This window comes from Sphingosinicella sp. SM1-17 (assembly GCF_056821765.1).
The window spans coordinates 55,246-110,420 of record NZ_JBPDIO010000001.1; the positions used below are offsets into that span (position 1 = coordinate 55,246).

Consider the following 55,175-nt stretch of genomic DNA (forward strand, 5'->3'; position numbering starts at 1 on the left):
CTGCCGTTCATCGTCTTCACTTTGATCTGGTTCATCAACGGAAGCTACATGCAGAATTTCTTCGTCGACGAGCGGCTGATCATCGCCGGCATCGGCGGATTGGTCTGGATGTCGATCGGCGCCTTCATCATGGCCAAAATGGTCAATTTCGAAATCTGAGGAAGGGTTCAAAACCGCCATGGCACCTGCCGCAACCGGCCCAACCCTCCTCGGGATCGACGTGATCACGGTCGCGACCATCTTGTCGGCGGTGGCGACACTCGCCGTGCTCGTCGCCATCTATGCCGCGACAACGGTTCGCGATCCGATGGCGAAGCGAGTGAGGGCGCTGAACGAGCGGCGAGAGCAGCTCAAGGCAGGTATCGTTGCCTCGACCTCGAAGCGGCGCAGGAACATCACCAACAAGAACGAGGTTGCCGACAAGGTCCGCAGCCTCCTTTCTTCGTTGAAGATGCTGCAAGACGAACAGGTCCAGAAAGCTCAGCAGCGCCTCGTTCAGGCCGGTATCCGCTCCAAGGATCTCGCCTTTGTGGTCATCTTTGCGCGCTTCGTCCTGCCGATCGTCTTCGGAGGCTCCGCACTCCTCTTCGTCTACGTGCTCGATTTCTTCCCCGACTGGTCGCCGATGAAGCGCTACGGCGCCGTCGCGGGCACGCTCCTGCTTGCCTACAAGGCGCCCGATCTGTGGCTCAGCAACAAGGTGAAGAAGCGTTCCGACGCGATCCGAAAAGGATTGCCTGACGCGCTCGACCTTCTCGTGATCTGCGCCGAAGCCGGGCTCACCGTCGACGCAGCCTTCGGGCGGGTCGCCCGCGAGCTCGGGAAAGCCTATCCCGAACTGGGCGACGAATTCGCCCTCACCTCGATCGAACTCGGCTTCCTCACCGATCGTCGTCAGGCGTTCGAGAATCTCGCGAACCGGATCGACCTTGAAGCCGTTCGCGGAGTCGTCACGACGATGATCCAGACGGAAAAATACGGCACTCCCCTCGCGAGCGCGTTGCGCGTGCTTTCGGCAGAGTTCCGCAACGAGCGGATGATGCGTGCCGAGGAGAAGGCAGCCCGCCTGCCGGCGATCATGACGGTGCCGCTGATCCTGTTCATCCTGCCGGTGCTGTTCATCGTCATCCTTGGTCCCGCGGCCTGCTCGATCTCCGACGCGCTGCTGAGCGGCTGATTGCGACGGCGGCGGAACAATCCCGCCGCCTCGCCATTGAAGGCGAACTACGCTTTCGACGGAGCAAGGATCATGGAAGCCTTCACGCCGAACCAGTGGCTGGTGCTGCTGCTCGTCTTTGTGCTGGGCCTCATCATCGGCATGGCCTTCCTGGCCAGCCCGAAATGGAAACGTCGATACCGAGAGGAAGCGCGCCTCCGCCAGGAAGAAGTGCGCAGGCGCGAAGCGCTCGAGTCCGAACGCAAGCATTGGGAGGCTCGAACGATCGCCGAGCGCGCCCGCGACGAACGAGCGCCGCCGCCCGCCGCCTGATCAACGCGCTTCACAGGATTTCGAGGCGATCGAGCCGACCGTCATTCCGCTCGCGCGAGGGACCGAAGATCAGGCGTTGCGGAGAGCGGCCTGAGCCGCGGCCAGCCGAGCGATCGGGACTCGATAGGGAGAGGCGCTGACATAATCGAGCTTCACTTGCTCGCAAAAGGCGATCGAGGCCGGGTCGCCGCCATGCTCCCCGCATATGCCGAGCTTGAGCTCCGGCTTTGCCGCTCTTCCGCGCTCGGCAGCGATGGAGATCAATTCGCCAACTCCGTCGATGTCGAGGCTGACAAAGGGATCGCGCGCGAAAATGCCCTTCTCGCAATAGAGCGTCAGGAACCGGCCGGCATCGTCGCGGCTGACTCCGAGCGCCGTCTGGGTCAGGTCATTGGTTCCGAAGCTGAAGAACTCCGCCTCCTCAGCGATCGGGCCGGCCTGGAGTGCTGCACGTGGCAGCTCGATCATCGTCCCGACCAGATAGTCAATCCGCTGGCCCTGCTCGCTGAACACCTCCTCGGCCGTGCGACCGATCAGGCTGCGGATGATCCTGAGCTCAGCCTGGGTTCCAACCAGCGGAACCATCACCTCGGGAAGAGGTGGCTCTCCGAGGGCCCTCGCGACGCTAATGGCGGCTTCGAAGATCGCGCGCGCCTGCATCTCGTAGATTTCCGGATAGGTGATCCCGAGCCGGCAGCCACGATGACCCAGCATCGGATTGGCTTCGGACAATTCGTTGGCGCGCCGGCGCAGGGTTTCGACATCGACTCCGGACGCTTGGGCAACCTCGGCGAATTCCTCTTCGGCGTGAGGCAGGAATTCGTGGAGCGGCGGATCAAGCAGCCGGATGGTGACCGGCAGCCCGGCCATGATCCCGAAAATCTGTTCGAAGTCGCTGCGCTGTGCAGGCAGCAATTTCTCCAGAGCAGAGCGGCGGCCCTGCTCCTTTTCGGCCAGGATCATCTGGCGGACATTGGTGATCCGCTCGGGATCGAAGAACATATGTTCGGTCCGGCACAGTCCGATGCCCTCGGCTCCGAAGTCGCGAGCGGCTCGGCAGTCGGCCGGAGTTTCCGCATTGGTCCGGATCTTGAGCCTGCGCTTGGCATCGGCCCAATCCATCAAGGTTCCGAAGTCGCCACTGAGTTCCGGCTGGACTGTCGGGACTTCCCCCAGCATGACTTCGCCCGTCGTTCCGTCGAGGGTAATCACCTCCCCTTCCCGGATCTCACGACCGTCCACGCGCATCAGCCTGTTCTTGTAATCGATGGCCAGTGATCCGGCGCCGCTGACGCAGGGGCGGCCCATTCCGCGCGCAACGACGGCGGCGTGGCTCGTCATTCCACCGCGGGCCGTGAGAATGCCCTGGGCGGCGTGCATTCCGTGGATGTCCTCCGGGCTGGTCTCGACCCGGACCAAAATCACCCGCTCCTTCCGTTCGGCCCAGGCTTCGGCGGTATCGGCGTCGAACACGGCCTTGCCGCAGGCAGCACCCGGCGAGGCCGGAAGTCCCTTCGCAACTACCTGGCGATGCGCCTCAGGATCGAGGGTCGGGTGAAGCAACTGGTCCAGTTGGGCGGGATCGATCCGAAGAACCGCCTCTTCCTCGCTGATCAGCCCCTCCGATGCCATGTCGACCGCGATCTTCAGGGCCGCCTTTGCAGTTCGCTTGCCGGTCCGAGTCTGGAGCATCCACAGCTTGCCGCGCTCGACGGTGAATTCGATGTCCTGCATCTCGCGATAGTGGCGCTCGAGCGTGTCGAACACCGAAGCGAGCTGCGCATAGACTTCCGGAAGCGCCTCTTCCATCGAAGGCGCCTTGGCGCCGGCCTTCTCGCGGGCGGCGCGGGTCAGATATTGCGGCGTCCGGATTCCGGCGACGACATCCTCGCCCTGGGCGTTGATCAGATACTCGCCATAATAGCAGCGCTCGCCGGTCGAGGGATCACGGGTGAAGGCGACCCCCGTTGCGCTGTCTTCGCCCATATTGCCGAACACCATGGCCTGGACGTTCACGGCCGTACCCCAATCGTGCGGAATGTCGTGGAGACGGCGGTAGGTCTTCGCCCGCTCCGACTGCCAGGAGCCGAAAACGGCGCCGATCGCGCCCCACAACTGCTCCTGCGGGTCCTGCGGAAAGGCGCGACCAAGCTCCTCCTCGACCAGATCCTTGTAGCGAGCAGTCAGCCTTTCCCAGTCATCGGCCTCAAGCTCGGTATCGAGATGGACGCCCTTGTCCTCCTTGGCGATCTCCAGCGCTTCCTCGAACAGATCGTGGCGCATTCCGAGCACCACGTTCGAATACATGTGGATGAAGCGGCGATAGCTGTCCCAGGCGAAGCGCCGGTCGCCCGATCCGGCAGCGAGGCCTTTCACCGTCTGGTCGTTGAGCCCGAGGTTGAGGACGGTATCCATCATTCCCGGCATGGACACGCGCGCACCGGAGCGGACCGAGACGAGCAGCGGATTCGATGGATCGCCGAACCTGCGCTCGGTGACGCGCTCGATATGGGCGATACCTTCGGCGACCTGGACGCGCAGGCTCTCCGGAAAGCGCTCGCCCTCCTGATAGAAGAGGGTGCACATCTCGGTTGAGATGGTGAAGCCCGGCGGCACCGGCAGGCTGATGGAGGCCATTTCCGCGAGATTGGCGCCCTTGCCGCCCAGCAGGTTCTTGTTGCCGGCCTCGCCGTCGGAAACGCCGCCGCCGAAGCGATAGACGTAGCGGGTGGCGAGACTTTCTGATGCGGCGCGGTTCATTTCAGCTCCAACTCTCCGAAATCATCCCTCGATCCTCGAGAAATCGGCCACCCGATGAACTGCGTCCCGCATCCGCGCCAGCAGGTCGAGCCGGGCGGCGCGCTTGACCGGATCGGGGTCGTTAACGGTGACCTTGTCGAAAAAGGCATCGACCGGCGCACGCAGTGAAGCCAGCGCCGCCATCGCGCCCTCGAAATCCTCCGCCTCCACGGCGGCACGCGCGGTCGGCTCGGCGGCGTCGAGCGCCGCAATCAATGCGGCCTCCTCGGGAAGTGGCCCATAGGAAAGCCCATTCCCGCCCTCTCCGGCGGATGCCCTCCAATCCTCCTTCTTCAGGATGTTGGCCGCCCGTTTGTAGCCTGCAAGCAGGTCCGAACCTTCAGGCGTTTCGATGAAGGATTGCAGTGCCTTCACCCGTGCGAGCAGTCGAACAAGGTCGTCCTCGCGGCCGAGCGCGAATACGGCATCCACCAGATCGTGGCGGACTCCCGCCTCGCGCTGCTGAACCTTCAAGCGGTCGGCGAAGAACTCCATCATCTCGTCGAGGTCGGGTTTCGCCTCTGCCATTGCGAAAGCCTGGCGCAAACTCATGCGTGTTCCGTTCACCAGGATCGTCTGGATGATGGACAAGGCAGCTCGGCGCAGCGCGAACGGATCCTTCGATCCGGTCGGCTTGATGCCTCTTGCGAAGAAGGCGCTGAGCGTGTCGATCCGGTCGGCCAGTGCGACACAGGCGGGAATGCAACCCTCGACGGCAGAGAGATATTGCTGTCGAAGCGCTGCGACGACGCCGGGCTTTTCACCGCCACGCTCAGCATAATAGCCGCCCATTATGCCTTGGAGCTCGGGAAACTCACCGACCATGGCGCTGCCAAGATCGGCCTTGGCGAGCAGCCCGGCGCGGCGGGCCGTTTCGGAATCGCGCTCGGGGAACCAGGCCTGGCAGATGGCGGCAGACAATGCGGCGATGCGCTCCGCCTTGTCGCGCAAGGTTCCGAGCCCCTCATAGAAAAGCATATTTTCCAGCTTCGGCAGAAATGCCTCCAGAGGCTGTCTCAGGTCCTGCTCCCAGAAGAACGTTGCGTCTGCCAGACGGGCGGCCAAGACCTTGCGGTTGCCTGCGACGATCGCCTTCCCGCCGTCCGATGCTTCAACATTGGCGACGCAGATGAAGTTTGGGGCGAGCCTTCCTTCTCCGTCGATGCAGGCGAAATATTTCTGGTTGGTCCGCATGGTGAGCTGGATCACCTCGCGCGGAACGTCGAGAAAGACCGGGTCGAAGCTGCCCAGCAGCGGCACCGGCCATTCGGTCAACCCGGCATTCTCCAGAAGCAGACCTTCATCTTCGACCAACGTCAGTCCGGCTGCGGAAGCCAGGGCCGCAGCGCCTTCGGCGATAATCCGGCGACGCTCGATAGGATCGAGGATCACATGGCAGGCGCGCAGCTTTTCGACATAATCGTTCGCGGAGCCGATCGTGATCGCGCCGGGATGGTGGAATCGGTGGCCAACCGTCGCGGCGCCCGACTTCACGCCGGCAATCTCGAACTCGACGATCTGCTCGCCGAGCAAGGCGACGATACCCTGGAGCGGGCGCACCCAGCGCAGGCTTTCGGTCGATGCCGACGCTGCTCCCCAGCGCATCGATTTGGGCCAGGGAAAGGCGCGGATGATGGCCGGAACCGCCTCGGCGAGAACCGATGCGGTCGAGCGGCCGGCCTTCTCGACGACGGCGAATAGCACGCCGTCGCGCTCGACGAGCTGCTCACGAGTCAGGCCGGTCTTGCGCAGGAATCCTTCCAGCGCCTGCGGCGGCGCGCTGGTGCGCGGCCCCTTGATTTCCTCCCTGACGGCTTCGGTTTCTGCGGGAAGCCCGCGGGCGATCAGGGCGAGCCGCCGAGGCGTTGCATAAGTCTCGACCGCCTCGGCTTTCAGGCCCGCCGTCGCCAACTGCTCCTGGAACAAGCGGGCAAGATCGGCGGACGCCTTCGCCTGCATCCGCGCTGGGATTTCTTCCGAAAGGAGTTCCAGCAGAAAGTCAGGCATCGTGCCCTGCCTCGCCGGCGCCGCGACCATGCACGGGCGTCACGCCGTCCATCCGTGATTCTCCATCCAGGACTCGCAGGCGCCTTTCGCCAGGTCACGGACCCGGCCGATATAGGCCTGGCGCTCGGCCACCGAGATGACTCCGCGCGCGTTCAGCAGATTGAAGACGTGGCTCGCCTTGATCGCCTGCTCATAAGCCGGGATCGGGAGGCCCGCCGACAGGCAGTTCTCGCACTCTGCCGCGGCCTTGCGGAACAGGTCGAACAAAGTCCCGGTATCGGCAACCTCGAAATTCCATTTCGACATCTCGCGCTCGTTTTCGAGAAAGACGTCGCCATAAGTGACTCCGGCGTCGTTGAACTCGAGGTCGTACACGCTGTCCTTGTTCTGGATGTACATGGCCAAACGTTCGAGGCCGTAAGTGAGCTCGCCGGCAACCGGTCGGCAGTCGAAGCCGCCCATCTGCTGAAAATAGGTGAACTGGGTGACTTCCATGCCGTCGCACCAGACCTCCCAGCCGAGTCCCCAGGCGCCGAGCGTGGGGCTTTCCCAGTCGTCCTCGACGAAGCGGATATCGTGGCGAGTGAAGTCGATTCCGATTGCGGCAAGGCTGCCGAGGTAGAGCTGCTGGAGATCAAGCGGGCTCGGCTTCAGGATCACCTGATATTGATAGTAATGCTGGAGCCGGTTCGGATTCTCGCCATAGCGGCCGTCCGTCGGCCTCCGGCACGGCTGAACGAAGGCGGCGTTCCAGGGATCCGGGCCGAGCGCCCGCAGGGTCGTCGCGGTATGAAAGGTCCCTGCCCCCATCTCCATGTCGTAGGGCTGCAGGATCACGCAGCCACGTTCGCTCCAATAATCGTGGAGCGTCAGAATAAGTCTCTGAAAGCTGAGCGGGCGGCCCACCAAGTCTCTCCGCTTTCGCAGTGCAACAAAGATCACCTCTTGGCGCATGGTGCACTGGGGGTCAAGGAAGCCTGGAGGCGACCACCCGCCGGAGATTCCGTCCATCTCCAACGGCACTGGAGGGCACGCGAACGAGGCACGTAAGCTCCGGACGGCCGGGAATCGGGAAACCAGAGAACCCCGTTCGATCGACTGAACCAGTCGAAGAGCCTGTCACGTGTACATGACTGAATGTAATGTTCCCTTGACATCATCGACGAATCGGTTATGTGTCAGGTGTGCACGACATAGTGTCGTGTGTCTTTGACAGGAAGGCTGCCATGGACCGCCAGCACTTCTGCTCCACCATCTCCCGTCGGATCGGCGATTGAGGGCACGATGAGGGAGAGAAATGAATGAAGAATCGCCTCCGCGTCCTGCGCGCAGAGCGGAATTGGAGCCAGGCGGAGTTGGCGAGCAGGCTCGACGTGTCGCGACAGGCCATCAACGCGATTGAAACAGGCAAATACGACCCTTCGCTGCCGCTCGCCTTCAAGATTGCCCGGCTGTTCGAGATGAGGATCGAGGAGATTTTCGATGATGAAGTCGCTGGATCGAAGACCGATGGGTGAGACCGACGACCTCGGCCCGCCGCCGGCGTGGCGCTGGCTCAAGATCCTGGGCCTCTCCATTGCGACGCTCTTCTTCGCCGGGGTCGCGGCCGGCTTTCTCGCCGCGCATTTCGAAGACGGCCAGTCCTTCGGGGCCGTCGACGGATTCATTCTTCTCGGCGTCGCGATCCTCTTGGGAGGATGTATCTGGCTGTTGCTGCGCCTCGTTCGGCTGCCGGCTGGCAGCGAACCGCTCAGCCGGAAGGAGCGGCTCAACCGCAACATCTTGGTCGCTTCCGGCGCAACCGGTGCTGTGATGGCCGCCGTCGTCATGCTGGCCGGCGGCGAAGGCCTGGACCATTCCAGCCTGTTCGCAAGCACGCCGCTGCCTCCGTGGATCGCGCTCGCCATGATTGCGGTCACGGGCCTGCTCGTCCCCGCCATGTCGATCTACTGGCACCGCGAAGCCGTCGATGAGCAGGAAGCCGACGCCTACAAGACGGGAGCGCTTTACGGCATGTATGTCTATATGTTGGGCGCCCCGATCTGGTGGTTCGCCTGGCGCGGCGGCTTCGTCTCCGCTCCCAACGGCGTGGTCCTGTACTTTCTTACCGTCAGCACCGTCGGAGCCGTCTGGCTCTGGAAGAAATACCGCTGAGGGAGTGACCTGTCTGCTGTTTGATTTTCGCTTTTCTGATAATACTTTAGCTAACCGGGAGAACCAATGATGAAAAAGCTGCTACTTGCGGCCGCGCTGGCTTTCGCGCCCGCCGTCGCCTTTGCGCAACAGCCTGCCCAAGCAGTTCCGGCACCGACAGCGCGGGCACCCGTCGAGGACGCCGATCCGGCTTTGTGGGTGGTCCGCGACGAAGACACGACCATCTATCTGTTCGGTACCTTCCACCTCCTCGACGAGCGTCCCTGGTTCAACGACGAAGTTCGCACCGCCTTCGATGCATCCAACGAGCTGATCGTCGAGGTCATCCTTCCGGAAAGTCCGGCCGAACAACAGGCGCTAATGCAGCCGATCATCGCACGCTACGCAATCGATCCGCAGGGCCGGACGATCTCGGCCCGCCTGACGGAGGAACAGAATGCGACGCTCAATCGCGTCCTGTCTTCGCTCGGAGTACCGGCAGGTGCCTTTGACCGGATGGAGCCCTGGTTCGTGATGCTCACGCTCACCAATGCGGCGGCACTTCAGCTCGGACTCAACCCTCAGAACGGCCCTGAGGCCGTCCTCCGCCGCGCTGCGACGGAGCGCAACATCAGCCAAGGGCAGCTCGAAACCGTCGAAAGCCAGATTCAGATCTTCGACAACATACCCGAGGAGGATCAGATCAAGGGTCTCCGCGAGGCGCTCGACGATACGGACGAACTGCGTCGCAAGCTCGCGCCGATGCTAGAAGCCTGGTCGACCGGCAATGCCGAACGGCTCGCCGCCTTGATGAACGAGGATCTAACCGAAGACCGCACCCTTTATGATGCACTCTTCACCAACCGCAATGCGAACTGGGCGCGCTGGATCCAGGAGAGGATGAGCCGCCCGGGCACCGTGTTCATGGCCGTCGGCGCGGGTCATCTTGCCGGCCGCGGCAGCGTCCAGGACCAGCTGAGGGCGCTGAACATAGATTCGGAGCGGGTCCCGCACCACGAAGCGAACTGACTCCGCAGGCCTCCCGCCCGTTCCGTCACTTGCGCGAAGCCGCGGTCTACCATATAGGCCGCGGCTTCCTCGCTCATGGTCATCCCTGGAGGCGTGAGCGGGACTGTTTGGACAACCCGCAACTTGGAGACATGCAATGAGCGAACAGCTTACGCTGTCGGCCGAAACGCGTGATCGGGCTGGCAAGGGAGCCTCCCGAGTATTGCGTCGTCAAGGTCGCGTGCCCGCCGTCATTTACGGCAACAATGAAGAGCCGATGCCGATCCACGTCGAGGAGAAGGCGCTGGTTAAATTTCTCAACACCGGCCACTTCATGAACTCGGTGGTGATGATCGATGCCGGCGGCTCGACCACCCGCACGCTCCCGAAGGACGTTCAGTTTCACCCGGTGACCGATCGTCCGCTGCATGTCGACTTCCTCCGCATCAGCGAGCATGCGACCGTCACTGTCGCGGTTCCGATCCGATTCGTCGGAGAGGAAACCTGCCGCGGAATCAAGCGCGGCGGCGTTCTCAATGCGGTGCGCCACGAACTGGAGCTGGTCTGCGATGCGGCCGAAATCCCCGACGAAGTGGTGATCGATCTGACCGGCCTCGACATCGGCGATTCGCTTCATATCAGCCATGTCAGCCTCCCGCGCGGAACTTCCTCCGCGATCACGGACCGCGATTTCACCATCGCGACCATCGTCGCGCCTTCAGGCCTGAAGGCTGAGGCCGCCGAAGGCGAGGCTGCTTCCGCCGAAGTGCCGCTGGTCGGCGAGGACCAGGGCGACAACGAGGCTTAAGGGCCCTTGCCTTTCCGCTGGCTGGCCTCGCTCTTCGCGCCTCGTCGCGTGGAGGTTCATGGCCAGCCGGCGGATGCCCCGGAAGCGACCGACTGGGGGGAGTTCGAACCCGTGCAGATCTGGGTCGGCCTCGGCAATCCTGGCGCGCAATATGCCATGCACCGGCACAATGTCGGCTTCATGGTGGCCGACGCAGTCGCCGAAATCCACAATTTCGAACCTGCGAAGAAGGCCTTTCACGGCTGGGTTCGACAAGGCCGGATCGGTCAGAGCCGGGTCCTGATCCTCAAGCCCGCGACGTTCATGAACGAGAGCGGTCGCGCGGTCCGCTCCGCGATGGACTTCTTCAAGAAGCAAGCGAGCGACGTCACCGTCTTCTATGACGAGCTCGACCTTGCACCTTTCAAGGTGAAGGTGAAAACCGGCGGCGGAACTGCCGGGCATAATGGGATCCGCTCGCTCGACGCCCATATCGGCAACGGCTTCCGCCGCGTCCGGATCGGGATCGGCCATCCCGGGCACAAGGACAAGGTGACGGGCCATGTCCTTGGCAATTACGCGAAGGCCGAGCAGGAACGGCTCAGCGATCTCCTCGCCGCCATCGCCGCCGAGGCCGAATGGTTGGCCAGAGGCGACGACGCGCGTTTCATGAACGACGTCGCGCTCAGAATGCAGGATCAGGACTGAGTTGGCCGTCCGCTGCCTCTTCGCCACCCCCTTCTACGAAGGGACGCTGGATGCGCCCGAATTGCTGCACGATCTCCGGCAAGCCTGCCTGACGCTGGCCACCGACGACCAGGCGGGGCGACGCTGGTCGCGGGAGAACAATTATTGCGGCTATACGTCCTACGCTTCGCTCAACGACCTGCCGCTCCGCGACCCGAGTTTCGCCGAACTCGTGCGATTGCTCAATCGCCATGTCGCCGACTTCGCTTCACATTGCGCATTCGAGCTTGGCGGGCGGCGGCCGAAGCTGGACAGTCTCTGGGTGAATGTCCTCAGGCCCGGTGGCGCCCATAGCGGCCATATCCACCCGCACAGCATCATCTCCGGGACCGTCTATGTCGCCGTGCCTCGTGGCAGCGGGGCCTTGAAGCTGGAAGATCCGAGGCTGCCGCTGATGATGGCTGCTCCCCCGCGACGCTCCGACGCTCCGGAATCGCTTCGGACCTTTGTCTATGCCGAGCCGAGCGAGGGCGCGATCTTCCTCTGGGAAAGCTGGCTGCGACACGAAGTGGTGCCCGGTTCCGGCAAGAGCGAACGGATCAGCATCAGCTTCAACTACCGGCTCTAGCGCGCGTCTCCTCCTGTGCGGTAGGGAGCAAGGGAACTGGGTGACATTCCCCGAGGAGCCTTTCAATGACCGAATCACTCACCCGGCGTCAGCTGATTGGCGGCGCCACCGGCCTCGCAGTCCTTTCGGCCGCTCCGGCGGCAGCTCAGCCGCAATCGACCCTTCCCGACCTTACCGGCAAGTCGATCCTGATCACCGGGACCTCGTCGGGCTTCGGCCATATCGGAGCGCTGCTTTATGCGCGTGCGGGGGCCAAGGTGATAGCGACGATGCGAAACCTGCCTCGACCGGAAGCCGAGGCTCTTCGTGACTCGGCGCGCGACGAGCGGCTCGACCTGCATGTCGTCGAGATCGACGTCACGAAGGATGATCAGGTCGCTCGCGGAGTCGCGGAGGCGGAGTGGATCGCCGGCGGCGCCCTCGACGTGCTCGTCAACAATGCCGGCATTCCCTATTCAGGCCCGGTCGAGCTTCAGGACATGGCCGCGACTCAGGCGATGTTCGACACGAACCTGATGGGCTATCAACGCATGGCGCGGGCCGTGCTTCCGGCAATGCGCGAGCGTCGCTCCGGCCTGCTCGTGAACGTTTCCTCGCAGCTGGGCCGGATGGTGGTGCCCTTCGGCGGCATGTACTCGGCCACGAAATATGCCGTCGAAGCCTGGGCCGAGCAGCTTGCTTACGAGCTGGCCCCGCGCGGCGTAGAAGTGAGCATCGTGCAGCCCGGGGGCTATCCGACGAACATCTGGCCGAACCGGATCCGGCTCACTCGAGAGCTGATCGAAAGGAGTCCCGACCCGCTCAAAGCCGCCTATCCGGAGTTTCAGCTTCGCAATCCGAGTTCCGGCGGCGGCGGAACAACCGATCCGGCGGATGTACCGCGCGCAATCGCCGAAATCATCGCCATGCCCGCCGGTAGCCGGCCGCTGCGCCGCGCGGTTCATCCGGGGCCGCGACCCCACGAAGCGATCAACCGGGCCTCGGAGGAGGTTCAGCGGCAGGTGCTCAGCCGAGGTCCCTATGCGGCCTGGGCCGAGTCGGTGCTTGGCTGAACGGAGGCTTCGGATGCTCAAACTGGCCATTCTGATCGCGGCGCTCACCGCTACGTCCGCCCCGGCCGCGGAGCGACGCTGCGGATGGCTTCACAATCCGACTCCGGGTAATTGGTGGCTGGTCGACCGCGACGGTCAGTGGGTGCTGGGTACCCAGGGCCGCGAACCGGTTCCCGGCATGGAACAGCTCGGTGACATGAGCAGTCGAGGCTGGGTGCGGACGAATGGCAATTACGGCCATGGCTGCGCCTGCCTGACCATGTCGACGGATCGCCGATCGCAACGGGTGATTCAAGTGATCTCCGGCCGTTCGCTGCCGCTACGGCAGTGCCGTGCGGACCCGCGGCTGCCGCGTCCCTAGCTCCACCCTGCGCGCGCCCTATTCGTGGGCACCCCCGATCGGCATTCCGGGGGGAATTCGCGGCAGCCGGCGCTGGTCGGCGAGAGCGCGTTCCAGCGCTTCGCCGTCAGCAAGGAGTCGAGCCAGACCCCGACTCCAGTCGGAATGCAGTCCGGTGCCGGAAGTGCGGGCAAGCCGCCCGGCGAGGCGGTTCAACCGTTCGGACAAGGCGAGGGAGAGCGTCGGCGACAAAGCGGGATCCCGTTGGACGCGGGCAAGTGCCAAGGCCGTGGTTGTGGCCGTGCGACGCTGGGTTGCAGCGGCCGAGGATTCGAGCCCCGAGAAGGAGAAGACTCGCCCCACGAGCCGGTCGAGCAACTCGTCCGCGCCCGGAGCAGCCGGGTCCGCTTGATTCTGGAGTTCGAGCCGGTTCAAGCGTTCGGGCGCCAGCAGCCCCGTCAAAGTGACCATTGCGGCGACCTCGGTCGCGGCAAGAGGATCGAAGATCGGCCCGCCGGAGGTCGGCATGATCTCGATTTCGGTCTGCCGATCGGGGCCGCCCGACCAACCTGCGGAAAGTTGCGGAACCAGCGCCGGTGGGACGCTCAATGCGGACGGGGCGAGCGTGTCCAACAGGGCCTCCAGGGCCCTGCGCTGTTCGGCGGCCGGGACGACCCGCGCCATCTCCGTTCCATCACCGGCGACGGAGTAATGATAGTCGACTCCCCCGATCAGCTTTGCGGCCGCTTCGGTCTGGTAGCGATGAAGGAGCCAGATCGGAACAAAGGCGCGGCGGAGCTGCGAAACCGGCTCGCCGACCGGCAGCGCGCCCGGTCCGAACCGGGCGACCGCGACGCTTCGAACCTCCATCATCCGGCGTAGCTCCGCGATCGGATCCGCGAAGTCGTCCCACAGGCTGCCGATCGGGTGGGCAGCATCAGCCGGACGCGCATCGGCGTCGCCGACAAAGCGCAGTCCTTCGGCGATAGCCGCGCGCATTCGTGGTTCAGCTTCGGCGTCGGTGCGGGCGCCGTAGAGCCAGTCGACAGCGAAAGTATCCCAGCGGCCAAGCCCGACGCCATAAGCGTCCGAAAGGTCCGGCACGCCATTTTCGAGTCGGATGCGCGGGGCAGGATAATCCATGACCGAATAGCGCCCCTGGATGCTTCCGGCGAAGTTGTGAGCGAGGCCCAGAGCGTGGCCCACCTCATGAGCGGCAAGCTGCCTTATCCGTGCCAGAGCCGCGGTCACAGGATCATTGGTCCCGCCCGATCCGGTCAGGTTCGCACCCACGAGAGCCTGGAAGATCAGCATGTCCTGCCGGACTCGGAGCGACCCGAGCAGCACCTGTCCCTTGATGATCTCGCCTGTGCGCGGATCCTCGATCACCTGCCCGTAGGACCAGCCTCGAGTGGCGCGGTTGACCCAGTTGACGACGTTGTATCGAATATCGAGCGGGTCGATTCCCTCGGGAAGCATTTCCACCCGGAAGGCATCGATGAACCCGGCCGCTTCGAACGCCTCGCGCCACCAGCCCGTCCCTTCGAACAGCGCGGTCCGGATCGGCTCCGGCGCGGCCGTGTCGATATAGAAGACGATGGGGCTGCGTACGCGCGATCTCGGTGCCCCCGGATCGACCTTCTCCAGCCGGAAGCGATTGGCGAGTTCGTAGACGACGGAGCGGCCGAGCGGCGCTGCGAAATCGACCACCTGCGAGCCGAAGGTTCCGGCGCGCGGATCGAAGCGCCGCGGTTCGTATCCCGGTTCGGGCAGAGCGATCAGGGAATGGCGGACAATGAAGCTGAGATTGCCGTTCACCGGCGAGATGTTGTTCACTTCCGTCTGCGGCTGGGCCGAAGTGAAAGTGAGCCTCGACTGAAGTTCGATATTGCGCGGGAAGACGCGCACGAAATTGGGATCGGCGACAGAGAGATCGGACGACAATCGGAACTCGCCGCCACCGCCGCCTCTGATCGCATCGGCAATTCCCATGTCGTCGCGCGTGAGAAAGCCCGAAATGTCGACGAGCAGCCGCCCGTCGCCCGTTTCCGCGGCAATCTCGCCCATCCAGATCGTGGAGTAAGCGAAGGAGCGGCGCACTCCGGCTTGCTCCTGGACGGACCCGCCACCGGCGCGGAACCGAGGATTTTCGACCTCCGCCACGACCCGTTTTCCGACGCGACGGAATACGAGCAGGCGAGATCCGCGCGACAGGGCTCGGTCGAGCCCGATCGGTGCCGAGCCGAGACCGGTTTCGAGTGCCGACACATAGATGAAGCGCCCTGAAATTCCCTCCGAATCCGGCGCAGGAAGCGAAAGAAGGATCCGCCCTCCTCGCTGGTCGACATGAACCGGCAGCAGCCCCTGCCGAGCGACCGTATTCTGGAGCACCTGCTGGGAGCTCTGCTGAGCCGATGCCGGAATCGGCGCAAGGCCGATCGCGAGCGAAAGCGCCAGTGACGACAGAACAGGCTTCATCGGCATCCCCCTTTTCGGGGACCCTAGGCAAGCCCTTCGGCGCTGTCGAGACGAGGTCTCGAACCCGTCCAATGCCCATTCTTCCGAGGAACATGGGCGACGCGGTCAGATCACCTGCGAATCGCTTATGGCCACGGCACGGGTTGCCTCGGGCTCGACCTAACTTCTCCGACGGCGCGAAATGGCGCGCGGCAGCGGCTGCATGACGTTCCGGAGCGCCATTCGGGCAATTCGGCGCCCCATCCCCTCCCCTGCCTCATTGGAGAAGCGAAAATGTACCCCGCCGAACGTTCGAGAGTGGTTCACCTCCCTGACCCAGTCATCCCAACTTGGCAGCACCTGGACGGCGCTGTTGGAAATGGAACGCGAACTGACCCGCACTCCATGCGGCGGCCGAGGACCGACTTCAGCCGTCATGACTTTCGGCGATCGCTCCAGCACTGCTGCAATGAGCGCAGGGATATTCGGGATGGTTCGGAGTCGCGATCAATGGCTCCCACCCCGGCTCCGCCTCGGTAGCCGGGTTGCCGTCGAACTCGCCGTTGCGGATCGCGGTGATCGGACGCCAGAAATTGTAGTGCAGCTTGGCCTCGCCGGTGGCCATGCCGGCGTCATCGAGCACCATTCCGATCAGGGTGAAGAGGCGGGCATTCGCCACAGGCGCACGGCCGGGAGCATCGGCAGCATAGCGCAGCGAAGGCATCATGTCCGGAGTGATCCTGTAACGCGCCATCAGCGTCTGGTGAGGTGTCCGTGCTCGGCTCACGCGCCCGCCGAGGCGCCGAACCTCTTCATAGTCGCGCGCCCAGCGATCGCTATCGAGATCGGGCGGAGGCGCTGGACGCACCGAATCGGCTCTCGGCAGTATCCACGGCCGGAACGCCACCATGTAAGGCTGGATCACGGGCAATTGGGTGGCAACCCACTGCCCGGGAGCCGCACGTGGTTGGTATGGCCTCTGGACGACGGTCGGATCGATAGTGCCGGCAGCGATCGCCGCTCGAGCCGCCGCTTCGCCGATCATCCGCCCCGAATCCCGCCTTGCCGGATCGGGGATTGCTTCCATTGCGATGTTGTAATTCTCTTCGAGTGCGGATCGTTGCGCCGGATAATAGTGGAGCAGCACAGTGTGCGCCGCGGTCACTGCCGCCGCGTCTTGCGAGGCGGTCGGATCGCCCTGCGGGAAGTCGAGATAGGACCGATAACGGCGGTCGATGGCGTTCAGGGCCTCAAACATCGCGAGGGCTACTCGGGTCTGGGCCCGCGCCAGCTCGGGATGGCCGGCGCCAGCCGCAGCGCCCCCCGCGGTCATTCCCCCTGCCCCCACGGCCGCGATACGTTGGCCGAAGTCGATCCATTCGCAAATCGTGTCGGCCCTGGCGGAATGAGCCGAGGCCAGCAGAGCAAACGCGCACGTCGATATGAGGAACAGGCGCATGTTCTATCCTTTCGAGTCGAACATCCTAGCTTACTTTACCACATCTAGGCTGCCTGCCTGCCATCCCGATCTTGCGTTGCTGGAATTTGCCTGTCGCGGACGCTAGGACGCGCGCAGGCACGTTTTCCCTTCTCGGGCGCTCGCCATTTCCAGGAGTAAAAATGGGTTTTCGATGTGGAATCGTGGGCCTGCCGAATGTCGGCAAGTCCACCCTGTTCAACGCTCTGACGGAGACCGCGGCGGCACAGGCGGCCAACTATCCGTTCTGCACGATCGAACCCAATGTCGGCCGAGTTGCCGTTCCTGACCCACGTCTCGACCAGATCGCGCAAATCGCCAGGTCGGCTCAGGAGATCCAAACTCAGCTCGAATTCGTCGATATTGCCGGGCTGGTTCGAGGCGCCTCCAAGGGGGAAGGACTGGGCAATCAGTTTCTCGCCAATATTCGAGAGGTCGACGCGATAATTCACGTCCTTCGCTGCTTCGAGGACGGCGACGTCACCCATGTTGAGGGCCGGGTCGATCCGGTCGCCGACGCCGAAACGGTCGAGACCGAACTGATGCTCGCCGATCTCGAGAGCCTCGAGAAGCGCGTTCCGAACCTCGTCAAGAAGGCTCAGCAGGGCGACAAGGAAGCCAAGGTTCAAGCATCGGTGCTAGGACAGGCGCTGGATCTTCTGCGGGAGTCGAAGCCTGCCAGGCTTACTCAGCCGAAGGACGAAGAGGAAAAGAAGGCTCTTGAGCGGGCGCAGCTGCTGACCGCCAAGCCGGTGCTCTACGTCTGCAATGTCGACGAGAGCGACGCTTCCTCCGGTAACGCGCACAGCGCGCGAGTCGCCGAGAAGGCCGCGGCGGAAGGCGCGAAAGCCGTCGTCATCTCGGCCGCGATCGAGGCCGAGATCGCCACCATGCCTGCCGAAGACAGGATCGACTTTCTCAAGGACCTCGGACTGGAGGAAACCGGCCTCTCGCGAATCATCCGCGCAGGCTACGACCTTCTCCATCTCATCACCTTCTTCACGGCCGGTCCCAAGGAAGCCCGCGCCTGGACGGTCGAGAAAGGCGCCAAGGCGCCGCAGGCGGCGGGCGTGATCCACTCCGATTTCGAACGCGGGTTCATCCGCGCGGAGACGATCGCCTTCGATGATTATGTCGCCTGCGGTGGTGAAACCGGGGCCAAGGAAGCCGGCAAGATGCGCGCCGAGGGCAAGGACTATGTTGTCCAGGATGGCGACATCATGCTGTTCCGATTCAACGTTTGATGGCGGCGATCGGGCTGGGGCGTCGTCGCATTCGTCCAATCAGATGAGCAAAGGCGGCCAGACCCCGCAACGGCGGCGCAGCCTTACCGGCTCGGCGAAGAAGCCGGAGCGTCGAGCCTCGTGATCCGGTTCGGCGTGGGGGGCGATAGTCGGCCGGTGGCGGTGAGATAGGCTTCCAGCGCGTCCAGGTCCTGAGGCCCTCCTAGGACGTCGGTTCCTTCGCGAAAGACGGTGAAATTGTCGCCACCGCTGGCAAGGAAGCTGTTCATCGTCACCCGGTAGGTCGCATCATCACGGATCGGCTCGCCATTGAGTTTGAGATCCAGGATCCGCTGCCCCTCGGGCCGGCTCAGGTCGTAGCTGTAGGTGAGACCGCGCGAGGGCATAAGCATGTTCGGCCGTTCAACGCTGTTCCAGCCGCTGGCAAACTGCTGCTCGAGCAGCTGCTCGATCTGCGCGCCCGTAAAGGTTTTGACGACCAGATTGTTGCCGAACGGCTGCGCCGCGTAGATTTGCCCGTAGGTGATGCTCCCATCCTCAGCCGGAACGAGCTCGGCGCGTACGCCGGAGCCGTTCATGAAGGCGATCTGAGCACCACCGGCTTCGGGGCGGCTCGTTGCAGCGAGTTGTGCATCGGCGATCAGGTCCCCGGCTACGGTTTCCCCGGCCGGGGTCGGTGAGCGGTCGGCCGGCGCGGCAAGATAGCCGACGACTCGCGCTGCAAGCGGAGCCGCCGCCACGGAATAGCGGTCGATCAGCGCCGACACGGTCGGATCGGGATCGAATTTCGGGAAAAGATCGCTGAGCGCCACTTCGCCCCAGCTCCCGCGGAAGGGTTCGCCCTGGACGATGACATTGCGCGCATTGCGCCTGACCACGCCACGTTCCGGATCGATGGCCAGGTCGATATCGGTCAGCAATGTGCCGTAGCGCCCGCCACTGGTCACCAGGAATCGCCGCTCGGGATCGACCGTCGAATAGTCACAGATGTAGGAATTGTGGGTATGCCCGGAGACGACCAGGTCAACGGCCGGGTCGAGGCGCTCCAGGATCGGCCTCAGGTCGCCTTCCAATGTGTCGCAGCCCGGCACCGGAGGAGCGATCGATTCCGCAGAGGCATAACGCGGATCGGGCTGGAAACCCCCCTGGTGAATCAGGACCACGATCGCGTCGGCGCCTTCGCGGCGAAGCCTCGGCACGAGCGCATTCACCGTCCCGGCTTCATCCTCGAATCGGAGCCCCGCGACACCGGATGGAGTGACGAGGGTCGGCGTGTCTCGCAATGTCATGCCGATGAAGGCCACTCGGACCTGCCGGTTGCCTTCGCCGAAGCTCTTGATGCCGTAAGCCGGAAGCAGCGTCTCGCCGGTTTCCGTCCGAACATTTGCTGCGAGGATGTTGAAACGCGCACCGGGGAAAGGTTCCAACTGGCAGGGCTGGCCAGACGTATGTTGCTCACATCCCCCGCGCTGAATGCGAAGGAGTTCTTCGCGCCCACGATCGAACTCGTGATTGCCGACGGCATTATAGTCCACCTGCATCAAGTTCATGGCATGAATGGTCGGCTCGTCCAGGAACATCGAGGAGAGCAGCGGCGAAGCGCCGATCATGTCTCCCGCCGAGACGGTGACGTTGTTCGGGTTTGCGGAACGCAACTGCGCCATGGCGGAAGCGAAATATGCCGCTCCGCCGGCAGGAACTCGGACCGGTTCTGCAGCACCCTCGACCGGAACCGCGACAGCCTGACGGGGCGGCTCGAGGTTGCCGTGGAAGTCGTTGAAGGCAATGATCTTGACGCTGACGGGATCGCTCGACCGGTCGACCGTGCGCGGCGTTGCGCAGGCGGCAAGCGAAAGAATAAGCGCGAACGAAAGGTGAATGCGCATGATTGCCCCGCTGTTCAAATGCGGCGGCTGTCTGGCACGGGCGGCGCCGATTGTCATCCCGGCAGGAGCGATAGCCAGCAATTGATTTCCTCCGCACTGCCGGCAAAGGAAGGGTTGGCCGGCAGGCGAGGAGGAAGTTGTGCTTTATTTCGAAGATCTGGAGATCGGCCGCGAAACCTATTTCGGCAGCTACGACGTGACGCGCGAGGAGGTGCTGGAATTCGCGAGTAAGTATGACCCGCAGCCTTTCCACCTCTCCGACGAGGAGGCGGCCAAGACGCATTTCGGTCGGCTCGCCGCGAGCGGCTGGCACACCTGCGCCATGACGATGGCGACGATCGTTCGCCATTTCGCGAAGGAGCCCCAGGCTGGCCTCGGGTCACCCGGTGTCGACGAACTCAGATGGCTCAAGCCAGTCTACCCCGGCGATACGCTACACGTTCGCGGCAAGATCGTCGAAAAGACGCCTTCGCGAAGTCGACCGGAAATGGGCACCTTCCGAACGGAGACGACTGTCACTAACCAGGACGAGATGCCGGTGATGCGCTTCACCTCAATCGTCATGATCCGACGTCGTCCGCCGACCGACTAGTCGCGTCGAGCGCGGCGATCCTCCCGGCGCAGCTCCCGCATATTTCGCCGCAGGTCCCGTCGATACTCGCGACGTTCCTGGCGCAGTTGCTCGCGATCGATCTCCCCCTGCCGGGAACGGCGCATGTCGGACCGCCACTGGCGGCGGAACTCCCCGTCGTCCGATCGGCGTTCCTGTCGGAAGTCGCGCCAATTCTCGCGGAAGTCGCGCCGATCTTCCCGCCGGTCGCCGCGGTCGCGCCAGTAGCTCCGGCGCTGTGACCAATAGTAACGCTGACGATCGTTCCAGCGGTGCGGCCGCCGCCAGCGATCGTACACGTAGTAACCGGTTCCAGGATAATAATAGCCATCGTACCAGCCCCAATAGGGGCTGCTGCGATAGTAGCCCCAATAGGCGTCCTGGTACGGATCGTACCAGGGATCATAATAGTTGGAACCGAAGCCTACCGAAACTCCGCCATATCCATAGCCATAATCGTCATAGGCCGTGCAGGCGCTGAGGCTGGTGGCCGCCAGGAAGATGAAGGGGATGCGGCCGAGAGGCAGGTACATGAGGACGTCTCCCGAAGAGCAGAGCGCAGCGGTCGGGCACGACGTTCCCCAGGCCGCCGTGCCCCGATATCGCTAACGCTTCAGGTGCTCCGGCGTTCCTACGCCGTAACGATGGGTTGGTGGGCACGAGCCGGTCTCGGCCGACTCCGCGCGAGCGACGACTAGTCGCCTTCGAACTCTACAAGCGCGTGGACTGCAAACCCCTCCGCCTTGAGCCGGGCCGATCCGCCGAGATCGGGCAGGTCGATGATGAAGCCCGCACCGACCAGACTGGCACCGGTCCGGCGAATGAGCCGAACCGCGGCAAGCGCGCTCCCACCGGTCGCGATCAGATCGTCTGCCAGCCAGACCTGCGAACCCGGCGCGCAGGCATCGACATGCATGGTCAGGCGATCGCTGCCATATTCCAGTGCATAATCTTCGGCGATCGTTTTCCCCGGGAGCTTGCCGTCCTTGCGGATCAGCAACAATCCCGTGCCGAGCCGCTGCGCGAGTGCGGCAGCGACGATGAAACCGCGTGCCTCGATGCCGGCGACGAGATCAGGCTTATCCTCGATGTGGAAGGCCAGTCGTTCGATCGCCGCGGCGAAGCCTCGAGCGTCGAGGAGTAGCGTCGTAACGTCCCGAAACTGGATGCCCGGCCTCGGGAAATCCGGGATGGTACGGATCAGCGCCTTCAGATCGTCATTGCTGCCGATCATCGGGCGCCGTCCGGACCTAGCTGTTCACGCCGGCTTCGCGATCCGCGGCCTCGCGCTTGGCGATATTCTCGGGGTCGAGCGGTCCGGTAACCCGAACCGTTCGCTTAGCCGTCGCCCAGACATTCTTGTAGGATAGATAGGCGAGCACGGTGGCGAAGATCAGGAAGGCAAGAGCCATCCAGCCCGAGGCATGACGCTCTTCCAGCTTCGGCTCCGCGGTCCAGGCGAGGAAAGCGGAAACATCCTGAGCCATCTGTTCGCGCGTTGCCGGCGTTCCGTCGGCATAGGTCACCTGTCCGTCGGCAGTGATCGGCGGCGGCATCGCGATATTCAGGTTCGGAAAGTAGGGATTGTAATAGAGCCCCTGCCCCGGTCGGTTCTCCGCCGGCAGGTCGGCAGGCGGATCCTGATAGCCGGTCAGCAGCGACGCCACGTAGGGCGCGCCTTCCTCGCGAGCCTTGACTACGAGAGACAGATCAGGGGGCAGAGCATTGTTGTTGGCCGCCCGAGCCGCCGTCTCGTTCGGATAGGGATCAGGGAAGCGATCGGCCGGAAGCGCCTTGCGGGTCGTCGCTTCGCCGGTTTCCGGATTGATGTCCGGAACCTGGATCGGCCACTGGTCCGCAATGGCCCGAACTTCTGCCTCGCTGTAGCCGAGATCTTCAAGGTTGCGGAACGCGACCTGGTTCAGTCCATGACAGGCGGCGCAAACTTCCCGGTAGACCTGGAAGCCTCGTTGCAGCTGCTGCTCGTCATATTGACCGAGAGGCCCGTCGAACGAAAAGTCGATGTTGCGGGCGTGCTTGTGAAACCGGTGCTCGACCGTCTCCTGCGGCGGCTCACTGATGTAGGCGACGACGCCCCACAGCAGCGACCAGGCGGCAACACCGACGAAGCCGAGACCGACCAGAAAGCCCAGAATTCGAACCATGACCGTCTCGTCCCCTTACTCGGCCGGCGCCGGCGTCGGCTTAACGCCGATCGGTGCGGCTTCCGCTTCCTCGCCATGCAGCACGCTTTCCGAGATCGAATTGGGAAGCGGCAACGTGCGTTCGACCACCGACAGGATCGGCAGGATGATGAGGAAGTGCGCAAAATAATACATGGTCGCCAGCTGGCTGATCATCACATAGGGCTCCTCGGCGGGCATGCCGCCGCAGAAGCCGAGCACCAGCACGTCGAGCACCAGGATCCAGAAGAAGATCTTGAAGGTGGGGCGATAGCTGCCCGAACGCACCGGCGACTTGTCGAGCCAGGGCAGGAAGAAGAGCAGCAGGATCGATGCGAACATCGCCAGCACCCCCCACAGCTTCGCCGGAAGGATGAAGTCCACGGTGAAGGCACGAAGGATCGCGTAGAAGGGCCAGAAATACCATTCAGGGACGATATGCGCCGGTGTCGAGAGCGGATTTGCCGGGATGTAATTGTCCGCGTGCCCCAGATAATTGGGCAGGAAGAAGAGCATGATCGAGAAGGCGATCAGGAACAGCCCCGCTCCGAACCCGTCCTTGGCCGTGTAATAGGGATGGAAAGGCAGGGTGTCCTGCGGGGTCTTGACGTCCACGCCGGTCGGGTTGCCGGAACCCGGAATGTGCAGCGCCCAGATGTGCAGGATAATCACACCGGCGATGACGAACGGAAGCAGATAGTGGAGCGAGAAGAAGCGAGTCAGGGTCGGCTGGTCCGGCGCGTAGCCGCCAAGCAGCCACTCCTGGATCGGCTGACCAATGACCGGGATCGCCCCGAACAGTCCGGTGATCACCTTGGCGCCCCAGAAGCTCATCTGCCCCCAGGGAAGCACATAACCCATGAAGGCCGTCGCCATCATCAGCAGGAAGATGACGAGGCCGAGCATCCAGACCATCTCGCGGGGCGCCTTGTAGGAGCCGTAATAAAGGCCGCGGAAAATGTGGATGTAGGTGACGATGAAGAAGAAGCTCGCGCCGTTGGCGTGGGCATAGCGCAGGAACCAACCCTGGTTCACGTTGCGCATGATATGCTCGACCGAGTTGAAGGCGGTATCGGCATTGGCGTTGTAGTGCATCGCAAGGACGATGCCGGTGACGATCTGGATCACCAGCGCCAACCCGGCCAGCACGCCGAAATTCCAGAAATGGTTCAGGTTGCGCGGCACCGGGTAGCCGCCGCCGACCGAGCCCCAGACGAGGCGCGGAAGCGGCAGCCGCTCATCGAGCCAGCGCATGAACGGGCTCTTGGGTTTATATTCTTCCGCCCAGGGAAAGCTCATCTCAGTCTTCCTCAGCCGATCCGCACGGTGGTGGGAGAGGTGAACGAATATTCCGGCACTTCAAGGTTGGTGGGCGCCGGGCCTTTGCGGATTCTCCCCGCCGTGTCGTAGTGTGAGCCATGGCAGGGACAGAAATAGCCGCCATATTCGCCGCGATTCTCGCCTTCCGCCGCACCCAGCGGAACGCAGCCGAGATGGGTGCAGACACCCAAAGTGATCAGCCAGTTCACCCGTCCGTCGACGGTGCGGTCGGTCAGCGTCTGCGGATCCCGCAACTCGCCAAGGCTGACGGAATTGGCGGCCTGGATCTCCTGGGGAGTCAGGTTGCGGATGAAGATCGGCTGCTTGCGCCAGATCGTCTTGATCGCCTGCCCCGGCTGGATCTGCGAGATGTCGACGTCGATCGACGCGAGCGCAAGCACGTCGGCCGACGGGTTCATCTGGTTGATCAGCGGATAGAGCAGAGCCGCGCCACCGACGCCGGCCGCGCTCACCGCGGCGATGTTGATGAAGTCGCGGCGCCGAACGCCGTCGCTGGCCGTTGCGGCCGTTCCTTCGGTATGTTCAACCGTCGCCATAATGTCCTTCAGCGATTTCGAACCGGTAATCGGATTCCGCCCCCTGCTTAGGGCCGGGCGGCCCTGGCGGCTCGGCGCGCCTGATAGCCGCGCGGCAAGCCTTTTGCCAACCGTCATTTTGACGGGGCTGTGACGACGGCGGGCAGCTTCAGTCCAGCGCCCCTTCGCCGCGCCTGGGGAACGCCTCGTTCCGTCCGCCGTTCGGACGTGAAACGAAGGAGGAAGGAATGCGGATCAGCTTCGCAACCGCCGTCGCAGCCGGGCTTTTGCTCACCGCCTGCGACGGCGGCCAGACCGTGACCACAAACGCCGAGGAAGCACTCAACGACGAATTTCAACCGGTGGCCCCGTCCCAGGGCGGCGAGGGGGCGGCCGGCAATGGCGTGAATGCCGCAGCTCCCGTAGGGCAGACTGGCGGTATGGACAGTTCAAGCGGCGGCGCGTCGGGACAGAGCGGCAACGGGATGTAGGGAGGTCCTCCCCCACAATTGCAGCCGCGGACCCTCACCACCTCCAGAAGAGTCATTCAGAGGCCGAACCTGAAGCGCTTTGATCAATTCCGGAGGAGATGACAGAATGTCGGACAAGACTGCGCATGCCGGTCTCGACCTTCCGGAAGGGATCGAGAATGAGCGACTGGACCTTTGGCTTCACCGTATCGGCTGGAGCATCATCTCCATCATCCTGATCGCCGCGGTAGCGGGACTGCTGGGACCAGGGCCGCTCAGCTCTCGATCTGTGGAGGTGCCGAATCTGCGAATCGGCTATGACGGCTTCACTCGCTATCATTCGCCGGCCGAACTCCGGATCGCCGCCATTCCGCCCGTCGGTGCCGATCGGATCCAGCTCTACCTCAGCCGCGATTTTCTCGATTCCGTGGAGCTCGAATCGATCCTTCCCGAGCCCGAGCGTGTGGAGATCGGCGCCGAAGGGCACACTTTCGCCTTTGCGGCTCCCAATCTGGCTGGTGGGGAGGCGGCGATCGTCATCCACTACCGACCAGACCGGACGTTGCGGACCATCACAGGGTCGGTCGGTCTCGAGGAGGCGCCGCCGGCGCGTTTCGAGCAGTTCGTCTTTCCCTGAGGTGCCTGCAATGGACTCGGTCGTCCGTGCCTTGGTCACCTACATCTTCCTCCTCCTCGTGTTTCGAGTCGCCGGAAAGCGTTCGCTCGCCGAGATGTCGAACTTCGAACTGGTGATATTGCTGATCATCAGCGAGACGACTCAGCAGGCGATGATCGACGACGATCATTCGATGACCAATGCCGCCATCGCGATTCTGACCCTCGTCGGGGCGGGTATCCTGATGAGCACGGTGAAGGAGCGATTTCCCTTCTTCCAGCGGCTGACAGCCGGAGCGCCGCTGCTTCTGATCGAGAATGGCGAAGTCATGCACGAGCGACTCCTGCATTCGCGAATTGGCCTTGATGAAATCATGGCTGCGGCTCGAAGCAGCCACGGCCTTGAACGGCTGGCGGAAATCAAGCACGCCATCCTGGAAACGGGCGGCCGGATATCGATCATTCCCAAGCGGGACTAGGCTGGTCGCGATCAACTCGTGCATGGATGCCCAATCATGCGTCTTGCACTGTACCAGCCGGACCAAGCGGGAAATGTCGGCACGATCTTGCGGCTCGCTGCCTGCCTGGGAGTCGGTGTCGACATCATCGAGCCCTGCGGCTTTCCCTGGAGCGATCGCGCGCTGAAGCGCGCTGGCATGGACTATGCCGAAGCTGCCAGGGTGACTCGTCACGCCGGCTGGGAAGAGTTCACGGCGAGCCACTGCGGCCGTCTGGTCCTTCTGACCACTGCGGCAGCGACCCGCCTGGATGAGGCCTCGTTCGGAACCAAGGATATCTTGCTACTGGGGTCGGAGAGCAGCGGCGTTCCCGACGAAGTCCACAAGCGAGCCGAACTTCGCGTGCGCATCCCGCAGGTGAAGGGAACGCGATCCTTGAATATCGCCGTGGCCGCGGGCATCGCCCTTTCCGAGGCGTTGAGACAGGTGAAAGGCTGGCCCGAATGATCGAGCTGGATGAGGAACAGCAGGCAGCGCGGGACTGGTTCGAATCGCTGCGCGATCGAATCTGCGCCGAATTCGAATCGATCGAGATCGAGATGGGGAGCGAAGCCCGCTTCCACTACTCTCCCTGGGAGCGCAGCGATCCGGACGGTTCGCCGGGGGGCGGAGGCGTCCGCGGGCTCATGAAAGGCGCGGTGTTCGAAAAGGTGGGAGTCAATGTCTCGACGGTCGGCGGCCGTTTCAGTCCAGAATTTGCCAAGACCATCCTCGGGGCGGCTGAGGACCCGCATTTCTTCGCCACCGGGATCAGCCTCGTCGCTCACATGACCAATCCCCATGTCCCCGCGGTCCACATGAACACGCGATTCCTGACGACGACGAAGCGCTGGTTCGGTGGCGGCGCGGACTTGAACCCGCCCATCCCCTATGAAGAGGACACCGCCGAGTTTCACGCTCGGCTGCGCGCCGCCTGCGCGGCTCACGATCAGACCTACTACACCCGCTTCTCGAAATGGGCGGAGGACTATTTCTTCATCCCGCACCGAGGCGTCCACCGAGGCGTGGGGGGCATCTTCTACGACCATCTCGAATGCGCCGAACCGGGCGGAGGGCCGAGTTTCGAGGCAAATTTCGCCTTTACCCGGGACGTCGGCGAAGCCTTCCTCGACATCTTCCCGCGGCTCGTCCGACGACGCATGAACATGCCCTTCGATGAAGCGGATCGGGCACGGCAGCTGGAATGGCGGGGCCGCTATGCCGAGTTCAACCTGATCTACGATCGGGGCACTCTGTTCGGGCTCAAGACCGGCGGCAACGTCGACGCAATCCTGATGAGCCTGCCGCCGCTCGCCACCTGGTCGTGAGCGGGAGGCTGGAGGACCTGCCGCCGGGCCATGTCGGCGCAGTGGTGACTTTTCTGGAAATGCACCGACCGCCGCCTTCAGGTCCGATCCCGCAGTCGCGGCTCACACTGGAGCATTGGTCGATCCTCGAACCGGAGCGCTATCGAAATCTGTTTCGCCGGGTTGGCGAGAAGTGGCTCTGGTTCTCGCGGCTGGCCATGACCGACGAAGCGCTGCTCTCTGCGGCCGGAGAAGTCCACGTAGTGATCGATCCGACCGGCTCGGAAGTCGGCCTGATCGAACTGGATTTCGCGCAAGACGCCGGTGAGTGCCTGATCCGCTTCCTCGGGCTAGTCCCGGAGCTGGCGGGACAGGGTCATGGGCGCTGGTTGTTCGGTCAAACACTGGCTCTGGCTTGGCGGCCGGGTGTCGGCCGCCTGAGGGTCCACACTTGCAGCCTCGATCATCCTGCCGCCTTGCCGTCCTACCTGCGGGCCGGTTTCAAGCCTTACAAGCGGGCGTTCGAGTGCTTCCCGGACCCGCGCCTCGCAGGCTTGTTGCCGCGATCGGCGGCGCCGCAGATTCCGGTCCTCGATTAGGCGAAGACTTCGGCCTGAGGCGTACCGGTCAGTTGGGCGTAGATCCGGGCGATCATCGTCACGAAGACGGCGCTCAGCACCGACTGAAGAAGCGCAGAGATGATCGTCATCAGGATCATCGAGACACTTCCCGGTTCCGGGGGGCCGGCAAGTGCGAAGATCAGAATTCCGAATACCGCCGTGATCGCGAACACGACGATCGTTCCGACAATCATCAGCAGAAGTGCGAAGCCGAGCAGTTTCCAGAAATGCCCCTTCGTGAGCGCCCAGCTGCGCTGGATGATGGCGATTGGACCGACCTGCTCCGCGGCGGCCACGGGAGTCATGAGCATCAGCCGCACCCAAATCGCGATTGCGACGACCAGCAGGATCAGCATCGCCAGCACGATCGGTCCTGCCGCCGCGGCGGGATCGCCGCCGGTCAGGCCGGCCCCTCCTGCCAGAACCAGGATCAGCGGTATGGCGAGGATCGCAGCAGCGAGACCGAGCAGCAATGATGCCAGAAACAGCGGGACCAATCGGCGCACGCCATGTTGGAGCGCCTCACCCACGGAGGTACCGGAACGCAGCGCGAGAGTGCTGATCGCGATCGTACCGACCAGGCTCGCCAGAATCGCGACTGGGAAGATCAGAAGCCAGGCGCCGGGATCCGGAAGTGCGCCAGGCGTAGTCGACGCTGGCATCAGGATCTGCATCAGGGCACCGGGGACGGCGATCAGCAGAAAGGCGATTGGCAGAATCAGCCCTGCTTCGCGTTTCACGAATTCGGCGGTCTCGGTCCACGCAGTTGAGATCGACAGATTCGCCATTCACTTTCCCTTCCCTGTTCGTCGGCGTTATGCGCATCGCCGATGGCCGACGCAACTTTCTCCTCCGTACGGAACGTCGCTGAAGATCAGCCAGTCGAATGGCGACTCTCGCCCGGACTGACACCCTATCCGGAAGCGCTTCACGAGATGGACATGCGGGCTGAGGCGATCCGCGTCGGCACCGCGGCCGAGCTTGTCTGGCTGCTTGAGCACCCGCCGCTCTATACCGGAGGAACCAGCGCCGATCCGGCCGAACTCTTCAATCCCGAGGGCTTCCCGGTCTATTCGGCCGGGCGCGGCGGTCGCTACACCTATCATGGACCTGGACAGCGGGTCGGCTACGTGCTGCTCGACCTCAATCGAAGGGGCCGGGACGTTCGCCGATTCGTTCATTCGCTCGAAGGCTGGGTCATCGACGCGCTCGGCGAACTGGGTGTCGAGGCTCGCCGGGCCCCCGGCCGGATCGGCATCTGGGTCGATCATGGATCGACGGAGGCGAAGGTGGGCGCGATCGGCGTTCGCGTCCGACGCTGGGTGACGATGCACGGATTCGCGGTCAATCTGGACCCGAAACTTTCCCACTTCTCAGGGATTGTGCCGTGCGGTATTGCCGAGTTCCCGGTGACCAGCCTCGAACAGATGGGACTGACGAACGTGCAAGCTCGGTTCGACCTGGCGCTGAAGAGCCGCCTTCCGGATTTCCTTGCCTCCCTCGCGGGAGAATAGGAAGGCTTGAGGGCTGTAACCTTTCCGTATAATGTGCACCACCGATTTGGGTAAAAAAGGGGGCCTACCCGACCAAATCATCAATCTAGGGAGACCTTTTAATGCGTGACATTCTTTCGAAAGCCACCACGGGTGCGATGATTGCCGGTGCGGCCCTGCTGGTTGCGGCCTGCGGCGGCGGTGACACGGCGGCGAACAACACCGTCACCACCGACCTCGGCAACGACACCATGTACGACACCAATGCGACCGACATGGGTCTCGACACCAACATGACCATGGACACGAACATGACCACCGACATGAACGGCATGGACATGAACACGACCACGACCGACACGACCGACATGGGTAACACCACCACCAACGGTATGTGATCGTCCGCAACTTCGCGTTGCAGAAGGCCGCCGGGAGACCGGCGGCCTTCTTTTTTCAGGCGCCTTGTATCCGTCTGTACATCCGCGCCCTTGCCGCCAGGTCAGTGCAGGGTTAAGGGCGCGCACCGTCCAACATGGGAGGCCTACGATGCGCAATCTCCTTTCCTATACCGCGCGGATGGCGATGATCGCCGGCGCCGGTTTGCTCGTGACCGCCTGCGGCGATGGCGGCGAAGCGACCAACAATGCGGCCGTCGAAACGCTCGACAGCAACATGATGCTCGACACGCTTGGCAATGATGCGAGCGCAATGGAAACGGTCGGAAACGCCAGCGAGACTCTTCCGCCGCTCGACACGGGCAATCAGGGCACGGACGCGCCCGAGATCTTGGGCAACACTTCCGGCGGCGACACCGGCGGAAACACCGTCGAGAGCAACGTCAGCGGTATGTAAGTTTGGGCGCCGGCCGACGGCCCGCGTCCGTGACAAAGCGTGCCTTCGGCGCGATCGGATTGCGCCGAAGGCCTCTAGCTTCTTCGCCAAGCTGTTGTAATAGAAGCCAAGTGCAGGCGGAGGGTGGGATGAAACTGAGGCTCAAATCGGCGTTGAAGGCTTTCGCCATCATGCTGGGGATCGGCGCTGCCTCGCCCGCTTCGGCTCAGCTCTTTCTCTACGATCCCGTATTTCAGAGCGGCGCCGTTGACCCGAGCGATCCATTGGTCGGCGTTCCTCTGCCAGGAGCCACCCCGGCGGAGCATCGCGCCCATCTGCTTTGGAACCTCCGCTCCGGACTGAATGTCGCGGCGCTTCAGTGCCAGTTTTCGCCCTTTCTTCGGACGGTCGACAATTATAACAGCATCCTCGACCATCATTCGGGCGAGCTGGCGGCAGCCTACCAGGCGCTTGAAGGCTATTTCCGCCGCGTCCATGGGCGCACCGGACCACGTCGCTTCGACGATTATTCGACCCAGACTTACAACAATTTCTCGACCCTGCAGGCTCAGCTCGGATTCTGCCAGACGGCATCGCGGATCGGCAAGGAGGCGCTGACGCGCCGCAAGGGCGAACTGCACGAACTGGCCGCGGCCCGGATGCGGGAGCTTCGAAGCAGCCTCACTCCGGCGCACGAGAATTTCTTCTTCACTCGGATGCCGATCGCCCTCGCCTCGATCAGCTTGGCCCCGGTCGACTGCCGGACTCTTCCTCGTCGCGAGCGCCGTGAATGTCTGCGGGCGCAGCGGCGGAGATAAGCGAGGGTTTCTCCGACGAACTCAGGGCAGTCCGATCAGCTTGTGGTTCTGGAGACTGAGCTTCCAGCGCGGGTCGGCCATGACCAGGTCGATCGAGGCGGCGAGCGCTGCCTGTGCCTCGGAGCAGTCCATCGGCTGAACGAGGAAATGGTCGAAGTCCCATGAGGCAAGCTCGTTCGGGTCGATTCTCGGTTGGGGCCAGACGAGTTTCAGCTCGTTGCCGGACCGCTGCACGATCCTTGTACCCATCTTCGGGCTGACGCAGATCCAGTCGATTCCTTCGGGAGCAGGCAAGGTGCCGTTGGTTTCCACCGCTATCTCGAACCCGCGCACATGAAGGGCGGCGATCAGGTCGAGGTCGAGCTGAAGCATCGGCTCACCGCCGGTGATGACCACCAGTCTGCGGTCAGCTTCGCCCCAAAGCTCCTCGACCTTGGCGGAAAGCGCCTGAGAGTCATAGCGCCCGCCATTAATCCCGTCGGTGCCGACGAAATCGGTATCGCAGAAAGTGCAGTCGGCATTTGCCCGATGTTCCTCGCGCCCGCTCCAGAGATTGCAGCCGGAAAAGCGAAGAAAGACGGCGCGCCGCCCGGCCTGCATGCCCTCGCCCTGAAGCGTGAGGAAGATCTCCTTGACGGCGTAGCTCATGCGCCGGTCTTTCCGGTTCTTGCATAATCAGTGGGATCTCGAAGTCCCGCTTCGATAAATCCCCGGGCGCGAAGGCGGCACGAATCGCACAAGCCGCAATGCTTCAGATCCGGAGTCGGATCGTAGCAGGACCAACTCATGCCCGCGTCGAGCCCGAGCCGCTCCGCTTCGGCCGCGATTTCGGCCTTCGACATCCGCAAAAGCGGTGCGTGGACGGTGAATCGTTCGCCTTCCACGCCTGCTTTGGTGGCAAGGTTGGCAAGCGCCTCGAAGCTCTCGATGAAATCGGGCCGGCAATCGGGATAGCCGGAATAATCAAGCGCATTGACCCCGATGAACATGTCGCGGGCGCCGGCCGCCTCCGCCCAGCCAAGGCAGAGCGAAAGGAAGATGGTGTTCCGAGCGGGAACGTAGGTGATCGGAATCTCGCTGCCCAACCCCTCCTTGGGAACGTCGAGATCGTCGGTGAGGGCAGAGCCGCCGAACTGGCGAAGATCCAGCGGCAGGACGACGTGACGCTCGGCACCGAGATGACGAGCGATGTTCGCGGCCGACTGAAGTTCGACCCTGTGCCGCTGGTTGTAGTCGATGGTCAGCGCCAGCAGCCGGAAACCGGCGGCGCGCGCAAGTCCAGCGACGACCATCGAATCCAGCCCCCCGGAGAGGAGTATCACGGCAGCCTTGTCACTCATCGCGCGCCTATAGCCCGGAGGGCTTGAAAAAGAATGGGCCGCCTGCCCTCGCGGGAGGCGGCCCAGTTCAGGCATCGTCGCCTGCTAGGGAGGAAAGCGTGCCACTCACGGCACTCCATTCCTATAACTAAACTATGATAAACAGGCAGTTAACGGCATGGACCGACTCGCCTCGCCTCGCCTCGCAGAGCGAAAGGCACGCCTCCGCTGACACCCTGGCTGTCGATCTGTGCGAGTCGCGGCGTTTCGAGCCTGATCGTCGTCTGCCCAAATCCATTGCCGGGACAGGAATAGCGTATGGTCGCGGATTCGGGACTCGACGAGACGAGACTCCGGCTACAGGCGGCGGCGCCGTGCCGAGGCTGGATCAGCAGGTGACGCTCACCGAGACAGATGGAAGTGATCAGGGCATTGCCTGGACCGCGAAACTCCCATTGTCCCGGCTCCAGTCGATCGAGCAGAGCTATTGACGGGGCCTGGGTCGGACCCGGCGCGACAAAGAAGACGAGAACGCCGAGCGCCGAGAGCGCCCGGCCCAACGGCCGCAAGTTCATGTTCAGAGCCACTCCAATTTGTGGCCGGCCGCCCCCGCTTGCCCGGCGCAAGCCCGATAGCAGATCTGGCAGGTGGCCGCCAAGGAGCCGAAGTTCCGGGTCGGGGAATCAGCTATCCAGGTCGTCCAGCTTGATCGGAAATATGCGCGAGCAGAATTCGCAGTCGACGCTGATGAAGCCGTCATCATCGGCCATTTCCGCGCGCTCGGCACCGCCGAAACGCGAAATGACGTCGCGCACATATTCGTAGCTGCAGCGACAGCCCTTGCTGAGACCGATCGCGGTGAGGACTCGCACTTCCTCTTCCTCGTGGAAGAGCCGCCAGAGCAGATCGTGAAGCGGCAGCTCCTGATCGAACAGCTCGTTTGCCCGGATCGTTTCCGCCAATACCCGCACATGCTCCCATTCGGGATGGTCCATGCGTGTGTGCAGCCGCTCGCGCCCTTCCTCGCCTTCGGGAAGATGCTGGATCAATATGCCTCCGGCGACGTGGCCGGTATCGTCCACGGCAAGGCGCACCAGGCTCGGAATCTGCTCGGACTGGCTGAAGAAATTCTGGGCGGCATCGGCGAGGCTCGAGCCTTCAAGCGGAACGATCCCCTGGTAGCGTTCCTTGGTCAGCGCCTGATCGAAGGTAATCGCGAGATAGCCCTTGCCGAACAGAGTGAAGAGCGAGGGCAGGCTCGATTCGGAAGCAAGGCGCTCCTGATCGAAACGAACATAGCCGCGGAGCTCACCCTTCTTGTAGTCGCAGACGAGCAGGTCGACGATTCCGGCCTCGGTCTGCGCCTGGAGAGTGAGCTGACTTCCCTCCTCCTTCTGAGTCGAGCCGAGAAGCGCCGTCAGGACGAGGGCTTCGGAGAGGATTCGTGCGATTGGAGCGGGATAATCGTGCGCGGAGAGTATCTCGTCGAGCACGGGTCCGAGTCGAGCGAGGCGTCCCCGGGCATTCTGCCGGGGCAGTGTGAACCCGACCGCCTGGTCGAGATTTGCGGACACTCGAGTGTCGTTCTGGATTTCCGAAGCCATGATGCCGATGTGGCAACGCGGCGGGCGCGTTCAATATCCCCTTTTCCCCGCCGTGGGATGTCGCGGCCTCGATTCCGCTCGGCCGCAGCCAAGCCGCCGAGCCGTCATTCGCTTCCATATTCTCTCAGATCAACCGCTCTAACAGACGTTTCCATGTCCGGGCACAGCTTCGCCAGCGCCCTATCGGCCTCGCGCAGTTGCTTGCGCAGATAAGGTTTCAGGTGTGGCTCGGCCTCTCCCGCCCCTCGCCCGGAGAGCCGCTGGAAAATGACGAGTGCCGTGACGAGCGCCCCTTCGCTAAGATAGCCCTGGAGCCGTGACGTCCAGCCGGCTGCACTTGCGGTTTGAAACTGACCAAAGCTCCGGGCGCTGTTGGCAAGAAAGATGCCGAAACCGAGATAGACGGCAACCAGGTCCGTATGGAGCTCGTGAAGCGACCATCCGCCCGGTGGGGTGCCGTCGGCGGTCGCCATCAGGTAATGGCCGAGTTCGTGCGCGAAAGTGGCGACGAGGCCCTCTGGATCGCGCTCCATGTCGGGATTGTAGCTGATCACGGCGATCCGCCCGTTCGCCCCCTCCTCGATGTGGAAAGTCCCGCAAGGCGAAGGCGGCCCATCATGGTGGAGCAGGAGAGCATTGCCGGCGTCGTAGGGGCGGTCGGCCAGTCCTGCCTCCAGCCGGCAAGGCCATTGCTCCATTCCGGCGGCGCGCCGCACGTCGTCGAACAGCGCCTGCGCCCCTCCAGCCATGTTGCGAATGGACGTAAACCATTCCGTCGTCGGGAGAACCAGTTCTGATCCGCCGATCTCGCCGAACTGCTGCTGCAGCCATTTGAAAGTCGCGAACTGAAACTCCAGTTCGTCCTGATCGATCGGGAGACGAGGACCGAACAGCGACAACAAGGCTAGGTGCCGTATCCGAGCTCCTGGGAGCTGCCCTGATAGTGCCGGCACACGCAGTCCCAGGCTTCCTCGGCCGTTTCGCAGAAGGTGAACAGGTCGAGGTCGGCCGGAGCGATCACTCCTTCATCCGCCAGGGCCTGGAAATTGACCACACGGTCCCAGAACTCGCGGCCGAAGAAGATGATCGGCAACGGCTTGATCTTCTTCGTCTGGACCAGCGTCAGCAGCTCGAAAGCTTCATCGAACGTGCCGAAACCCCCGGGGAAGACCGCCACCGCCCGGGCGCGCAGCAGGAAATGCATCTTGCGCAGGGCGAAATAGTGGAAGCGGAAGGACAGCTCGGGAGTTACATAGGCGTTCGGCATCTGCTCGTGGGGCAGAACGATGTTGAGCCCGATCGTTTCGCGCCCGGCTTCGACGGCGCCGCGATTGGCGGCTTCCATGATCGAGGGGCCGCCGCCGGAGCAGACAACGAACTGCTTGCGCCCGTCCGAATCCAGTCCAACCTGGCTTACCAGCCCGGCGAGCCGGCGCGCCTCCTCGTAATATTTCGACTTCGCCTTGAGGCTTTCGGCAATTCGGCGCTGATGGTCGGTCGCCGCGGCCTCGATCAGCGCATCGGCCTTGGCGGGTTCCGGAATCCGGGCTGAGCCGTAGAAGACGAAGGTGGAGGCGATATTGGCTTCGTCGAGCAGGAGCTCGGGCTTGAGCAGCTCGAGCTGGAAACGCACCGGACGCAGATCCTCGCGCAGCAGGAAATCGAGATCCTGAAAGGCAAGTCGATAGGCGGGATCGACGGTCTGGGGACTTTGCGTCGCCTGAGCGGCGACCTCAGCTTCTTCGCGAGCAGGATGGAAGACGCGCTTGGGCGGGATGGGATCGGTCATGGCGGCGCTTTAGCGGCAATAGGGGCCGCGTCCCATGTCGAAATGGAAGTGGTTGTAGTGATTGGCGTCGGAGTCCGGCCCAAGCCCGATATTGAAACGGCGACAGCCGGCGCGATGGACGGCGCGGAGGAACTGCCGGACATCCTCGTCCTCCCCGCCCCAGCCCTGCTCGACGCTGATCCGGCGACCGTCGGCGAGAATGAAGGCCGACACGTCCACCGCGTTCGCGAAGGCATGTTCGCTCAAGCGAGCGCCCGGCCTGCTGTTGACGCTTCGGCAGGCATAGGTGCCGAACGTCTCGATCCGTCGCACCGATGTTCCGAACCACTGGCTGGCGGCAGGTTGGACGGCTTCCCGGGTCCAGCGGGCGAACTGCCGAGCGAGCGGGCAGGTCATGGCGCCGAGATTCGTCACCGGCGTGCCGATGTCGAGCAGTTGCACCGCTCCGACAGCGGAACATCCGCCCGCGAACATTCGGTCCGGCAGCGCCCGATATCCGACGCCCTCCCGATCGAGTTGGGAAAGGCATTGCCGGAGGTCGGGGGATGCCGGATCAGCACGAGTCCGTCCTTCTTCCCGCGGCGGCAATGACGGCCGCTCCGAGCGCGGGATGCAGGCCTGGAGCAGAAGCAGGACGAGCAGAATCAAGCCGGAACGCATCGCTCAACTGCTGATTGCGTCGTCCGCGGCCGTCAACCCGGTTGACAGGCGGCGGCACGGCTCTAATCCCGTTGCCGGGCCACGCCGTCCCAACGCGGCGCGTGCTCTCTGCAAGGAGAGTTGACAGTGACGAACGAGAAGCCGGCCACGCGTCCAGCGCGGCCTTATTTTTCTTCCGGCCCCTGCGCAAAGCCGCCGGGCTGGTCCCCCGGCAAGCTTCCGATCGGGTCGCTTGGCCGCTCGCACCGCTCCAAGCTCGGCAAGGCCCGACTCGCCCATGCGATCGAGCTCACCCGGCATGTGCTTCGGGTTCCACCAAGCCATCGGATCGGCATCGTTCCCGCCTCGGATACCGGTGCGGTGGAGATGGCGTTGTGGAACTTGCTCGGAGCGCGGCCGATAACGCTGCTCGCCTGGGAGAGCTTCGGCGAAGGGTGGGTGACCGACGTTTCCAAGCAGCTCGAACTGGATGCCAAGATCCTCAGGGCCGACTATGGTCAGCTCCCGGAGCTAGGCAGCGTCGATCCGGCCAGCGACGTCGTCTTCACCTGGAACGGAACGACTTCGGGCGTCCGCGTAGCCGACGGGGATTGGATCGCGGCCGATCGCGAAGGCCTGACGATCTGCGATGCGACCTCCGCCGCCTTCGCCGTCGACCTGCCCTGGGACAAGCTCGATGTCGTGACTTTCAGCTGGCAGAAGGTGCTCGGCGGCGAGGGTGCTCACGGCGTGCTCATCCTCGGGCCTCGAGCCGTCGAACGACTGGAAAGCTATGTTCCCGCCTGGCCGCTTCCGAAAATCTTCCGGATGACGAAGGGCGGCAAGCTGATCGAGGGCATCTTCAAAGGTGAAACGATCAACACGCCGTCCATGCTCGCGGTCGAAGATTATATCTACGCGCTCGAATGGGCCGAACTGCAGGGTGGACTCCAGGCGCTGATCGACCGGGCCAATGCCAATGCGGCCATGCTCGACGCTTGGGTGGAACGAACCGGCTGGGTCGAACATCTCGCGGTCGATCCTGTCACCCGCAGCAATACCAGTGTCTGCCTCAAGTTCGCCGAAGCCGCAGTGGAAGGGCTGGACGAGACGGCCCTCCGAGCCTTGGTGAAGCGGATGGAAGCACTTCTGGAGGCTGAAGGGGTGGCGTTCGACGTTGCCGGCTATCGCGATGCTCCACCGGGAATCCGGATCTGGTGCGGCGCGACGGTCGACACCGACGATATCGAGGCGCTCGGACCTTGGCTCGACTGGGCCTTCAACGAAGCTCGAGAAGGCTGAGGAGCCGACATGCCGAAAGTTCTGATTTCCGATTCGATGGATCCCAAGGCCGCCGAAATCTTCCGCGACAACGGCGTCGAAGTCGACGAGAGACCCGGCCTCAGCAAGGACGAGCTGAAGGCGATCATCGGCGACTATGACGGACTGGCCATTCGTTCCGCTACCAAGGTCACGGCGGAGCTGCTTGAAGTGGCAACCAGGCTTCGCGTGATCGGTCGTGCCGGAATCGGTGTCGACAATGTCGACATACCGGCCGCCACGGCGCGCGGTGTCGTCGTGATGAACACGCCGTTCGGCAATTCCATCACTACGGCCGAACATGCCATCGCCCTGATGTTCGCGCTTGCCCGGGAGTTGCCGGCGGCGGACTCCTCAACCCAGGCCGGCCGGTGGGAAAAGAACCGGTTCATGGGCGTCGAGCTGACCAGCAAGACCCTGGGTCTGATCGGCTGCGGCAATATCGGGTCGATCGTCGCCGATCGCGCCCTCGGGCTGAAGATGAAGGTGATCGCGTTCGATCCCTTCCTGACGCCCGAGCGGGCGCTCGACCTCGGAGTCGAGAAGGTCGATCTGGAGACGCTGCTCGCGCGCGCCGACTTCATCACCCTTCACACCCCGCTCACGGACCAGACCCGCAACATCCTCAGCCGGGAGAATCTTGCGAGGACGAAAAAGGGGGTGCGGATCATCAATTGCGCGCGTGGCGGCCTCGTCGACGAGGCCGCCCTCAAGGAGGCTCTCGATACCGGCCATGTTGCCGGCGCCGCGCTCGACGTGTTCGTCGAGGAGCCGGCCAAGGCCAATTCCCTTTTCGGAACCCCAGGCCTGATCGCGACCCCCCATCTTGGCGCTTCGACAACGGAGGCCCAGGTCAACGTCGCCATCCAGGTCGCCGAGCAGATGTCGGATTTCCTTATGAGAGGCGGCGTCACCAACGCGCTCAACATGCCCTCCCTCTCGGCTGAGGAGGCGCCTCGGCTTCGCCCCTATATGGAGCTGGCGGAAAAGCTCGGCTCGCTCGTCGGCCAGGTCGAGGGGCGGCGGATCTCCGGAGTTTCGGTAGAGGTGGAAGGCGCCGCCGCGGCGCTCAACCAAAAGCCGATCACCGGCGCCGTGCTGGCGGGCCTGATGCGCATCTATTCGGACACGGTGAACATGGTCAACGCGCCCTTCTTGGCCAAGGAGCGAGGGCTCGACCTTCGGGAGGTTCGGCACGATCGTGAGGGCGATTACCACACGCTCGTGCGCGTCGCCGTTGCCACCCCTGATGGCGAGCGTGCCGTCGCCGGCACCCTGTTCGGCAATGCCGCGCCGAGGCTGGTGGACATGTTCGGAGTCGCGATCGAAGCCGAGCTGGACGGGGAGATGATCTATATCGTCAACGAGGACCGTCCGGGCTTCATCGGCCGCCTCGGCACGACGCTCGGCGAGGCTGGAGTGAATATCGGCACCTTCCATCTCGGCCGACGCGAGGCCGGCGGCGAAGCGGTCGCGCTGGTCTCGGTCGATGGCCACATCGCCGACGACGTGCTCAGGAAGCTGGAAGCGCTTCCGGGCGTTAGACGGGTGAAGCCGCTGCGATTCTGATCCCGAACGTGATAGGTCTGCAGCGGAGAAAGGAGACCGCATGCGCCTGTTGCTTCTGCTGACCGCCCTGCTGCTCGGATCGCCTGCTCTCGCTCGGGAACCTGAGTGGCGAACGGCGCCCGAACAGGACGTGCTTCTTCGGCCGTTCGCCTACGAGCCGCAGCTGATCCGCTTGCAGGCGGGACGGCCAATCAAGCTTCGGTTCGTCAACCAGGGACAGGCGACCCACAGTTTTTCGGCCGGAGATTTTTTCCGGGCTTCGATCCTGCGTGCCCGCGACTCCGGCGATCTTGGCGACGGCAGCTTCCGCCTTCGACCGGGAGAGCGTCGAACGATCGCTCTGGTGCCCGCGCCGGGACGCTACCGGGTTCGAAGCAACAACATCATTCACCGTCTGCTCGGGATGCATGGCGAAATCCTGGTCGAATGACTTGATGAACGAAGATTGTGTGTTACATACCTAACACACAAGGAGGAAGAATGGCGAAGGTGAAGGTTCCAAAGCGGGTCGGTGGCGTGAAGGTGCCGAAGAAGGTCCGCAAGCAGGTGAAGAAGGCGCTCAACTTCGCCGACAGTCCGGCTGTTCGCGATCTTGCGATCGCCGGCCTTACGATGGCCGCCGAAACGCTGATCGATCGTGCCCAGTCGCGACAGATTGCGAAGACGGGAGCAAAGGAGGCGCTGGACGAGCTCGGCGCCGGCCGAAAGCCCTCCGGCGCTCCGTTGAAGGCGAGTCTCGATTCCCTCGATCTCGGAGAGGTTCTGCGCGCCGCCGCCGCCGAAGGCGCCCGCCGTTTCCTGGAAGGCTATGAAGAAGGAAAGCGCGGGTCCAAGGCTCGCAATGGGCCTCGTCCGCCGCGAAGGAAGGCCAACGAGCCGCTCAGCGCCTCTGCGCCCGAATGAAGCCGCCGCGGAGCTGTCCGCGAATCGCTCCGGCGGGGAATGCCTGAGAGTGCACGTTGACGTAGAAGGCGTGCGAGCGGCCGATCATTTCCTGGGCAAGCGCCTGATCGACAGCGACGCAGCCAACGCTCCGTCCATCGTCACCCGGCGTGGTCAACGTCACCACTGGTGGCCCTGCCCTTCCCGCTTCGCCGCGATGGATGTGAGCCGCCGTCACGGTATCGATGGCACGCGCATAGAGCTCCCAGCAGAGCCGGCCCTCGGCCGGGTCGACGCGAATTTCGGCGGTGCCGTTTCCGTCGGGATCGCCCGGCCCTGGCACCTCCTGCAATCCCGTCAGCGAAGCGTTCAAGGTCGCCCGCTGCATCCCGGGAGAGGTTGCACAACCGCTCGCAAGCAGAAGCAATCCGATCAGGCTGATTCCGGTCCGTCTCATCATTCCTCCTGTCCGTCGAGCCAGTGGCGAAGCAGCGTATGCGCAATGGCGAAAGGTGGCGGCGCCAGAAAGGGCGCTTCGGGATCGCCCGCCAAGGCCGCGGCGACCCCGGCGCGATCCACCCAAATCGCTGCTTCCAGCTCGTTGACGTCGATCACCAGTTTATCGGACTCGGCGCGCGCCAGGCAGGCCAGCATCAAGGATCCCGGGAACGGCCAAGGTTGGCTGGCAACGTAGCGCACGTCAACGGCCCTCACTCCGGCCTCCTCCATCAGCTCGCGCGCGACCGCTTCCTCGATCGACTCGCCGGGCTCGACGAAGCCTGCCAGAGCGGAATAGCGCCCTCGCGGGTATTGCGGCTGCCGGCCGACGAGGACCCGATCATCATATTGGGCGAGCATGATCACCACCGGGTCAACCCGCGGGAAATGCTCCGCTCCGCATCCGCCGCATCGCCGCCCCCATCCGCCACGGAAGCCTGAAGTCGGAGCACCGCAAGCGCCGCAGAAGAGATGGCGATTGTGCCATTCGTTCAAGCTGCGCGAAGCACCCCAGATAGCCGCATCGCGCGGACTCATCAGGCTGAGCAGCTTGTACACGCTCGAGGCCCGTTGACCCGGCGCAGTCCGGACCAGCGGAGCGAACAGCGGCACCTCGCCCTCGAGCCCCAGAAAGATGACCTCGCCATCGGCAATCTCGCCCGACCAGATCAACCGCCCCTCGTCGTCGAGAACCGGATCAAGGTCGGCAAGCAGGAGCAGGCGCGCCCTTCCTCCGGCTGCGAGCGCGCGAAGTCTCCCTTCGTCGAGGCGAAGATGGTCTGCCCGATCGAGCGCCGCGCCGGTGAATCCGGGAGCGCTCATGCGGCTGCCCGCCATTCGGCACCACGGGCGGCCAGCTTGGCAAACAGGGTCGGCAGACCGGCCTCACGAATCCGCTCGATCGGCCACCAGAGCCCGTCCGAGCGCGTGCCGCCTTGCCCGCAGAGCAGTCGCATCCTCAGCGCGAAATGGGTGAAGACGTGGTCCACCGAACCTGCCTCTCGCCAGGACAGGTCGGCCGGAGCGTCGGTCGGCAGACCGAGCATTCCACCGAGCAGTCCCCGCTCGGGCCGTCGGACGAGCAGCACATGGTCCTCATTTTCCAGCCAGTAGGCCACGCCTTCGCGGCGCGGCCTGGCCGTCCTTGCAGCCTTGACCGGGTATCCTGACGGATTGCCCTGGCGAAAGGCCTCGCATCCGCTCGCCAGCGGACAGCGGCCGCAGTCGGGGTTTCGGGGCGTACAGAGGGTTTGCCCGAGCTCCATCATCGCCTGGGTGAACTCGCCTGGGTTCGACCTGGGCACCAGAGTGCCGGCGAACTGCCGGATCCTTCGCCGTGCCGAAGGCAGCGCCTCCTCGACCGCGAACAGGCGCGCAACGATCCGCTCGACATTGGCGTCGACAGCGACGGAAGGTCTGCCGAAGGCGATGGCGGCGATCGCCGCCGCCGTATAGTCGCCAATCCCCGGAAGCTTGCGCAGCTCGGCTTCTTCGGTCGGGAACCGACCCCTGAGCTCCCCCGCAACTCGCCTGGCGCAGGCAAGCAGGTTCCGGGCTCTGGCATAATAGCCCAGGCCGGCCCAGGCGTTCATCACGTCTCCGTCCTCGGCAGCGGCAAGCGCCTCGACCGTCGGCCAACGCTCGCTGAACTTTTCAAAATAGGGACGAGCGTGAGCGACGGTGGTCTGCTGGAGCATGATTTCGGACAGCCAGACCCGATAAGGGTCGGCCGGCTTCCCCGCCGGCGCCCGCCAGGGAAGCGGCCGCTTATCCACAGCATACCAACATAAAAGAGCCTGGGAGGCATCGACGGGCATGACCGGCCTATGCCATGCTTCCGCCGGGGTGAAAACTTGACCAAGCCGGGCGGAACCAGAAAAAGGCAAGCGGACGAGGCGGTCCGGGCCCGTCGGGTGCGCCCCGTTTCCGAGCTGCTGCCCGAGGTCGGCGGAGCCGCTTTCCGCCGCTTCGGTTTCGTGCAATCCTCGATCGTCAGCCGATGGCGCGAGATTGTGGGCGAGCGCTACGCCGCCGTTTCTTCTCCCGAATCGATCCGCTTCCCACCAGGGCGAAAGAGCGGTGGAGTGCTGACTCTCGTCGTGGAAGGCGCACATGCGCCGATGATGCAGCATGTCGCTCCGACGATCATCGAGCGGATCAATCGCTTCTTCGGCTACGCGGCCGTGGATCGGGTGAGCTTCCGCCAGGGCATCGTCCAGGTGGCCAGGACGAAGAGCGGCAAGGTTCCGCGCTCGCTTCGACCTCTCCAGTCCGATCCTCCTTCTTCGAGGATCGATGGCGACCGCGAACTTCCGACCGAGCTCGGCGAGTCCCTGCGCGAGGTGGCCGATCCGGAGCTTCGCGCCTGTCTGGAATCGCTTGCACGTGGGCTCTCCTCCGGCGAAGGAGCTGGCGGGATGGCGATTCCGATCGTGACGGCGATCCCAATCGTTGGCAGAATTGGTGGAGACAGGAAGAAATGAAGACCCACATCAGCGCCGCCGCGCTCGCCCTCGGACTATTGCTTTCGGGCTGCGGCGAGGGAAGCGGAGACCTGAATGCGGCGGCGGCCAACCAGTCAGCGCCGCTTCAGCAGATCCCGGCGCCGAACAACGGCGACTGGACCGAGGTCGTCACCCGGACCGACGAAGGCTTCCTGATGGGCAATCCCGACGCTCCCGTGAAGCTGGTCGAATATGCCTCGCTTACTTGCCCGCACTGTGCCCAATTCTCGGCCGAGAGCAGCCCTGCCCTGCGCGACACCTATATTCGTTCTGGCCAGGTGAGCTGGGAATATCGCCCCTTCGTCCTCAACATGCTTGACGCCGCAGCGTCGATCGGCGCCCGCTGCCTGACTCCGGCCGCCTTCTTCCCGGCGATCGAGCAATTGTTTGCCCAGCAGCAGGAGTGGACGGCAGCGATCGACGAGACCGAAGGGCAGCGCATCTCGGCCATGCCGCAGAACCAGCAGCTCGCAGCGGCGGCACGAGCGATGGACCTCGACACCTTCTTCGCTCGTCGTGGCATGCCGGAGAGCCAGTTCAACGAATGTCTCGGCGATCAGCAGGCGGCCCAGCAGCTGGCCGAGCGAAACCAGCGCGCGGCGCAGGAGCATGGGATCACCGGCACCCCCACCTTCCTGATCAATGGGCAAAAGCAGGAAGTGTCCGACTGGGCGGCGCTCGAGCCTCTCCTTCGCTCTTCGATTGGCAGATAGGTGCGGGCGCGGCTTCTTCTTGCGCTGGCGGCGGCATCCGTGGCGCTGCCGCAGGCAGCACTTTCTGCCCAGCATAGCGAAGCCGCCCAGCGCGACTGGACCCGTACCGTCGTGAGGACCCCGGAAGGCGGCTTTCGGATGGGCAATCCCGACGCGCCGATGAAATTGGTCGAATATGGTTCGATCAGCTGCTCGCACTGTGCCGATTTCAGCGCCGACGCATCGCCTTCACTGCAGGGGCGGCATATCAGGACCGGCCGGGTCAGCTTCGAATACCGGCCCTATATGATCTTCCCCACGGACCCGGGCATTTTCATGCTGATGGAGTGCCTGGGCGCTGAGCGCTTTTTCGATGCAAGCCAGCAGATCTATGCGAGCCACTCCACCTGGTTCGGCAGGGTCCAGGCCCTCCCGCAGGCGGAGATCGAACGGATCGCGGCGCTCCCGGAAATGCAGCAGGTCGCGGCGTTCGTCCGTGCAGCCGGCGTCGATCAGATCTTTCGCCAATTTGGAATGAGTCAGGCGCAGATCGACACCTGCCTGAGCAATCCGGCCGGTTTCCGACGGCTCGTGGAGATGAACGGCGCCGCTGACCGGGCGGGTATCCGGGGAACGCCAACATTCCTGATCAACGGCCAGATAGCCAATACCAACGTCTGGGCGGGGATCGAACCGCTGCTTCAGCCGCCGGGCCGGTAGCGAGCGAGGGCCGGGGGAAAGTGAAGGTCAAGCGCCTCAAGCTTTCGGGTTTCAAGAGCTTCGTCGAGCCGGCCGAGCTTCTGATCGAACCGGGGCTTACGGGGGTTGTCGGCCCCAATGGCTGCGGCAAGTCCAACGTCCTCGAGGCGATCCGCTGGGTGATGGGGGAGTCTAGTCCCAAGTCGATGCGCGGCTCCGGCATGGACGACGTGATTTTCGCCGGCACTTCGATCCGTCCCCCCCGCGACTTCGCCGAAGTCAGTCTGCTGGTCGAGCGGGGTACAAGCGAGGGAGAAAGCGAAGGCGATACCCCGATCGCGCCGGCAGGCGAGGTCGAGATCACTCGAAGAATCGAGCGGGGCGCGGGATCGGCCTATCGGGTGAATGGCCGTGACGTTCGTGCCAAGGACGTCGCCTTGCTGTTCGCCGACGCCGCTACGGGCGCTCACTCCCCCGCCCTCGTTAGCCAGGGGAAGATCAGCGCGGTGATCGCGGCAAAGCCGACCGAGCGGCGGGCGATGCTGGAGGAAGCCGCGGGAATTGCGGGCCTTCACGTGCGCCGCAAGGACGCCGAGCAGAAGCTACGGGCGGCCGAGACGAACCTTACGCGGCTCGACGAAGTGCTGGCCGACATGGAGCAAAGGGCGGGCGCTCTGAAACGGCAGGCGCGGGCCGCCGAGCGCTACCGGAGACTGTCCGATCAGATCAGAATTGCGGAAGGCCGGCTGATCTTTGCGCGATGGAGGGAGGCCGCCGAAGCGGCCGAGGCGGCGAAGAAGGAAGCCGAGCTGGCCGGGGCCGCCGTCGATCAGGCGGCGGAGAAACAACGAGCCGCCGCTGCCTGGCAGCACGAGGCCGCTCGGGACGTGGCCGACAAGCGCAAGGCAGCGGAAGCGGCGCGCGAACGAGCCTCCGAGCTCGGCCATCGGCTCGCGGCTCTGCGAACTGAACGGGAGTCGCTTCGCCGCCGAATCGATGAACTGGCGGAACGGCAGCGCACCCTGGTGAGCGACCGCGCCCGCGAGGAATCCCTCCGCGAGGACGCTCGGGTAGCGCTTGCCCGGCTCGAAGACGAACTCGGAGCCATCGCCGCTCGCCTCGCCGATGCGGAAGAGCGGCGAGGAACGATCGATATCAGGACGGTCGAGCTCGAGGATGCCGCTCGAGCCGCAGAGGCCGCGCTTGGCAAGGCGCGGGCCGTTCAGGCGGCGGAGCAGGCCGAAGCTCGGGTAGCCCAGGCGGCGCTCGAGGCAGCGCGCCAGAAGCTGGCCCGTGCCGACGCGGAAGAACGCCGGATTGGCGAGCAGATGCAGGGCCTCGGCGACGAGGCTCCGCTCGCGGAGGCGCTTCAGGCCGCAAAAGACAGGCGCAAGGCGGCGGAGCAGCGGCTGGTCGAGGCAAGCGAGGCGATCAGCGCGGCTGAAGCGCGGCGTCAGGATGCAGCGGCCGAGCGCGACGAAGCCGAAAGCCAGGCAGCAGCCGCCCGCGCCGCGCTTGCCGCGCTTCAGTCCGAGGCGAAGGCGCTCACCAGGGCGGTTGAAGGCTCGAGCGGGGATCGGGCAATCAATCACGTCCGGGCACAGCCCGGCTTTGAACGGGCGCTCGCCGCCGCTCTGGGAGAGGATCTCGAAGCGGCGCTTCAGGGCGACTCGTCGCGCCGGTGGACCGGTGCCGAATCGCAGGACACTGATCCGGAGCTTCCGGCAGGCTGCGTTCCGTTGATCCAGCATGTGGAGGCTCCTCCCGCTTTGATCCGCCGGCTCCGCCAGATTGGCGTTGTCGAGGAGGATGACGGCAGCTCGCTCGCCGTCGGGCAGAGGATCGTTACCCGAGACGGGCGATTGCGACGGTGGGACGGGTTCGTGGCCGTCGGAATCGGCGCGGCTGCAGCCGAGCGACTGATCCGGGTGAACAGGCTTGCCGAGATCGAGCAGTCGATGCCCAGTGCCGAGGCTGCGGTGGAAGAAGCGGAGCGTCGCAGCCAGCAGGCCCGGGCAACCATGGACTCCGCCCGGGCCGCTGCGGATTCGGGGCGCCGCGCCGAGGCAGAGGCCGCCTCAGCCATTCGCGAAGCCGGTCGCCAGGAGGATTCCGCCGCGGTCGAGATCGAGCGGCTGGAACTGCGCCGGACGGGTCTCGCCGAGCGGGCCGCGCAGGCTGCAGCCGACGTCGCCGACGCTCGGCAGGGCCTGCAATCCGCCGAATCGGTCTGGGCAGCGCTTCCCGACGCATCGGCAACGGAAACCAGGGTTGCGGAACTTCGCGACGCCGCCGAGCAAGCGCAACAGGCGCTTGCGGAGGTGCGTGCCGAAGCTGCCACTTATGCCCGCGCCGTCAGCGCCGACCGACAGCGATCGGAAGCGGCGCGCAAGGAGCAGGCCGACTGGCGCGCTCGCGCGGTCGAAGCCGAAAAGCGCCACACCGAGTTCGGGCGCCGGATCGCCGAAGCCGAAGAGGAGGCGAAGCGGCTTGCGAAGGCACCCGGGGAACTGGACCGCGAGATTGCCGCGCTGACCGAAGAGTCGATCGCCGCATCCGAAGCAGCTCAAGCCGCCGCCGCTCACGAACGGGCGGCAGAGCAAGCGCTTCGCGAAACCGAGGTGAAGCTGGCCGACGCCGTGGAAGGGCTTGCGGCCGCGCGTGAAGCGCGTGCCGGAGCTGTGGCCCGGGCCGAGAGCCAGGAGGCCCGCCGGATCGAAATGAGCCGGATTTCCGGCGAAAAGTTCGAGTGCCCCCCGCCCCTCCTGCCGCAGAAGCTGCCCTTCGAGTCCGATTCGGTCGAGCCGGTGTCGACGGAATCGGCCCGACTGGACCGTTTTGTTCAGGAGCGCGAGCGGCTTGGCCCCGTGAATCTGGTTGCCGAGTCCGAGCTGGCCGAACTGGAGGAAAGCCGCACCGCTAGCCAGTCGGAGCGGGAAGAACTCGGGGTGGCGATCCACCGCTTGCGAGGATCGATCGGAAGTCTCAACCGCGAGGGCAGAGCGCGGCTTCTCGCTGCCTTCCAGGAAGTCGACCGGCATTTCAGGAGCCTCTTCATCACCCTCTTCGAGGGGGGGCAGGCCCATCTCGAGCTGGTCGAGTCGGATGATCCTCTGGAGGCCGGGCTCGAAATCATGGCGCAGCCGCCGGGCAAACGCCTTTCCGCGCTTACGCTCCTTTCCGGCGGCGAGCAGGCGTTGACCGCCGTCGCCTTGATATTCGCCTTGTTCCTCACCAACCCGGCTCCGATATGCGTGCTCGATGAAGTCGACGCTCCGCTCGACGACGCGAACATTGAGCGATTCTGCGATCTCCTGGACCGAATGGTCGGGGAGACGGAGACCCGTTACCTGATCGTCACCCACAATGCGGTGACGATGAGCCGCATGCACCGGCTGTTCGGAGTCACCATGATCGAGAAGGGCGTCAGTCGGCTCGTCAGTGTCGACCTTGGTGGCGCGGAGCGCTTGCTCGCGGCGGAATAGGTCGGGAACCGCAGCCGAGTTCCCCCGGTGCGCTCAGCGCGCGGTGAAACCGCGGGATCGCTCACAAGAGGATCGCTGCAGGTGTCGCGGACATGCTATCGGCGGCAAGTGGTAACCGCACCTGGGTCATGAACGAACAGCCGAAACCGTCAGCCGGCACGAATTCGCGCCAGACCGGTGACAGGCTCGCCGGGAAAACCGGCAGCTCGGCTTCTGAAGCGCTGAACGCGGGCGATCCAACGCCGGGCGGCGGGAACGAAGGCGGAAGCCTTGCGGATCGGCCGCTGCCACGCTTCGTTCCTCCACATCCGCCCCGCAACGCTGGCGCGGTTCCGGTTTGGCGCGGCTTCTTCGGCGAGCGGGCTCGAACGGCCGTTTACGGTTGGTCGCAGCGGGCGTTCGAAAGCAGCCATTTCCAGCGCAACGTGCTTGGCCACCGAGTGCACGTGGTACTGAATCCGGACCTGATCCAGCGCGTATTGCTCGACAATGCCGCCAATTACGTGAAGCCGGACCTCGTCAAGAAGCTGCTGGCGCCGACCATTGGTGTGGGCCTGCTGAGTTCGGACGGGTCGCTTTGGCGCGAGCAGCGCCGGATCGTTGCGGCGAACTTCGCGCCGGCCGCCGTCGCATCCTCGTTCCCGGCTTTCGGCCGAGCCGCCGGGCTGGCGGCGAGAAGCTGGCGCAACGGTTCGATCGAGGATGTATCGCTGCAGGCCACTCTCACCACGATGAGAGTCATCACCGACACGCTGTTTGCTGGAGATCCTCGGCTTACCAGCGACTCCGCCATGGCCCATATTGCCGCCGCTCTCGAAGGGGTCAGCGAAGCGCGTCTGCAGGTCCTGCTTGGACTGCCGATGATGCCCTGGAGCCGGCGCGGCCTGGCTGGGAGGCGAGGACAGCGCTATTTGCGGCAAACGCTCACCAAAGTAGTCCAGGATCGTCTTCCGGGAGGCGGCCCGGACGATTTCCTCGGCAAGCTCATCCGCGCCCTCGGTGAACGCTTTCCGGCCGACGAGGCCCTGGCACTCGCCGTCGACAACGCCGCCACCTTCTATCTGGCTGGTCACGAGACTACCGCAAATGCGCTGACCTGGGCGCTCTATCTGCTGTCGGAACAGCCGCAGTTGCAGGAGGATGCGTCGGCAGAAGCGAAGACGGCGATCGCTTCGGGAGCCGACGATCCGGGCCTTGCAGACCGGCTGCCATTGCTTCGCTCGATCCTCGAGGAATCCCTGCGCCTCTATCCCCCGGTTCCTCGCTTCGACCGTCAGGCGGTCGCGGCCGACCGGCTGGGCGAGGCCGAAGTGGCGCCGGGCGACATTGTCTCGATATGGCCCTGGATAACCCATCGGCATCGCATGCTGTGGGAGGATCCGGACGCCTTCGACATCGGCCGGTTCACGCCTGAAGCCCGGTCTCGCCTCCACCGCTTCCAATATCTTCCATTCGGCGGCGGCCCCCGAGTGTGCGTCGGCGCCCGGTTCGCCACCGCCGAGGCGCTGGTTGTCCTGGCGCATTGGCTCAGCCGGTGGCGCTTCGAACCGATCCCCGGGCAGCAGATCAGGGTCTCGGGAATGGTGACTCTCCGTCCCGCTGGCGGGATGCCGCTACGACTGGTGCTCCGCAAGTGACAGGCAAGTCCTCCCCGATTTCGCCATCCGGACCGGATCAAGGGGCCCGCTCATCTCCTCTAGCTGGTTTCGACGGAGCCGATTTCGTGCCCGGCAGAATTTCCCCGACCGGCAACCGTGAGCGCTTCAGGCCGTGGTCATTCGGCGGGCTGCGGTGCAAGGCTTGCCGCCTTTCTCTTCCCTCGTTTCCCTCGCCAGCGACGACTGCGAAGCCACATCAGTAATCCGGTGACCGCAAGCAACGCCGGGATGATACCGCCGACGAATATGACGATCTGCCACCCCAGACCCATCCCGGTACCGTCATGCCAGCGCCGCATCATCCTGGCCGTTGTCTCCGGCCTCGGGCCGCGTGGCGAGATAACCTCGCCGCTGGGATCTTCGACCTCGACTTCGGCCGGACCACCCTCGCGGGCGAAGCTGATCTTCCAACGGTTCGACTGGTCGGTCGGCCACGTGATGCTGACCAGCGGCCCCGTCGCCAGGGGCTGGGCGGCAACAAGCGCGGAATCGACGCTCATCGAGGTGCGCTCCAGCGGTCGAGCTCGCATTGCCCGAGCCCGGTCGGGTGAGCCGCCGCGCTCGCCGCCTTTCCCTGCCGCCTTGCTCTCCACCTTCGGCTGATTCCCTTCGAAGGCGCTGAACACGCGCGGAAAGGATATCCAGAATCCAGTGACACTCAGCATCGCGAGAGGAAGGAGCACCCAGAAACCCAGCTGGTGGTGAAGATTGGCGCTGAGCGTGTCCTGCCGCTTCCAGCGGAAACCGCGCCTGAGGCTGCCCGCCAACGGCCACCAGAGCCAAAGGCCCGTGAGGCAGGAGATAAACATGAAGACTCCGACCCAACCGACAATGGTTCGGCCCCAGCCGGGCACCATCAAACTGCCATGGAGCACGTGGAGCACATGCACCGCGCCGCTGTTGCTGGAGGCTCGGTCGAGCACTCGTGCATCTTCGGGCGCGAGCCAGACATTGGTCCGGATCGGCCGTCCGCCACCGGGCTGAGGCGGGCGCGCGGCCGAGACCATGACCGGTCCTGCAGTGCCTTCCGGATAGCGGATCGTCGCGATCCGTTCGCCGGGGCCGAGCACCGATCGCGCGGCCGCGGCATAAGCCGACGGCGACAGCTCCGGGGCCGCTGCCACTTGGTAACGCTGAGGATTCAAGGTCTCGTCGAGCCAATCGTGCCAGACCAGCGCTGAACCGGTGAGCGATACAGGAATGATGAGGATCGCCAGGAGAATCCCGATCCACTTGTGGACGGACAGCCACAAGCCGCGAAGCCGAAGGACAATCGATTGAGCCACTTGCTTCCTGAGCTACGGCAGCCGAGTAGAGGCTAATGCGAACGGCTTGCAAGAGCAGGAGTGTATCAATTTGTAGCGGACAAGCGCCGAAGCTCGGGAAGATCGCTTAGGCAGGCACCGAGGGCTGCATGGCCGGAGCGTCCGCAGCAGAGCGGAGGCGAGCGCCGCTTCGTGAGGGCGTTAGTAAAGCGCTATTGCGAATTATTCTCATGATCACTAGACGCGCTTTCCGAAACAAGCACAGAAGGGGTTTTCGATGATCGTTCGTTCGGTATCCTTGGCGGCCTTGGCAGCGAGCCTGCCGGTGTCGGCGTTCGCAGCCGATGATGCCGCAAACTCAGCGGAGACTGCTGCCGCCGGCACCGTCATGACCGCCGATTCTGCCGAACAGGGACCGATCGTCGTCACTGGGCAGCGTGAGGAATATGGCGCTTCGTCGACCCGATCCGCGACCAGGACGGAGACGAGCATCCGCAATGTGCCGCAGGCGATCACGGTCATTTCCGAAAGCCAGATCGAGGATCAGTCGCTTCGGTCGATCGCCGATGTGCTGACCTATGTTCCGGGGGCGATGCCCGGCACCGGCGAAAGCAATCGCGACCAGATTTCGCTGCGCGGCAACAATACGACGGCCGACTTCTTCATCGACGGCATCCGCGACGACGCCCAATATTTCCGGGACCTCTACAATGCGGAGCGGGTCGAGATCCTGCGCGGTCCGAATGCCATGATCTTTGGCCGCGGCGGCGGCGGCGGCGTCGTCAATCGAGTGACAAAGCGCTCCAGCGGCAACCCGTATCGCGAGTTCGCCCTCAGCATCGACAGCGAAGGCGGCTATCGGTTTACCGGCGATATCGACCTTCCGATTTCCGGCGGTGCGGGACTGCGAGTCAACGGGGTGTACGAGGACGGCGAGAGCTTCCGCCGCGACGTCGAGCTTGAACGCTACGGCATCAATCCCACCGTCGGCATCGATATCGGCGGCTCAACCCGGATCGACCTCTCCTACGAATTCTTCCACGATCGCCGAACAACCGACCGCGGCGTCCCCGCTTTCGGGGATCGCCCCCTTGAAGGATATGACGAGGTTTTCTTCGGTGATCCGGATCAGAGCTTCGCCGACGTCGACGTCCATCATGCTGGCTTCGCCATCGAACATCGCTTCAGCGACAGCCTCATCCTGCGCAATCAGACCCGTTATTCGGATTATGACAAGTTCTACCAGAACATCTTTCCTGGCGACCTCGTCGAAGCCACCGGCGAAGTTCGCCTTGCCGCTTACAGCAATGCGACTCAACGCGAGAACCTCATCAGCCAGACCGACCTGCTTTGGGAGAATCGCCTCGGCGGAATCGAGCAGACAATCCTGTTCGGCTTCGAACTCGGACGGCAGGATACCACCAATCGGCGCCGCAACGGCTTCTTCCAGCCTTCGGACCTCCCCAGTCTGTTTGTTCCTGTCGGATCCCCTACGGTCGATGCCGACATCATCTTCCGCCCGGTGAACACCAATGCTGCGAGGACTCCCGCGACCTTCAACGAATCCGAGGCGACGGTGGCTGCCGTCTACGTTCAGGACCAGATCCGATTGTCCGACGCGTTCGAAATCGTCGCCGGGCTTCGCTTCGACCGGTTCGAACTCGACGCCACCAACCTCAACAATGGACAGACGTTCAACCGGGTCGACGAACTGTTCTCGCCGCGCCTCGGCCTCGTCTTCCGGCCGGTTCCCACCTTGTCGCTCTATGCCAGCTACAGCCGCTCCTATCTGCCGAGCGCCGGAGATCAGTTCGCATCGCTCGACCTGACCTCGGAAGCTCTGAAGCCCGAGCGCTTCGACAATTACGAGATCGGCGCCAAGTGGGAACCCATCCCCGGTCTGCTCGCGAGCCTCGCCGTCTACCAGCTGGATCGCATCAACACCCGAGCGCCCGGGCCCACTCCTGGAACGATTGTGCTCACCGGTGAACAGCGCAGCCGCGGCATCGAAGTCGGGCTGGAGCGACAGATCAGCGACCGCTGGCAGGTATCGGCCGGCTATGCGCTGCAGGAAGCCGAGATCACCCGGACAACGGCGGCAGCGCCCGCCGGGCGCGAAGTGCCCTTCGTGCCCCGGCACCAATTCTCGCTCTGGAACCGCTATGACGTGACCGACCGGCTCGGGCTCGGCGTCGGCGTGGTGGCTCGGTCGAAAATGTATGCATCGATCAGCAACGCGGTGACCCTGCCGGGCTATGCCCGGGTCGACGCCGCCATCTTCTACGAACTGGCTGACGGCATCGAGGTGCAGATCAACGTCGAGAACCTCTTCGGCGAGGACTATTTCCCGACCGCTCACAGCGACAACAATATCGCTCCCGGAGCGCCGTTCACCGCCCGTGGAACCGTGCGGTTCCGATTCTGACTCGGACCGATGCCGGGAGACGGAGCCCAGCCGCTCTCTTCCCCAGCTAGTCCGAACGATGCCGGCGCGGTTTCCCCGCCGCGCCGGCACTTTCGTCATCCGCTCCGATCTTTCGCCGGTCGGCGACGCTGAGCAGCTCGTCAGATGAAGATCGCCACCAACTGGCGTCCGCTGGCCAGGAGTCGACCGGCCGAGTCCCAGAGCGACATGGACTGCAGGGAATAGCCGCCGCTCGAATGTTCGCTCTCGGAGGCCAGCAGGTGCCAGTCCCCGAGATCCGTCGCCGGCTCGCCGAGATCCAAGGTCCAGGTCATCGTGCTGATCGGCGCCGGCTTCGGAAAGCGAGCCATGGCCGCCGGCGGTAGCGCATCGGCCAAAGCGAGGAGCGCCGTCGTCGGGTCCGTCCCGGGCGGCTGCTTGAAACGGGTCCAGACGGCAAAGCCAGGAGGCCCTCCGCTGAACAGGGGCGATCCGCCGGCAAGGCGGAGATCGAAATTGTCGTGGAAGCCGCCGGTCGGTCCGATGAATTCGGGACCTTCGCCGGGAGTACCGACGTCAGGTCGAATCCCGGTACGATTCTGGACCGCGCTGCCTCGGTCGGCACCAAAGACGAAGGTCGCTCGAGCGGACGGGCCGGATTGCGAGCGGCAGTCCACGGCAATCGTCGTACTGGACTTGCCCGCCCGAAGAAGGGTGGCATCGAAGGACAAGGTGCCGCCTGCTGGCCCAACGAAGGCGATCTGGGCGGACCGCAACGGCGCCTGAGGGCCGAACCGTCGCCTGGCGGCTTCGAAGCACAGCGCCGCCGTCATTCCGCCGTATAAGGTCCGCCCTTGCGACCAGCGTTCGGGCGCCTCGATCAGCTGCTGGTCGCCCTCGGTCCTGAAATCGTCCAGCGCGTCCGAGAGATTGGCCATCGTGATCGTCTATCACGCCGACGACGAACCGCAACGGAGTCGAACCGGCGGGCTCCTAAGGCGAGTCATCACACCCTGACAATTGGCGATTGGCCTCGGCCGATGATTTGCACCCCAGAAGGGAGCACCGCCGCAGACAATCACGGCTCATGTTCGGCTTTCCGAACAACATCATGGTCGAGCCGCACCTTGGACCAGCCCGGATCAGCCCGGGCGCTTCTTCCCCTCGCGGACGGCGACACCGACCAGCACGGCCGTCGACAGCAACACGCTCGACACCAGCACTGCGATCGACAGCAATCCTGCGCTGGTGACATCGAGCCGCCCGACCAGTCGGACCTGCCGGCCGATCCGGATCAGAAGCGCGCCTCGCTGACGGCCCCATGCGCGAGGCGACGGGGAATGGGCTGTGCCGGTCATGCCTTCCCGGAACGCCAGTTCGAGTCCCCGGATCCATTCTCGCTCGGCAACGCCTTCAAAAACCTCGATGGACTCGCTTGTGTGAGCATATAAGGAACATGCACGAGATTCGGGAGTACGCCAGGATTTGAGCATGTGGCCAGAGGAAGGCATCCGGACTTCGGCCAATCCCCTCCGGCGGCTCTTCGACGCCTGC

General features: G+C 64.1%; 58 protein-coding genes (1 of these 58 running past the window's edge). 33 read left to right on the forward strand and 25 right to left on the reverse strand.

The annotated features are described in order from the left end of the window. From ACRYLT_RS00285 to ACRYLT_RS00295, 3 genes are all read left to right on the forward strand, one after another. Positions 1-159 carry the end of a type II secretion system F family protein gene (locus ACRYLT_RS00285; RefSeq protein ID WP_482662113.1) on the forward strand. It extends 819 nt beyond the left edge of the window, so the window shows 159 of its 978 coding nt (coding positions 820-978); its start codon lies off the left edge, out of view; its stop codon occupies positions 157-159. Positions 160-178: 19 nt separating this feature from the next. Then, positions 179-1,177: a type II secretion system F family protein gene (locus ACRYLT_RS00290; RefSeq protein ID WP_482662114.1), complete on the forward strand. Its 999-nt coding sequence runs from the start codon at positions 179-181 to the stop codon at positions 1,175-1,177. Positions 1,178-1,249: 72 nt separating this feature from the next. Then, complete coding sequence (locus tag ACRYLT_RS00295) at positions 1,250-1,489, forward strand: hypothetical protein (RefSeq protein ID WP_482662115.1); 240 nt, start codon at positions 1,250-1,252, stop codon at positions 1,487-1,489. 69 nt (positions 1,490-1,558) lie between these two features. Here the strand turns inward: ACRYLT_RS00295 and ppdK are convergent, their stop codons facing one another. The 3 genes from ppdK to ACRYLT_RS00310 are packed head-to-tail and all read right to left on the reverse strand — an operon-like array spanning position 1,559 to position 7,204. After that, positions 1,559-4,249 (reverse strand): pyruvate, phosphate dikinase, encoded by a 2,691-nt coding sequence (gene ppdK / locus ACRYLT_RS00300; protein ID WP_482662116.1) that lies wholly within the window; start codon positions 4,247-4,249, stop codon positions 1,559-1,561. Between the two features lie 21 nt (positions 4,250-4,270). Next, a complete protein-coding gene (gene glyS, locus ACRYLT_RS00305; RefSeq protein WP_482662117.1) occupies positions 4,271-6,295 on the reverse strand; it encodes a glycine--tRNA ligase subunit beta in 2,025 nt (674 codons plus the stop codon). A 39-nt stretch (positions 6,296-6,334) separates the two neighbouring features. After that, complete coding sequence (locus tag ACRYLT_RS00310) at positions 6,335-7,204, reverse strand: glycine--tRNA ligase subunit alpha (protein ID WP_482662118.1); 870 nt, start codon at positions 7,202-7,204, stop codon at positions 6,335-6,337. A 392-nt stretch (positions 7,205-7,596) separates the two neighbouring features. Here ACRYLT_RS00310 and ACRYLT_RS00315 point away from each other — a divergent pair, with 392 nt between their 5' ends. The 8 genes from ACRYLT_RS00315 to ACRYLT_RS00350 all read left to right on the forward strand — a co-directional run bounded on the left by ACRYLT_RS00315 (position 7,597) and on the right by ACRYLT_RS00350 (position 12,951). Next, a complete protein-coding gene (locus ACRYLT_RS00315; protein WP_482662119.1) occupies positions 7,597-7,812 on the forward strand; it encodes a helix-turn-helix transcriptional regulator in 216 nt (71 codons plus the stop codon). Then, a complete protein-coding gene (locus tag ACRYLT_RS00320) occupies positions 7,778-8,449 on the forward strand; it encodes a hypothetical protein (RefSeq protein ID WP_482662120.1) in 672 nt (223 codons plus the stop codon). Before ACRYLT_RS00315 ends, ACRYLT_RS00320 begins: the two co-directional genes overlap by 35 nt. A 66-nt stretch (positions 8,450-8,515) precedes the next feature. Then, positions 8,516-9,457, forward strand: a complete 942-nt coding sequence (locus ACRYLT_RS00325; RefSeq protein WP_482662121.1) for a TraB/GumN family protein — start codon at positions 8,516-8,518, stop codon at positions 9,455-9,457. A gap of 136 nt (positions 9,458-9,593) precedes the next feature. After that, positions 9,594-10,244, forward strand: a complete 651-nt coding sequence (locus tag ACRYLT_RS00330) for a 50S ribosomal protein L25/general stress protein Ctc (RefSeq protein ID WP_482662122.1) — start codon at positions 9,594-9,596, stop codon at positions 10,242-10,244. Positions 10,245-10,355: 111 nt separating this feature from the next. Continuing rightward, positions 10,356-10,931, forward strand: a complete 576-nt coding sequence (gene pth / locus ACRYLT_RS00335) for an aminoacyl-tRNA hydrolase (protein ID WP_482665364.1) — start codon at positions 10,356-10,358, stop codon at positions 10,929-10,931. Between the two features lies 1 nt (position 10,932). Then, positions 10,933-11,538 (forward strand): TIGR02466 family protein, encoded by a 606-nt coding sequence (locus ACRYLT_RS00340; RefSeq protein ID WP_482662123.1) that lies wholly within the window; start codon positions 10,933-10,935, stop codon positions 11,536-11,538. Between the two features lie 65 nt (positions 11,539-11,603). Further along, positions 11,604-12,590 (forward strand): SDR family oxidoreductase, encoded by a 987-nt coding sequence (locus ACRYLT_RS00345; RefSeq protein ID WP_482662124.1) that lies wholly within the window; start codon positions 11,604-11,606, stop codon positions 12,588-12,590. A gap of 13 nt (positions 12,591-12,603) precedes the next feature. Further along, positions 12,604-12,951: a DUF4087 domain-containing protein gene (locus ACRYLT_RS00350; protein WP_482662125.1), complete on the forward strand. Its 348-nt coding sequence runs from the start codon at positions 12,604-12,606 to the stop codon at positions 12,949-12,951. Positions 12,952-12,969: 18 nt separating this feature from the next. Here ACRYLT_RS00350 and ACRYLT_RS00355 read toward each other — a convergent pair whose 3' ends face one another. Continuing rightward, complete coding sequence (locus tag ACRYLT_RS00355) at positions 12,970-15,408, reverse strand: zinc-dependent metalloprotease (RefSeq protein ID WP_482662126.1); 2,439 nt, start codon at positions 15,406-15,408, stop codon at positions 12,970-12,972. 406 nt (positions 15,409-15,814) lie between these two features. After that, complete coding sequence (locus tag ACRYLT_RS00360; RefSeq protein WP_482662127.1) at positions 15,815-16,846, reverse strand: vanadium-dependent haloperoxidase; 1,032 nt, start codon at positions 16,844-16,846, stop codon at positions 15,815-15,817. 161 nt (positions 16,847-17,007) lie between these two features. Between ACRYLT_RS00360 and ychF the strand changes: the two genes are divergently transcribed. Further along, positions 17,008-18,108 (forward strand): redox-regulated ATPase YchF, encoded by a 1,101-nt coding sequence (gene ychF / locus ACRYLT_RS00365; RefSeq protein WP_482662128.1) that lies wholly within the window; start codon positions 17,008-17,010, stop codon positions 18,106-18,108. A gap of 83 nt (positions 18,109-18,191) precedes the next feature. On the opposite strand, the gene ACRYLT_RS00370 is transcribed toward ychF, so the two are convergent. Beyond that, a complete protein-coding gene (locus ACRYLT_RS00370) occupies positions 18,192-19,994 on the reverse strand; it encodes a bifunctional metallophosphatase/5'-nucleotidase (protein ID WP_482662129.1) in 1,803 nt (600 codons plus the stop codon). 139 nt (positions 19,995-20,133) lie between these two features. On the opposite strand from ACRYLT_RS00370, the gene ACRYLT_RS00375 reads away from it, so the two are divergent. Then, positions 20,134-20,586 (forward strand): MaoC family dehydratase, encoded by a 453-nt coding sequence (locus ACRYLT_RS00375; protein WP_482662130.1) that lies wholly within the window; start codon positions 20,134-20,136, stop codon positions 20,584-20,586. On the opposite strand, the gene ACRYLT_RS00380 is transcribed toward ACRYLT_RS00375, so the two are convergent. The 5 genes from ACRYLT_RS00380 to petA all read right to left on the reverse strand — a co-directional run bounded on the left by ACRYLT_RS00380 (position 20,583) and on the right by petA (position 24,664). Further along, positions 20,583-21,137, reverse strand: coding sequence for a hypothetical protein (locus ACRYLT_RS00380; protein ID WP_482662131.1), 555 nt, complete (start codon positions 21,135-21,137; stop codon positions 20,583-20,585). The genes ACRYLT_RS00375 and ACRYLT_RS00380 overlap by 4 nt on opposite strands. Before the next feature lie 161 nt (positions 21,138-21,298). Next, positions 21,299-21,838 carry an adenine phosphoribosyltransferase gene (locus ACRYLT_RS00385; RefSeq protein ID WP_482662132.1) on the reverse strand — a complete coding sequence of 180 codons (540 nt, stop codon included), beginning with the start codon at positions 21,836-21,838 and terminating at the stop codon, positions 21,299-21,301. A gap of 16 nt (positions 21,839-21,854) precedes the next feature. After that, entirely contained in the window at positions 21,855-22,769 is a 915-nt protein-coding gene (locus ACRYLT_RS00390) for a cytochrome c1 (protein WP_482662133.1), read from the reverse strand. Positions 22,770-22,784: 15 nt separating this feature from the next. Then, positions 22,785-24,086, reverse strand: a complete 1,302-nt coding sequence (locus ACRYLT_RS00395; protein ID WP_482662134.1) for a cytochrome b — start codon at positions 24,084-24,086, stop codon at positions 22,785-22,787. Between the two features lie 11 nt (positions 24,087-24,097). Next, positions 24,098-24,664 carry a ubiquinol-cytochrome c reductase iron-sulfur subunit gene (gene petA, locus ACRYLT_RS00400; RefSeq protein WP_482662135.1) on the reverse strand — a complete coding sequence of 189 codons (567 nt, stop codon included), beginning with the start codon at positions 24,662-24,664 and terminating at the stop codon, positions 24,098-24,100. Positions 24,665-24,891: 227 nt separating this feature from the next. Between petA and ACRYLT_RS00405 the strand changes: the two genes are divergently transcribed. From ACRYLT_RS00405 to ACRYLT_RS00430, 6 genes are all read left to right on the forward strand, one after another. Beyond that, positions 24,892-25,134: a hypothetical protein gene (locus tag ACRYLT_RS00405; RefSeq protein WP_482662136.1), complete on the forward strand. Its 243-nt coding sequence runs from the start codon at positions 24,892-24,894 to the stop codon at positions 25,132-25,134. Positions 25,135-25,240: 106 nt separating this feature from the next. Then, positions 25,241-25,750, forward strand: a complete 510-nt coding sequence (locus tag ACRYLT_RS00410) for a hypothetical protein (RefSeq protein WP_482662137.1) — start codon at positions 25,241-25,243, stop codon at positions 25,748-25,750. Positions 25,751-25,760: 10 nt separating this feature from the next. Beyond that, a complete protein-coding gene (locus ACRYLT_RS00415; protein WP_482662138.1) occupies positions 25,761-26,207 on the forward strand; it encodes a DUF421 domain-containing protein in 447 nt (148 codons plus the stop codon). A gap of 36 nt (positions 26,208-26,243) precedes the next feature. After that, on the forward strand, positions 26,244-26,693 hold the full coding sequence (locus ACRYLT_RS00420; protein ID WP_482662139.1) for a tRNA (cytidine(34)-2'-O)-methyltransferase: 450 nt from the start codon (positions 26,244-26,246) through the stop codon (positions 26,691-26,693). Continuing rightward, positions 26,690-27,553: an oxygen-dependent coproporphyrinogen oxidase gene (gene hemF, locus ACRYLT_RS00425; RefSeq protein ID WP_482662140.1), complete on the forward strand. Its 864-nt coding sequence runs from the start codon at positions 26,690-26,692 to the stop codon at positions 27,551-27,553. The genes ACRYLT_RS00420 and hemF overlap by 4 nt, the downstream gene beginning before the upstream one ends. A 59-nt stretch (positions 27,554-27,612) precedes the next feature. After that, on the forward strand, positions 27,613-28,131 hold the full coding sequence (locus ACRYLT_RS00430; protein ID WP_482665365.1) for a GNAT family N-acetyltransferase: 519 nt from the start codon (positions 27,613-27,615) through the stop codon (positions 28,129-28,131). Here ACRYLT_RS00430 and ACRYLT_RS00435 read toward each other — a convergent pair. Then, entirely contained in the window at positions 28,128-28,940 is an 813-nt protein-coding gene (locus tag ACRYLT_RS00435; RefSeq protein ID WP_482662141.1) for a DUF7847 domain-containing protein, read from the reverse strand. The genes ACRYLT_RS00430 and ACRYLT_RS00435 overlap by 4 nt on opposite strands. A gap of 42 nt (positions 28,941-28,982) precedes the next feature. Here ACRYLT_RS00435 and lipB point away from each other — a divergent pair, with 42 nt between their 5' ends. The 4 genes from lipB to ACRYLT_RS00455 all read left to right on the forward strand — a co-directional run bounded on the left by lipB (position 28,983) and on the right by ACRYLT_RS00455 (position 31,294). Further along, positions 28,983-29,666, forward strand: coding sequence for a lipoyl(octanoyl) transferase LipB (lipB, locus tag ACRYLT_RS00440; RefSeq protein WP_482662142.1), 684 nt, complete (start codon positions 28,983-28,985; stop codon positions 29,664-29,666). 101 nt (positions 29,667-29,767) lie between these two features. Further along, positions 29,768-30,043 (forward strand): hypothetical protein, encoded by a 276-nt coding sequence (locus tag ACRYLT_RS00445; RefSeq protein ID WP_482662143.1) that lies wholly within the window; start codon positions 29,768-29,770, stop codon positions 30,041-30,043. A 148-nt stretch (positions 30,044-30,191) separates the two neighbouring features. Then, on the forward strand, positions 30,192-30,497 hold the full coding sequence (locus ACRYLT_RS00450) for a hypothetical protein (protein WP_482662144.1): 306 nt from the start codon (positions 30,192-30,194) through the stop codon (positions 30,495-30,497). 128 nt (positions 30,498-30,625) lie between these two features. After that, positions 30,626-31,294 carry a hypothetical protein gene (locus ACRYLT_RS00455; protein WP_482662145.1) on the forward strand — a complete coding sequence of 223 codons (669 nt, stop codon included), beginning with the start codon at positions 30,626-30,628 and terminating at the stop codon, positions 31,292-31,294. A 21-nt stretch (positions 31,295-31,315) separates the two neighbouring features. Here ACRYLT_RS00455 and queE read toward each other — a convergent pair whose 3' ends face one another. From queE to ACRYLT_RS00490, 7 genes are all read right to left on the reverse strand, one after another. Further along, positions 31,316-31,942, reverse strand: a complete 627-nt coding sequence (queE, locus tag ACRYLT_RS00460; protein ID WP_482662146.1) for a 7-carboxy-7-deazaguanine synthase — start codon at positions 31,940-31,942, stop codon at positions 31,316-31,318. Next, positions 31,939-32,634, reverse strand: coding sequence for a 7-cyano-7-deazaguanine synthase QueC (gene queC / locus ACRYLT_RS00465; RefSeq protein WP_482662147.1), 696 nt, complete (start codon positions 32,632-32,634; stop codon positions 31,939-31,941). Before queC ends, queE begins: the two co-directional genes overlap by 4 nt. A 149-nt stretch (positions 32,635-32,783) precedes the next feature. Beyond that, positions 32,784-33,188 (reverse strand): DUF3617 domain-containing protein, encoded by a 405-nt coding sequence (locus tag ACRYLT_RS00470; RefSeq protein ID WP_482662148.1) that lies wholly within the window; start codon positions 33,186-33,188, stop codon positions 32,784-32,786. Positions 33,189-33,296: 108 nt separating this feature from the next. Continuing rightward, positions 33,297-34,217 carry an Hsp33 family molecular chaperone HslO gene (hslO, locus tag ACRYLT_RS00475; protein ID WP_482662149.1) on the reverse strand — a complete coding sequence of 307 codons (921 nt, stop codon included), beginning with the start codon at positions 34,215-34,217 and terminating at the stop codon, positions 33,297-33,299. A gap of 104 nt (positions 34,218-34,321) precedes the next feature. Then, positions 34,322-35,119 carry a M48 family metallopeptidase gene (locus tag ACRYLT_RS00480; RefSeq protein ID WP_482662150.1) on the reverse strand — a complete coding sequence of 266 codons (798 nt, stop codon included), beginning with the start codon at positions 35,117-35,119 and terminating at the stop codon, positions 34,322-34,324. 2 nt (positions 35,120-35,121) lie between these two features. Next, complete coding sequence (locus tag ACRYLT_RS00485; RefSeq protein WP_482662151.1) at positions 35,122-36,006, reverse strand: LOG family protein; 885 nt, start codon at positions 36,004-36,006, stop codon at positions 35,122-35,124. A 9-nt stretch (positions 36,007-36,015) separates the two neighbouring features. Beyond that, the gene (locus ACRYLT_RS00490) at positions 36,016-36,666 is read right to left on the reverse strand and encodes an extensin family protein (RefSeq protein ID WP_482662152.1); all 651 of its coding nucleotides are present in this window, start codon (positions 36,664-36,666) and stop codon (positions 36,016-36,018) included. 126 nt (positions 36,667-36,792) lie between these two features. Here ACRYLT_RS00490 and ACRYLT_RS00495 point away from each other — a divergent pair, with 126 nt between their 5' ends. From ACRYLT_RS00495 to ACRYLT_RS00510, 4 genes are read left to right on the forward strand one after another with little or no spacing between them, the layout of a single operon-like run. Further along, entirely contained in the window at positions 36,793-37,947 is a 1,155-nt protein-coding gene (locus ACRYLT_RS00495) for a phosphoserine transaminase (protein WP_482662153.1), read from the forward strand. A 9-nt stretch (positions 37,948-37,956) separates the two neighbouring features. Beyond that, positions 37,957-39,534 (forward strand): phosphoglycerate dehydrogenase, encoded by a 1,578-nt coding sequence (gene serA / locus ACRYLT_RS00500; RefSeq protein ID WP_482662154.1) that lies wholly within the window; start codon positions 37,957-37,959, stop codon positions 39,532-39,534. A 40-nt stretch (positions 39,535-39,574) separates the two neighbouring features. Beyond that, positions 39,575-39,964 carry a hypothetical protein gene (locus tag ACRYLT_RS00505; RefSeq protein ID WP_482662155.1) on the forward strand — a complete coding sequence of 130 codons (390 nt, stop codon included), beginning with the start codon at positions 39,575-39,577 and terminating at the stop codon, positions 39,962-39,964. A 50-nt stretch (positions 39,965-40,014) separates the two neighbouring features. Further along, the gene (locus tag ACRYLT_RS00510) at positions 40,015-40,437 is read left to right on the forward strand and encodes a hypothetical protein (RefSeq protein ID WP_482662156.1); all 423 of its coding nucleotides are present in this window, start codon (positions 40,015-40,017) and stop codon (positions 40,435-40,437) included. Here the strand turns inward: ACRYLT_RS00510 and ACRYLT_RS00515 are convergent. The 3 genes from ACRYLT_RS00515 to mutY are packed head-to-tail and all read right to left on the reverse strand — an operon-like array spanning position 40,415 to position 42,731. After that, on the reverse strand, positions 40,415-40,873 hold the full coding sequence (locus ACRYLT_RS00515) for a CHRD domain-containing protein (protein ID WP_482662157.1): 459 nt from the start codon (positions 40,871-40,873) through the stop codon (positions 40,415-40,417). The two genes, ACRYLT_RS00510 and ACRYLT_RS00515, sit on opposite strands and share 23 nt — an antisense overlap. Beyond that, positions 40,873-41,736, reverse strand: coding sequence for an NAD(+) diphosphatase (gene nudC / locus ACRYLT_RS00520; RefSeq protein ID WP_482662158.1), 864 nt, complete (start codon positions 41,734-41,736; stop codon positions 40,873-40,875). Before nudC ends, ACRYLT_RS00515 begins: the two co-directional genes overlap by 1 nt. After that, a complete protein-coding gene (mutY, locus tag ACRYLT_RS00525; RefSeq protein WP_482662159.1) occupies positions 41,733-42,731 on the reverse strand; it encodes an A/G-specific adenine glycosylase in 999 nt (332 codons plus the stop codon). The genes nudC and mutY overlap by 4 nt, the downstream gene beginning before the upstream one ends. A 9-nt stretch (positions 42,732-42,740) precedes the next feature. On the opposite strand from mutY, the gene ACRYLT_RS00530 reads away from it, so the two are divergent. The 5 genes from ACRYLT_RS00530 (at position 42,741) to ACRYLT_RS00550 (ending at position 49,931) form a co-directional block, all read left to right on the forward strand. After that, positions 42,741-43,397 (forward strand): DUF721 domain-containing protein, encoded by a 657-nt coding sequence (locus ACRYLT_RS00530; protein WP_482662160.1) that lies wholly within the window; start codon positions 42,741-42,743, stop codon positions 43,395-43,397. Further along, a complete protein-coding gene (locus ACRYLT_RS00535) occupies positions 43,394-44,131 on the forward strand; it encodes a thioredoxin domain-containing protein (protein WP_482662161.1) in 738 nt (245 codons plus the stop codon). Before ACRYLT_RS00530 ends, ACRYLT_RS00535 begins: the two co-directional genes overlap by 4 nt. Further along, on the forward strand, positions 44,132-44,830 hold the full coding sequence (locus ACRYLT_RS00540; RefSeq protein ID WP_482662162.1) for a thioredoxin domain-containing protein: 699 nt from the start codon (positions 44,132-44,134) through the stop codon (positions 44,828-44,830). A 20-nt stretch (positions 44,831-44,850) separates the two neighbouring features. Then, on the forward strand, positions 44,851-48,294 hold the full coding sequence (gene smc / locus ACRYLT_RS00545) for a chromosome segregation protein SMC (RefSeq protein WP_482662163.1): 3,444 nt from the start codon (positions 44,851-44,853) through the stop codon (positions 48,292-48,294). 128 nt (positions 48,295-48,422) lie between these two features. Next, the gene (locus ACRYLT_RS00550; RefSeq protein ID WP_482662164.1) at positions 48,423-49,931 is read left to right on the forward strand and encodes a cytochrome P450; all 1,509 of its coding nucleotides are present in this window, start codon (positions 48,423-48,425) and stop codon (positions 49,929-49,931) included. A gap of 137 nt (positions 49,932-50,068) precedes the next feature. On the opposite strand, the gene ACRYLT_RS00555 is transcribed toward ACRYLT_RS00550, so the two are convergent. Beyond that, entirely contained in the window at positions 50,069-51,238 is a 1,170-nt protein-coding gene (locus ACRYLT_RS00555) for a PepSY-associated TM helix domain-containing protein (protein WP_482662165.1), read from the reverse strand. A 256-nt stretch (positions 51,239-51,494) separates the two neighbouring features. Here ACRYLT_RS00555 and ACRYLT_RS00560 point away from each other — a divergent pair, with 256 nt between their 5' ends. Next, the gene (locus tag ACRYLT_RS00560) at positions 51,495-53,642 is read left to right on the forward strand and encodes a TonB-dependent receptor (protein ID WP_482662166.1); all 2,148 of its coding nucleotides are present in this window, start codon (positions 51,495-51,497) and stop codon (positions 53,640-53,642) included. 140 nt (positions 53,643-53,782) lie between these two features. Here the strand turns inward: ACRYLT_RS00560 and ACRYLT_RS00565 are convergent, their stop codons facing one another. Further along, positions 53,783-54,559 carry an acyl-CoA thioesterase gene (locus ACRYLT_RS00565; RefSeq protein ID WP_482662167.1) on the reverse strand — a complete coding sequence of 259 codons (777 nt, stop codon included), beginning with the start codon at positions 54,557-54,559 and terminating at the stop codon, positions 53,783-53,785. A 204-nt stretch (positions 54,560-54,763) separates the two neighbouring features. Further along, a complete protein-coding gene (locus tag ACRYLT_RS00570) occupies positions 54,764-54,979 on the reverse strand; it encodes a hypothetical protein (protein ID WP_482662168.1) in 216 nt (71 codons plus the stop codon). Positions 54,980-55,175 lie beyond the last annotated feature (196 nt).

Coding starts and splice junctions, on each gene's coding strand:
- ACRYLT_RS00515 (WP_482662157.1), bottom strand. CDS start 40,873: ATGAGACGGACCGGAATCAGCCTGATCGGATTGCTTCTGCTTGCGAGC.
- petA (WP_482662135.1), bottom strand. CDS start 24,664: ATGGCGACGGTTGAACATACCGAAGGAACGGCCGCAACGGCCAGCGAC.
- ACRYLT_RS00570 (WP_482662168.1), bottom strand. CDS start 54,979: ATGACCGGCACAGCCCATTCCCCGTCGCCTCGCGCATGGGGCCGTCAG.
- ACRYLT_RS00345 (WP_482662124.1), top strand. CDS start 11,604: ATGACCGAATCACTCACCCGGCGTCAGCTGATTGGCGGCGCCACCGGC.
- ACRYLT_RS00295 (WP_482662115.1), top strand. CDS start 1,250: ATGGAAGCCTTCACGCCGAACCAGTGGCTGGTGCTGCTGCTCGTCTTT.
- ACRYLT_RS00505 (WP_482662155.1), top strand. CDS start 39,575: ATGCGCCTGTTGCTTCTGCTGACCGCCCTGCTGCTCGGATCGCCTGCT.
- ACRYLT_RS00395 (WP_482662134.1), bottom strand. CDS start 24,086: ATGAGCTTTCCCTGGGCGGAAGAATATAAACCCAAGAGCCCGTTCATG.
- ACRYLT_RS00315 (WP_482662119.1), top strand. CDS start 7,597: ATGAAGAATCGCCTCCGCGTCCTGCGCGCAGAGCGGAATTGGAGCCAG.
- hemF (WP_482662140.1), top strand. CDS start 26,690: ATGATCGAGCTGGATGAGGAACAGCAGGCAGCGCGGGACTGGTTCGAA.
- ACRYLT_RS00370 (WP_482662129.1), bottom strand. CDS start 19,994: ATGCGCATTCACCTTTCGTTCGCGCTTATTCTTTCGCTTGCCGCCTGC.
- ACRYLT_RS00445 (WP_482662143.1), top strand. CDS start 29,768: ATGCGTGACATTCTTTCGAAAGCCACCACGGGTGCGATGATTGCCGGT.
- queE (WP_482662146.1), bottom strand. CDS start 31,942: ATGAGCTACGCCGTCAAGGAGATCTTCCTCACGCTTCAGGGCGAGGGC.
- ACRYLT_RS00290 (WP_482662114.1), top strand. CDS start 179: ATGGCACCTGCCGCAACCGGCCCAACCCTCCTCGGGATCGACGTGATC.
- ACRYLT_RS00565 (WP_482662167.1), bottom strand. CDS start 54,559: ATGGCCAATCTCTCGGACGCGCTGGACGATTTCAGGACCGAGGGCGAC.
- lipB (WP_482662142.1), top strand. CDS start 28,983: ATGGCCGACGCAACTTTCTCCTCCGTACGGAACGTCGCTGAAGATCAG.
- ACRYLT_RS00325 (WP_482662121.1), top strand. CDS start 8,516: ATGATGAAAAAGCTGCTACTTGCGGCCGCGCTGGCTTTCGCGCCCGCC.
- queC (WP_482662147.1), bottom strand. CDS start 32,634: ATGAGTGACAAGGCTGCCGTGATACTCCTCTCCGGGGGGCTGGATTCG.
- ACRYLT_RS00530 (WP_482662160.1), top strand. CDS start 42,741: ATGCCATGCTTCCGCCGGGGTGAAAACTTGACCAAGCCGGGCGGAACC.
- ACRYLT_RS00535 (WP_482662161.1), top strand. CDS start 43,394: ATGAAGACCCACATCAGCGCCGCCGCGCTCGCCCTCGGACTATTGCTT.
- ychF (WP_482662128.1), top strand. CDS start 17,008: ATGGGTTTTCGATGTGGAATCGTGGGCCTGCCGAATGTCGGCAAGTCC.
- ACRYLT_RS00560 (WP_482662166.1), top strand. CDS start 51,495: ATGATCGTTCGTTCGGTATCCTTGGCGGCCTTGGCAGCGAGCCTGCCG.
- glyS (WP_482662117.1), bottom strand. CDS start 6,295: ATGCCTGACTTTCTGCTGGAACTCCTTTCGGAAGAAATCCCAGCGCGG.
- ACRYLT_RS00415 (WP_482662138.1), top strand. CDS start 25,761: ATGGACTCGGTCGTCCGTGCCTTGGTCACCTACATCTTCCTCCTCCTC.
- ACRYLT_RS00455 (WP_482662145.1), top strand. CDS start 30,626: ATGAAACTGAGGCTCAAATCGGCGTTGAAGGCTTTCGCCATCATGCTG.
- ACRYLT_RS00320 (WP_482662120.1), top strand. CDS start 7,778: ATGATGAAGTCGCTGGATCGAAGACCGATGGGTGAGACCGACGACCTC.
- ACRYLT_RS00550 (WP_482662164.1), top strand. CDS start 48,423: ATGAACGAACAGCCGAAACCGTCAGCCGGCACGAATTCGCGCCAGACC.
- hslO (WP_482662149.1), bottom strand. CDS start 34,217: ATGGCTTCGGAAATCCAGAACGACACTCGAGTGTCCGCAAATCTCGAC.
- ACRYLT_RS00330 (WP_482662122.1), top strand. CDS start 9,594: ATGAGCGAACAGCTTACGCTGTCGGCCGAAACGCGTGATCGGGCTGGC.
- ACRYLT_RS00355 (WP_482662126.1), bottom strand. CDS start 15,408: ATGAAGCCTGTTCTGTCGTCACTGGCGCTTTCGCTCGCGATCGGCCTT.
- nudC (WP_482662158.1), bottom strand. CDS start 41,736: ATGAGCGCTCCCGGATTCACCGGCGCGGCGCTCGATCGGGCAGACCAT.
- serA (WP_482662154.1), top strand. CDS start 37,957: ATGCCGAAAGTTCTGATTTCCGATTCGATGGATCCCAAGGCCGCCGAA.
- ACRYLT_RS00420 (WP_482662139.1), top strand. CDS start 26,244: ATGCGTCTTGCACTGTACCAGCCGGACCAAGCGGGAAATGTCGGCACG.
- ACRYLT_RS00350 (WP_482662125.1), top strand. CDS start 12,604: ATGCTCAAACTGGCCATTCTGATCGCGGCGCTCACCGCTACGTCCGCC.
- ACRYLT_RS00390 (WP_482662133.1), bottom strand. CDS start 22,769: ATGGTTCGAATTCTGGGCTTTCTGGTCGGTCTCGGCTTCGTCGGTGTT.
- mutY (WP_482662159.1), bottom strand. CDS start 42,731: ATGCCCGTCGATGCCTCCCAGGCTCTTTTATGTTGGTATGCTGTGGAT.
- ACRYLT_RS00485 (WP_482662151.1), bottom strand. CDS start 36,006: ATGACCGATCCCATCCCGCCCAAGCGCGTCTTCCATCCTGCTCGCGAA.
- ACRYLT_RS00490 (WP_482662152.1), bottom strand. CDS start 36,666: ATGCGTTCCGGCTTGATTCTGCTCGTCCTGCTTCTGCTCCAGGCCTGC.
- ACRYLT_RS00360 (WP_482662127.1), bottom strand. CDS start 16,846: ATGCGCCTGTTCCTCATATCGACGTGCGCGTTTGCTCTGCTGGCCTCG.
- ppdK (WP_482662116.1), bottom strand. CDS start 4,249: ATGAACCGCGCCGCATCAGAAAGTCTCGCCACCCGCTACGTCTATCGC.
- ACRYLT_RS00430 (WP_482665365.1), top strand. CDS start 27,613: ATGCACCGACCGCCGCCTTCAGGTCCGATCCCGCAGTCGCGGCTCACA.
- ACRYLT_RS00410 (WP_482662137.1), top strand. CDS start 25,241: ATGTCGGACAAGACTGCGCATGCCGGTCTCGACCTTCCGGAAGGGATC.
- ACRYLT_RS00510 (WP_482662156.1), top strand. CDS start 40,015: ATGGCGAAGGTGAAGGTTCCAAAGCGGGTCGGTGGCGTGAAGGTGCCG.
- ACRYLT_RS00405 (WP_482662136.1), top strand. CDS start 24,892: ATGCGGATCAGCTTCGCAACCGCCGTCGCAGCCGGGCTTTTGCTCACC.
- ACRYLT_RS00450 (WP_482662144.1), top strand. CDS start 30,192: ATGCGCAATCTCCTTTCCTATACCGCGCGGATGGCGATGATCGCCGGC.
- ACRYLT_RS00470 (WP_482662148.1), bottom strand. CDS start 33,188: ATGAACTTGCGGCCGTTGGGCCGGGCGCTCTCGGCGCTCGGCGTTCTC.
- ACRYLT_RS00380 (WP_482662131.1), bottom strand. CDS start 21,137: ATGTACCTGCCTCTCGGCCGCATCCCCTTCATCTTCCTGGCGGCCACC.
- ACRYLT_RS00385 (WP_482662132.1), bottom strand. CDS start 21,838: ATGATCGGCAGCAATGACGATCTGAAGGCGCTGATCCGTACCATCCCG.
- ACRYLT_RS00435 (WP_482662141.1), bottom strand. CDS start 28,940: ATGGCGAATCTGTCGATCTCAACTGCGTGGACCGAGACCGCCGAATTC.